The sequence below is a fragment of the Microbaculum marinum genome (assembly GCF_037855135.1).
In the GTDB taxonomy this organism is placed as follows: Bacteria; Pseudomonadota; Alphaproteobacteria; order Rhizobiales; family Tepidamorphaceae; genus Microbaculum; species Microbaculum marinum.
Genome location: NZ_JAZHOF010000001.1, coordinates 611077 through 668747 on the forward strand (window position 1 = coordinate 611077; position 57671 = coordinate 668747).

Below are 57671 nucleotides of genomic sequence, written 5' to 3' on the forward strand. Positions count from 1 at the left end.
GCCGGACGTTGGCCTGGGAGAGGACGAGCTTGTTGAAGGGGATGTCGCGCGAGGCGCTGAGGGTGATCTTCTTGGAAGCTGTAGCCATGATGGGATACTCCGCGACGGGCGCCGAGAGCCTCTCTCTCGACTTCCAACCCGTCACGGAGAAGGGCGCAGCCCTCTCACTCTCCTTCGTGAGGTCTCCGGCTTCCGAGATCCTGCAAGGACATCATGTTGGTTTCGGGCCATTCTGGAGTAGTCTGAGACAGACGGATTGGCGATGTCGAATTTTGGGAGACCAAGGGCCTAGGGGAGGAGTAGTTTGGGGGCAAGCGAGTTTGAAGCCTGGCGTAGCTACTGGGACTTTCGCCGTGAGGTTATTCGTGATTGGCGATATGTCCGCTCGGAAAAGGCCCAGGACTTTCTGGCTGTTGTTTCTGTCACGTGCCACGAACGCTCCGTCGAAATTCCCGCAGGGCGCCATTTCTATGGCGCACAAGTCGCCCATCATGATGATTTCGAGCCAGAGATTAGGGACACTCTCCCCGGTCCCGCCCTCCCCAGTCGAATGAATCCGCTCCGAGATCGTGCGCGGGAAGGCCGCGTCAATCCGAAAGGGATTCCCTGTCTCTATATGGCCAGCGATGAACATACCGCGATGGCAGAGGCCAGGCCGTGGATCGGCTCGCTGGTATCACTAGGGATATTCCGGACAGAACGGGCCTTGAAGATTGTTGATTGCACAAGAGATGCGGATCAAAACCGCTTCTTCTTCGAAGGAGAGCCGACTGCGGAAGAGCGGCACGAAGTCGTTTGGGGCCACATTGCGCACGCTTTCAGAGAGCCGGCGACACGCGATGATGACATGGCTGAATATGCCCCTACCCAAATCATTGCCGAAATCTTCCGGGCGGAAGGATTTGATGGACTGGGTTACAGGAGCGCTTTCGGAACGGATCATTTCAACATCGCGCTGTTCGATCTCGACGCGGGAAAGCTAGTGAAATGTTCGCTGCATGAAATCCGCGACGTAAAGCTGGATCACGCGGAGACGACCAATCCTTATTTCGTGCAGGTTGAGGATGACGGCAAGCCCGTTCTTGTCCGCAATGTGATCACCGATATCAGGCCCGTGAAGCCAAGCGAGCGCGCAGATACCACAGGCGAAGACGAATCCTAGTCGAGCAATGCCAGGAGCCAGTCGGCGGCCTTGCTCGCCTGGCTGGCGGCGCGGACGATGGCGCGGTTGTCCTCGCGGAGGACCTCGAGCCATGAGCCGATATAGTCGGCACGCCGGACCGTCGGCACGATGCCGAGCGAGGCGCAGCAGAACGCGGCGTTGATCTCGGCGACCAACTCCTCGAAGGCGTACTTCCTGGAGCCGAACGAGCCCGAGAGGTCGCGGCCGAGCCGCGAGGGATGGCCGGTCGCATGTCCGAGCTCGTGCAGCGCGGTCCGGTGCCAATTGATCGGTTCGTAGTAGGCCTGCGGTGGCGGCACCTGCACGTAGTCGTGGGCCGGCACGTAATAGGCGCGGTTGCCGCCGATGCGAAAGTCGATGCCGGTCGCCTCGATCAGCGCCTCGACGCGCGGCTCGATCAAGCCCTCGGGCACGGGCGGCGCGGATGCGGCGACACCTTCGGGCAGGTTCTCGCACTGCTCGACGTTGAAGACGGTGAAGCGCTTCAGGAACGGGATCGCCTGCGGGTCTTCGCCGGTCTCGGCGGCGCGCTTCTTCTCGTCCTCCGGCACGAACCGATCGGCGTAGACGACGGTGGTGCCGCGCTCGCTATTGCGGACGTTGCCGCCGAGCGACAGCGCCTGTCGGAAGGTGAGCCAGCTCTGGCCGCCGAAGCCGCGCCCGACGACGGCGCCCCAGAGCAGGAGCACGTTGATCCCGGAATAGGTCCGGCCGGTCGAGGCGTTCTTCGGCATGGCGAGCGGCGCCTTCGCCGCCGCCGTGCCCCAGGGCTGGACCCAGGGCACGCGCCCCGCCTCCAGCTCGGCGATGACCTTGTCGGTGATCTCGGAATAGAGGTTGGTTCGGTCGCGCTTGGCGCCGGCCTTTCTGTTGTGTCTGGACATCGCGGTTCTCCGCGACGGGCGCCGAAGGCCTCTCCCTCGGCTTCCAACCCGTCACGGCAAACCGGTCCGCACTCTCACTCTACGGAGCCGACAGACTGAACCGGAGGCTCAGGGAAGCGCACAACGGAAGTGCCGATATTCGCGTCAGGGATGGACGCCCGGAAGGGGGGAGACCCGACAGAGGCTTCCGCCTCGCCGACAGTCCGGCCCGAAGGGGACGCCCGAGGACCATCATTGTCCTTGATTTCCGATCGGCCCGTGAGTCGATCAATTATACCTGAATCTCCGCACTAAACGCGGAGCTCTGAACACGGCCCCGAGATGCCAAGACATGTGTCGATGCGCAGGATAGAACTCCGCGTGACGGACCAATCAGAGCCCCTTCAAATGGGGGCAAAGTAATGTCCAGAGCCGCTCAGGCGTTGCAATAAGAAGCGGAACCTTCCGTAGGACTGCGTCAGCGCTTCGAGGAAGGCGCTTTTCAATGGTGAGAAACGTATCGCAGCCGCATGCGGCTGCATTGACAAGAAGCTGTCTGTCTTTATCGCTGATGAAGCCGAATGCCGGACCAGATATGATCTTTGCCGTTGCTGCTGCGGTTTCCGGCGGCGGATTCTCGGTCAAGCAAATGGACGAGTGATCGATAACGTCCCTTGCATATACGGAACGAGCGTGATTCCCCGCGGCATCAATTTCAGCCAGCGACTGGCGGGACACAATCCAGTCGAAGTGAGCTCGGTCATCGAACAGAAAGATGTTCTTCAGGCTGACGAGGATCTCTGCAGCGTCGGGCCGATTGAGCACCTGCGGGCAAGCGCCGGGTGCGTAGTCGTTCCTTTCTGGAAGCTCATCCTCGCCGAAAATGAAACCGCCGCAGTCGCAAAGCGCCTGAAAGGTGCAGGTGTCCAGAAATATCCGGTCTGGCGCGATGCAACGGGTCGGTGTTGTTGTCCTACGCATCGGCAGCCATTCGGGTGACGGCCTCTACCAGAACCTTTACCGCGTGAACCGCTTCTCCTTCGATCAACATGCCGCATTCGAGGTTTGTCGCCTTCGAGCGGCGAAGCAGATTGGCAGAGCCGACATACGCAGCCACTCCGTCCGCCAGCACAATTTTTGCGTGGAACGTTTCCTCGGCAGGATCTGCACCGCCGTAGTCGATGATGCTCGTGACTGCATTTTTAAGCCGAGTCGCGGCGGGACCGCCGATGCCGAGCTGCCCTGCATCACGAATAATTAGGATGCGTTCTTTGGCCGCCGTCGTCTCGAAAATTTCGGCTGCCCATTCCGCGCCAATGCGGTCGATATAGGGAACCATCACTGTGAAGCGTTCGCGCGCAATGCTGGCCAAATGTAGGAACGCGTCAGTGGTCGGCGTGAACGTAACGTAGTCGCTGGCGATATCTTTCTCGAGCGCGGACGCCAGTCGGCTCGGGGCCGGTGGCATGGTAACGACCAAGCGCGCGCTCGCCCGAGGCGAGATGAGGATGTCTCGCGTCATGATCCTAACGACGAGTCGAAGAAGCCTATCAGATCGGGTGCGCTACTCGGCTCCCACTCTGGGCCGCGACCTCCTTTAAGCGTCGCCCTTGAAAGCAACAGGTTTGACGCGATGCAGTTGATTTCGGACACCACTATGCAGGCTGGACATGCGCCGCCGCGGATGTCGCATAAGCTTCCTGACCCGCAGCGTAGTAATCTCGGATCCAGTGCTCGACGCAGGAATTCGTCGGCGTGATTGCGCCACATTGCGGAGATGTTTCCCAGGTCAGGGGTCATCCCCTTTCGATAGATCACGAACGACAGATCTGCAGGAAAGATGTGCTCGCCGATTCCGTCCCGGTCAACGCCCGAAGTATCAGCCAGCGAATGCATCATTTGATGCGAGAGGCTGTGCAGTAGCAGGTAGATATAGGCCGGTAGCGTCCTGGGGTAGCTTCCGCTACCTTCCCGGTCCTTGAACATTTCAAGGAAGGGGCCGAAGTCGGCGTACTGTTCGAGATAAGCGCGTCCGAGGCCGTAGTCGGGCACATCAATGACCTGGTTCGCCATGAGCCAGCGGCGGACGCGCATCTCGTCTAAGCGGAAGTAAAGCGCCTCGTTGCGTTGCTGGGTGACGTAAATGGGATGTTTCGGTCCGGGAATCGGAAGCCGGTCAAACGCCTTAAGCCGGACCGGCATTTCGACGCTCATTCCTTGATGCTCACGTTTGTATACGGGCGAAGACGAAACCCTCGTATAGCCAAAGCTGAACTCGCAGATCGGCAGCCCGCGGATTAGAACAAGCTGCTCCAGGCCGAGGTGCGATAGAAGATTTCCCTTGGCGGCCTGGTATTTCGCAAGTGCACCCGGGTCATTGATCACGTCGGATAGGGTGACGTCGGGATTCATTACGTCCACGGCGCCGTGATGAAGCATTGCGTCCTGAATATGCTCGCGGACTAACGCGTCGTGCTGGACTGTGAGGCGGACTGGATCAAAGCGCTGCGTCCAGTCCTGACGAGCGATCACAGCCTGAGCGACGCCCTGGCTTTCGAGCTTGCCGCGCTCTACGACTCCGCCGGCGAACCAGGTTTCCCGGAGTTCCGCGGCATTTTGCCGGTGACTACGCGCCCTGTCAGATCGGCCGTCTTGATCGCTGCGGGCGGCCATACTTAGGAAGGTTTCGTAATCTTCCCATTCGCCACGGTGACTATCGTGCGCCTGAACTTTCTCCCGAATTTCGTCATCGCTTGGCTCGCTGAACGGTATCGCATGGATGTCGGCGAGCTTCCGCACCAGCTCGCTTGTATGCTCTCGCGTCATGAGCTCCACGACGGCACTGTCCTGGAACTCGATAAAGCTGGTGCGCTGAGGATAGAAGGCGGAGTTTGCCCGGTACGAGACCGGGAGCATATTGACTTCGATCCACTGGAACGTTCTCCCGCCAGCGTTCTGGTCAGCCTGCAGCCTGGCCAGAACTTCGGGATCGGCTTTCTTCAAGGCGCGCGTCTCGCCACAACCTTCACAAACGTACCGCCACTCGGAGAATACCGGAGCGTCATTGCGCAGACGAAAGTTCTGCGATCCGCATGTGCACATGCGGATTTGCCTGACTTCACCTGTAGCCGCGTCGAAGTTGTAGTTGAAGGGACTGAGCGGCTTCAAGTTTCCGGACCAGTGTACATAGACCACATCGCTCTGGGTCCAGCGCGCGTCATGGCCGTTGCATTTTCTTGGAAGCGGCCGTCTCGCTTGGTCTTCGATGCTTTCGTATTCGCGGGTCGAGCCGCAGATACCGCATCGGTATAGGAGAGGATAGGGGACGTAACCGACTCTATCTGGGCCAGTCATCTGGAAGGTCTGGCGTTCTATATTGACTTGGCCCGTACGAGAATCGCGAAACGGTGCGTCGAGGATAAATTCGTCAGGAGCGTCCGGGAGCGCTTTTCGGATTCGATCTCGCCAATTCTGCACGAAATCGCGCATATTCTCGTAAATCAGGTCTACGGTCGTCCGGCCTAGCGACTTTGAAATGTCATTCGCCAGTGGTACCGAGCGGCAGATTCCTTTGCCGCCCTCCCAAGTCAGGAGCACGCCCGGGGCGTACGCGGTGGCAAGTTGGACGCGTGAGCGCGACATCGTCGGTGGTTCGAGCGGATCGGGTCCTGGACTTCTACCGCCGAATCTCGACGGGCGCCGATTGCTGGCGTTGCGCCAGTCCGTATCGCGGACGGGAGGTCTAGCCATCAACGCCTCCATCGGCATCAAGTTCAGAGCCAAATCCGCGTTGCGTTCGTATCGCGCGCATCACTGCGGCCAATTCAGCCCTGTCGATGTCGGTTGATCGGCCGGTGGCGAGCGGGTCGCGTCCGGCTGCAACGATGTACCCAGCTTCGTCGACGTCACGGAGTGACGTCATCGGCGGTCGGAATGCCGGGATGTCATTCCAATAGTCGCGGAGTTGCGCAATCGTCGCCCGCGCGGCCACGTCCCGCACGAAGGTATCCACCTGCTTTTCGATAAGCCCGCGATAGAATTCGCCATAAGGAGGTGCTCCGAATTGGGCCGCGCCGCGTCCAGCGAACCCGATCGAGCGGAGGATGAAAATTCCAAGCTCCTCACAGAAAGCCACATGATCGCGCCTAGCCATGGCCGCGAAGCGGCTGACCTGATCCATCTGCGGGACCGACGCCTTGCGATCATCGCCGAGAGCGAGGAACTCTTTCGCTTCGCGCAACATGGCCCAAGCCTGCACATGGGAGGCTAGTGTGCGCTTGATTGCGTTCTCCGCCCAACGTTCGACGGCGGGAGGCGCGATCATCCGTTCAAGGAAGCGATGGAAAACGTCGTGGGTTTCGACGACATATCGGTCACGCCGGTTCTGAGGGGTGGGTAGGAGCAAAACAAAGCCGACATACGTGCGGCCCACCCGGCTTGAAGCCTGAATGTATTCGGCGATGTCGGACGGCAAGCCCGCGAAGAACATGCTGTTGAAGCGGTCGACATCGACACCGTGGCTGATCGCAGAAGTTGCCACGATGTTGCGCAATGTCGTGGCTATGTCCGGCAGTTCCGCGCCCGCGAAGGAGAACTGGGCATCCTCCATAATGGTCTGAATATCTTTCATGTCGATGCCGCCGGAGATGAGGCGGCTGTCGAAGGGCATATGGCGACGTCCGAGCGGCCGATGCTGTTGCTCTATCGCATCTCCGAGGGCATCGATGATCTGGTCGCCGCCCTTCTTGTTCGTAACGTACGCGAGCGCTATGCGGTGGAGATCGACAAGCGCGACGATGTCATCGAGGCAGTTGCCGTCCACCGCGCGGTCGATCGCATCTCGCCGCCACTTGCCGGCGGCCTCTTCCGAGATGGCGGCGCGGAGCCTCCCGACGGCTGCGTTTCGCGTGGCCTCTCCGAGGAGCCCGTCCCACGCCTCGGTGATGATCGCGTGAAAGGCTGCGAGAACGGTCACGGTTGTGACCGTATGGGTAGCCCCGTTGGTCATGAGCGATACATACAACCGCATCCAAGGCGTGGTGGCCTCGGGCGCAAGGTGGACCGGTAGAGCGCGTGCCAGCGCGAGCCGGTCGTCGTTGCCAGATGGCGGGGAGGCAGGCTCCGAAAAGAACGAATGATAGAGATCCGGGCCAGGGTAGGGAAAACGGAGCGGGCGACGCTGGTAAAGGGTTTCGAGCTGCTTTTCCGGTCCCGAGATCGTGGCAGTCGCCGCAACGATCTTCGGCTTGCGGGGAGCACCCCAGCCATCCCCTGTCCATTGCCGAGCAACGTTCAGATCGTCGCCCGCCATCTCTGAAACTTCGTCGAATATGTGGTCCAGCAGCGTGTCGAAGATACCGCTGAACGTACCAAGACTTTCTTCCAGGAGGTGAGCTTCGTCCTGGATTATCAAAGATGGGAAGGGATCGTGAAAGACACGCTGGCCCGCTCGGTAGGCGGGGAACACCGGTAGGCATGCATCCTGGGCGGGGCCACCACGGAGGTCTTCTTCCCGTCGCGGTGTATCGAAATTGCCGCTTTGGTCGACCCACCTTGCGAGCCCGAACATGCCCAGGACCTTGCTGATCGTGCCGGTGTATTGTCCGAGCATCGCCAGTTTGTCGATCGTGCCCAACACGACGGAAGGAGCCCTTGCATAGATGGAGTCATCGGTCAGGAGGAACGGTAGCGGATGTCTTCCGCCATGGGCTGTGTTCCACTCGCATGCGGTGTTGAAGCAAACGATCGCCGCCCGTTTCCCTCTCGGGCCGTCGCGCTCATCGCGGCGCAATCCGGTTGGGCTTCGGCAGACCGGGCATTCCGGTACTTTGTTGTAGGATTCGACGGCCTCGATGTAGCGCTTACCGCGTGCACGCGCGTCCTCATTTCCGGATTCCCCGTCAAGATTGGTGTCGTCCGGGTGTTCAGAATCACCAATCAGTGGAATCTCGGATCTGAAGGCAGCGTAACTGTTCGGCGTGTTCTGGCTGCCGACCCAAAAGCCTATTTCGAAAGGCCAAGTGCCGGCGTGATTGTGGCGGCGGACCATTTCAGCGTGCACGAGCAGCTTTAGGAGCCTTTGTGCCTGCTGCAGCGTGAGTAGCCTGAGGGGGTAGCGAATTAATGCCGTAACGCCGCGGTCCTTTCCACGGAGGCGGTCGAGGAACATAGCGAAGAGGAGGGCGCCGTAGAAAGCTTCCGACTTGCCGCCACCCGTTGGAAAGTAAAGCAGGCTGGCGGAATCTTCATCGAGCGCGGGGTCGTGGTAGTCGCGCCAATCCGAAATTCGCGAAGCGAATACCGGTATGTGTGCAAGGATGAACGCCATCTGGAACAGGCGCCAACCACGCTCGGTATCGTACCTGTCCCGGCTGGCGAAGGCGGCGTTCGTCATGACCCAGGCCCGCCACGGCGCGGGGCGGCGCTCAAGAGTCTCCCTCTCGGTTTTGCCGGCGGCTGTCAGCTTGTTTGCTGCCTCCTTGGATGCAATGAGCAATTCCACTCCGCGTTCTATAAAGCGGGCTTCGTTGCGCATGGCATCCAGGTCATTGCGCAGGCGATCAGCCTCCCGTTTTGCGTCGGCTTCATCCAGATCGGCAGTAACGACACTGGACAGGTAGGACTCTTGCTCGTCGATCCAAACGCGATAGGTCTTCGGGAGGTTCGCGAGGATGCCGACATCGAACGCGGGATCAGCCAGCGTCGCGAACCGATAGGGGACATCGATATGTCGTGCCACGATCCTGGGCTGCGCGAAGCGCGGGGCGACGGTCGTGATGAGCTTGACGGTGTCATCCTGCGCGCTCGAGGCGATCCCGCAGTTCAAGCCGATTGCCGGATAGTTGAGGTAGTCGCGGAAACGATAGGAGGGCTCCACTCGATCAAGTCGCAAGGGGCGATGAGCTGACGACGGTATCTCGACCGAGAGACTCGCGCCGAAGATCGTATTGCATCGTCCTTGAGCGTCTTGAGGTGTAAGCTCGGTAGATTGGTTGTCGAGGGTTATTCGGAACGAGATGCGTGTCGGGTCGATGAAATCTTGTTGCCTATCCACTTTGACGGCGACACGAGAGAGATCCGGTACAGTCCGCGACGTGTCGACGGGTTTGCCAATGATCGACGTTATTGTGCGTTGCCAGGCGTCTTCGGTCAGAGTGTCGGCTGGGCCCACCCGTGCGTCGCGCCAAATGCGCGCCGCCCCGTCGCCGGACACGTAAGTGTTGATCTGCGCGGCAACGGTGTCTATGAGACGCGCATTGTAGCTGTCGACTGCGTCTTTCAGCGTCCCCGGTTCGTCATCCGATCCGAATTCGAAGGTTGGTAGTTGCAGGTCGAGCCTTTGCCATTTGCCGGGGATCGGCGCCGGGTCGATCAGCGTGAGCGGAATGTTGCGGCCTTCTCTGAGCAACCGGGAAACCGGAGTCGGCGGCGCGGCGGTGTCTTCGGGGCTGTTGGCATCCGCGATCACCTCACTCTCATCTGTCGGTATCGCATCCGTGCTGGTTGCTGGATCTTCGTGGACCAGTTCGATGCCGTGTTCGGCGTATGCCTTTCTCCGTACCTCGGCGAGGATGTCGGCGCGCTGGGTCCGAACTCCTGATCGCTGGGTCTCGTCCATCGATCGCCAGTCAGGACGTTCCAATCCAGCGGATTGAAGTGCTGCCTTCCGGTTGGCCCTGATGGTGTCGTCGATCTGCTGCTGTACGGCTGGTCGCAACTTGAACTCGAAATCGAGGTCGCCACCTCCGGCGGCCAGGTCGGACCATTCTGGAAGGACGCGTAAATATATCGAAAACTGCGGCGTTGCGCGGATGGTGGCTTCGGATCCAGACGCAATGACGAAATCGACGCCAATAGCGGCAACCCTGATGTCGGAGGTTTCGTCGTCGCCTGACACACCGTAACGCGGCAAAAGTTGTCCCGAGACAATATTACGCCGTGGAGAGCGGCCGAGAATGGTGCGCCCGCGATCATCCATGCCGCTGACACGCGCGACGAGGAGGTTCACAAGAGAGTCGCAGACCGCCTCCTTGAGCTCGACATCGATCATCTGCAGTTGCTCCGTGGAATAGCCTTTCATATCGCCCCCGCCCGTTCGATCTTCGCTACGGTGGCCACATGGCTTTCCGCCATGGATCTGAGCGCGCGAATCTCATCGGTTCTGTCCACATTCTCGGCAAGTGCCGCATGTGGATCGGTTAGAATTCCCCGAAACGCGTCATGAAAAACGTTTCCAGAGCGTAATCGATGTGAACGTTGCGCCACGACGGCCCAGCGCCAGAAATTTTCGGCAAGCTTCGGTCCGATCCCAAGTGCAGCGGTGAATCTCAGAAATGTATCGCGATCCTGCGGTGCATGCGGGACGACCTCATGCAGTTCCTTTTCGAGCTCTTGCTCCAAGCTAATCCAATAGCGAGCAGTGTCCAACGACACGCGAGGCTCGCCCATCTCAGCGACAACGTGTCGGAGCCGATCCACTATTGAGTGGCCGGGAAGCGCCGCGAAACGGGATGCCACTTGATTGTGGTATTCTCGAATCTCGGCGGCGGCCGTGCCGCGGACATTCAGGAGTGATCGCGCGCGTTCGATGAATGCCGGCCCGATAACGCAGATTTCTTCACCGACCTTGATGGCTGAGGCCGGCTTCTCGATGAAGGCGAGCGTCGTCGCGCCATCGTGCCGAACCACAATGCCGGTTGACCGACGCGAGAGAATCCGTTGGCCATTGTTCATTCGGATCTCGAGAAGGTCCCGGTCGTCCCGGCCGCCGCCACTGAGATCAATGACCGTGCCAGTCGGAAATTCGATATCCTCGGACGGCAATTCGTCGTCCAAGCGCACGGCGTGCCGGCCAATCTCAGAGATCCGCGCAAAGCCCTGCGAGGCGAATTGCCGGAGCCGCTTTGCCACCACACCGTCATCTAGTTCAGACGCCAAGCGTTCGGCGTCCTTGGCGGCGAAAGCCAGAGTGTCGGCATCCGCGAGAATCACCATGCGGTCAGGCAACCATGGCTCAGCGAGGGTTGCGAGGATTGAAGCGCTCGTCGGTGCTACGAGAATCACACGCTTGAATTGGTTGCGGAAGGACAGATGTGCTGCAGAGACGGTTGCGATCAGCTCGCTGCCGCCAAGACGGACCATGTCGCTATCGAGACGGTCATCGAGTTTGGGAATACGTTGTGTGAGTTCGTTGGTTGCGAACTCAGCGATCATGTCGGAACGGAAGACGACCAAAGAGCGTGAGCTTGATCGAAGCAAGGCCTGCATCGCGTCTTGAAGCAGCAACGCCATCGGCGTTTGGGCCTCCAAGGCACGCATAAGTTCCCGGGCATTGGTGGCAATCTCCTGTCCAACGTCCAGCTGACTGGCAAGGCTTCGAATATCGCTCAATGAAGTCAGGTTGGCGCCGATACGATATGACGCGAAAATGTCGGCGGCCATTGCCGTCGTCGTCTCAGTCTCAAGAAACGCGGAAAAAGCCGAGAGCGACCCGGGCAGACATGCGGAGCGACGGATCGTAGCAATGACGTCTCGAACGGTCGCGGCTTCCGAGGGGTTTCCGCGGTCTGCGAGCGCGCGCGCAAGCGATCGAAGGCGCTCTATCAGGCGGTCCAAATCGCCAAAGAAGCCATCGACCTCGATATCCACCGGCCCCTCGAAAGCCGGTGCGGGCTTTGGGGACTCCGTCAAAATGTCGTTGCCGGGAGCAAAGACGACCCGGCCGGGTGCGGGAAACACCTTGCCCTTCTTGCCGGGCGTTCGTGAGCCGAGAACCTCGAAACGAGCGACACGGTATGCCCAAGGCTCGTCAGTAAGAGCGAGAATAGCTGTGTCGGGATGCAGCTTCCGTACCTGGTCGACGACCTCTCTTGCGCGAGCCTGCCAGTTCCAACCCAAACGTCCTCTTGCGGTACGGGAGAGGTCGATTATGAAGAGGTGTGGACTCTCCGCGATGGCCGCGAGTTGTCGGCTGACGGCGTCGTTCGCCCGTATGGTAAATACGTAGTATATCGCCGATGCTGGATCGTCTGCGGCCCCGCTTCTCGAGAATTGCCCTATGTCAGTCTTGTTCCTGGTGCGCCACAAAAGCTCGCTGTTCGCCGGATGCGGCCCGTCGGGAGGTCCGTGGGGGACCAGCTCATCCAGGATAGGGTGTTCGAATTCGACATAGGATTGACCGTCTATCGCTTGTCCGGTGAGTTGGCGGACGCGGGACAGCACTTGATGGTAGTCTTTTGTTCCCGGCGTTGCTGGTCCGTCGAGGCACCTCTTGACGTGATCGAAGTGGACCGAACCGAACTGGGTTCGGTCAACCTGCACCTGTCGTGCGGCTGCATGCGTGCTGCGCGCGTATGGGTAAAGCAAGGCCCGTAAGCCGTCGGCCTGCTCGCGGGCGTCCTCGTGTTGGCTAGCGACGACAATTTGGGTCGGCTGCGCGCTCGCGGTCGCGCCAAGGGCGATCAAGTCCAAGATGCCCGACGGGCATGGCTGGGAGAGCGGCCACGACATTACCACGCGCGCTCCGCCGTCGTTCATTGCTTCGAGGGCAGATCGGACAATCGTTTGATACCAAGGTGCGAGATACGCCCTTGCGCGTGAGCCGAGTCGATAGAAAGGCATATCGGCGAGCGCTTGCAGGTAGGCTTCTACGTTACGGTGGGCCCGAGTGGCTTTTGTCTCCGCCTCCGCGTCCTTCTGATGCGCTGCACGTTGGTTCGCTGCCGTTCTCATCTTCTCGAGGAGGGCGTCTCGACGTTCCTTGAGCTCCTGCTGTTGTTGAGCACGGTCCTCAAAGCCGTTGCCTGGCGGACGATCAAAACGGCGACGTTTCATCGGGGCCGCACCAATGGGGGTTGTGACAGGTAGGCCTGAGCCGCTGCCGCCTCGGCGTCTCCCCGGGCGGCCTTGAGAGCCTTGGCGAACGCTCGAGGAGAGGGCAGGTCCAATTCGCGAAGTAGAGAGACTGAAACGGCGGCCGTGCCGGATACACGGCGATAACGTCGATCAACCGGTCCGGTATTGAGCAGTTTGACCAAGAGACTCAGTTGTTCAGCATCGTCGGCAGTCAACAAGATTGTATGGTTTTCGGTGACGAAGCCGCCCCATCTCTTGAGCACTTGAGGATCGACCATTGCAGCAATGAGGCGCCGGGGCTGTTTGTCGTTTGTTGTCCGTTGCAACACCGCGGCCGGCTTGCGGACAATCGAGGTGCTTGGCCCATCGAACTGGATGAGATCGATGGGGCTACCGTTTTTCCCGCTTGGGCGACAGAACTCGCCGGGCCGAATGTTCTTCGCCCAAATAAGGGGATAGACCGTTTCATCGCCTGGCGACGTGCGCATGCGGTCGCCCTCGCGATTCCATACGAAATATCCCGCTTTGGCCTGCACACCATAATCTGCGAGTGTCGCCCCGCCGACGGTTGTGGGATCCGTCGCGGGTAGGGGCCAGCCTGCACCGGTCTCCTCAGGTAGTTTCTCCTCGACAACAGGTCCTTTGGGAAGGTCTGTTCCAATGACGGGGAAACGCACTGGCGAAGCGATGTCGTGCGGCTTCCCCTTTCTCGCGACCAGCACGCTGACGTCCTGAGCGACATCGACGAAGACACCATCCCTGCCTTGGATCGACGCGATTGCAAGAACCTGCGCTTCGGCCCGGACGAATTCGCGCATCCGATCGTAGAGTGGCCCCGCTCGAAAGCTTGATGGGATTACGAGGACAACGAGACCGCCATTTTTGGCGATGCGAAAAGAAAGTTCCGCGAAGAGTGCATATTTGTTTATGTGACCACTGTGAGCGATCCGCTTCCATTCGTCGCCATGTACCTCATCAAGGGATAGTCGACCGTAAGGTGGGTTCGCGATTACGAGATCGAATGATGTTGCCGTCGAAGTCTTCAGTGCGTCGGCTGTTACGATGTTTTTCTTGGGTAGCTTAGCGTCGAGTTGTTCTTCAACGAGGCGGCGTGATAGTCGGGAGAGGCCTTCGTCAATCTCGATCCCATTTAATCGGCGGGCGACATCTGTGCTGTCCAGCCCGGTGTCTTTCATCCGTCGGGCGAGCGTAGACAGGAATGCTGCTCCACCTGCCGCTGGGTCTAGTACGGTGTCTCTCTCCATATTGAAGCCTGCCTCAATTGCGAGATCGACGACAGCGTTGGCGACAATCGGGGGCGTGAAGTAAGCGGCTTGGCTGCGCCGAACCTTTGCCGGCAGCATCAACGTGTATAGCGTTCCGACCCAATAGTGGCGCTCGTCAATCGGGAGCGCGCGGAGGCGTTTCTGGAAGGACGCAAGTCGCTCGTCGGCTTTCTTCTTCTTAATGAGTCCGAGGCAGGCATCGGCACGCACCGACGGGGTTGTTGTCTGCTCAGCAAGAACCTTCGCGGCCCTACGGGCGCACGTGAGCAGAGTTGCTTTGTTGTTATCCCCCGAATCCATGTCACCTAACTTTACGTTGGTTTGTTGTCCATTCAATGTTTCGATGCAATTTTTATTGGAACAGATTCTTGAGTTCTTCTCGTTGTGCTGCGTGCTTCTCCGGGTTGTCGCGCTTCAATTTTTCCAGGTTCATCAGTTTCCATTGGACGGCTGGTAGACTTGAAGAATCTGGCAAGCCGATCAGATCGAAGTCCGGTTCCGCATCGTGGAGCGACAGTAGAAACTCTGCCGTATCGCCCTTCAGCCGTCTTCGGATGTCGGCGTGCAGGCGCTCGCGTGTATCGGCAAGCTCTTCCTTTGTGACCATCTCCCGTGTCATGCCGACGAACTCGTCATCGTAGAGGGCCTCGTCGAGCGGGGCCGTCGGCGCGAGCAGCTCATGCATGGGGCGGCCGGAACTTGCCACATAGACCATGAACACGCGGAACAGGTCGTCGGTTAGGCCCTCGTTGTCGTAGAGGAGCTTTATGTCGAACAGGTCGCGGGGATGCTGGCGGTCGAGTGCCGCATGGAGTTTGCCGCCGTAGAGGTCCTCGAAGGCGAGTACGTTCATCTCGGCGAAACCGAACTGGTCGACCACCGCATCCGATGCCATCCTCCTCGTTGGAGGGTGCACCGTGCCTCGTGTCACGGGAGATGTTTCGATCTTTATTCGTGCTTGGCCATCGCTCACCATGATCCGGGTGTCGTTGTTGCCGCCCCCGGCAATACGCCGGGCCAGGATCCGTGGGTTGCGCTTGGCGATTGCCGACATGATCCGGTCCAGCGTTTCGTCGATGTCCTTTAACGATGTCTTGCGATCGCCCACCGGCAGGTAGGTGAGGTCGATATCGACCGACAGGCGCGGCATGTCCCGGCAAAACAGGTTGATGGCCGAGCCGCCCTTCAAGGCAAATACCTCCTCACTGGCGATGTCCGGCAGCACACCCAGCAACAGCCGCACCTGATCCACATAGCGGTCAAGCATCGGCGGCGGTCTCCGTATCGGTTTGTGGCACGAAGTCCTGGGGTACGTAGATCCGGTATGTGGGATGGAGTTTGCCGCCTTCGACGAAGGCGCGGGGACCAGAGCCGAAGTCGATCTTTTGGGTATCCAGATGCTTGCGCCATGCGTGCTGATGCCGATCGGCGAAGACAAAGAACAGCCGACGCACCTTCACGCTCTGGCAAGCGGAGAGCAGTGTCATTAACTGCTTGGGCCGCAGCGTGGTGAGGCTTTCGAATATCTTGTCCAGATTGTCGAAGCTGGCGCCATTGGGCAGCTCGTCGAGTGCTTCGAGGATGGCTCGCTCGGGAGATGAGGCCTTGAGTGGCCAGCGCCACACGTTGGGGGCCTGATTAGTCGCCCGGGTATCGCCACTGGTATCGATGATCCCGGTCGGATCATCGTCAAAGAGGGTGCGCCGGCGCACGACGATCTCCGCGTCGTTGGGGAGGCGCTTCAGCCAGGACGGCACATCGCCATATAGATGGACATGCGGTGTTCGGCCTAGGTGCAGGTAGTGGGCGTACCCAGCCAAGTCGAGCGCGCTCGCCCCCCCCAGATGGACATCGTACTTCATGATCCACTGGAGCGAGAGCAGGGCGCTGTCCCATGGAACTTCAGCCTGGGCCGGAACCCCCTCCGGGAGGGGGCGGCGATATACGCCTCGGACGACCCGTTCGAGCCAGCCTCGCGCCACGTAGTCGTGGATGGACTTGGGGTCGATGCCTTGGGCCTTCAGCCATGGGGTATCAACCAGGAAGCCCGGGGGCACCTTGGCCAGGAGAGGTTTTAGGCGTTGCTGTCTTTGATGGTCCATAGCCATTGAAATGGCATACTTTCAAAATTCCGCCAAGCCATATTTTGATATATACTATTTTGCATGGTTAAAAGCCATGTAAATTAAACAATTCCAAAATACACCACTCCCTTGGCATGGCATCCCGGATGCCAGGTTTTTCACAATGCCGAAGAGAAAACTTGGCCCCCAGTGTAAGCCCCTCATCCATTGCGCCGCAGAAGGATCGGAGGCACAGGGGGCACGGGTACATCAGAGGGGGGCCTTCTTCTCCGGGTTCACAGAGACGTCTCGAACAGAGAGGGGTTGGATCAGATCTCGCCTCCGTTCACCTGCACGAACCCATGGGCGTAAGGACCACGCTGAACCGCCGCGACTTCAAGGTCATCCAGGCACATGGTCGACCCCGAAATCACGCCGTAGGACAGCCCCCCGTGCAGGCGCCGCAGCAACTCGGAGATGACGAAGGTCGCGGCGACGAGACCGACGAACGGCACGCCGACGGTACGGGAGGCAAGCTGGGCGAGGCCACATTGATCGAGCCCGTCCTTCTTAAGTTTTGCGTAGGCGGGCATGCCGGAAACATCGGGGCCGTTAGTCACCTCCGTCGCCGGCCACAGCTGCTCTGCCCGCCTCGGTCCTGGGAAAGTGTGCATCGAGAAATTCCGAAAGCTCTGGGGGCCTGCGCCAAGGCCCGACTCCACGACGAAATCGAAGCCGGCCCGCTCAAGAGCTGAGCGGGCCGGGGCGTTATCGACGCTGCAGAGGGCGACGGCGGGTTCGTCGTCGGTGCGATGCATCCAGGCGCCGAAGCGGCGCTCCTCCAAGAACGTCTTGAAGCCCCGGGCCTCCATCCAGTCCGAAGCCCAGCGGGTCTTCATGCGGTCGACCACGTCGAGGTTCGTCAAGATCGAGGTGCTGTCATTCGAGACGGCCAGCCGGTCGAAATCCTGGAGCACCAACTCCAGGGTGCCCGTCGGATAAGGCAGGCAGGCCAACAGCCAAGCGTAGGCTTGGCCGAGATTGCCGAGACCGATCAGCCAAAGCCGCGAAGGTAAGAAAGTCAGGCCGGGAACAGATGGGCCATCGGTCGTCCAGTCGACGTCGGGCCGCCACATCGAGAGGCCCACCGGCCTTTTTCCGGCCATGGCGTGATCACCGGCATGCAGCGAGAACACCTCTGCGGCGCAGATCGCCGCTGCCAGGGCGGGCGCCAACGGCATGCTCAGGCCTTCGCCAAGGCTCCAGTCCTCGCGGAGCGGCACGATACCGGCCCGCCAATCCTTCCAGGTCAGCCGCCAAGCTGGACCGGTCGTGGAGGGGGCAGTGGAGCCGATGATGGCGGGTTGGCCAGTCGGCCCTGATCTGATCGACGACACGACCGCCGAGATGGGCGACCGCCTCGGCGAGGGTGGGCTCAAGGGCCAGTGGAACGATAACCTTGGCGCTCCCCAACCCGATCACCTCGACACCGGCGAGGAACGTCCTGCGGGCGAGGTTGACTAAGGTCAGGAGGGCGATCTGGGCGTCCCGAGAGATCGTGATCTCGGGCCCAACGACGACCGTCAGGCCGAAGGTCTGAAGGAGGTTCATGGCCTCTTCGGGGGATCGGGCACGCCCGCTGTCCATGAAGTACTTGGCGGTGCGGTGGAGCGTGGTGTGGAGTTGCTGGTTCATCGTCAACTCCACAGGCCGGCGTAGAGATAGCCACTGCTGCACCGAGGCGAGCGGTCGTGCCACTGGTGCTCGCCGCGATACTCGTAGATGCCCATCTCCTCCCAGGGGATTGGGGCCACCGCGAAGTTCGGGATGATGATCGCGACGTCGATTGCGCCGGCAAGCAACGCCGACTGCTCGCCCTTGCGGACCTCCAGCCCCTCCATCGCGCCCTCCGGTCCCAGACGCCGCCTGCGCCAATCTCCTCTTCCACGCATAGATTGAGTGTGGACTGACGCCCAGCCGGTTCGAAGACTCCGCCAGCCTCGATCCGTGATCTACGCCACCGCGTCCCGTTGGAAATCGGCACTAGAATTGGCTCTGCACGCCATGGGCACCCCCAAAATTAGGGAAGAAGGCGTCTGCAAATCCAAGGCTGTTCAAACCGGCAGCAGCGAATCTGACGCCCTTATGCCTGCAAACTCATCGCGGCGAAGGCAATTCAATGGATGTCCAGGTGCTTGGCGACCGGAATACTGGATCTCCTCACGCGGGTCTTCGCTGCGATCGTCAGACCGGGCAGCGGTATGAAACGTCATATCCACAAGGTCGATCAATTTGGTCCTAAATGGAACATTTCATGTTGAGGTCGGTGAAGTGAAATGGCTGGCGCCGCCCGCCTCACTCGTTTTTCTTCCCGTCGGATCGATGCCCCGAAATTGGAACGATGGGCCTGATCTGGTCAGTCAGCTAACATTGCTTCTGCCTCAGCCTCCGGAAGACGAAAGGGCAAGCTTTCCGGTGGATCTGTTGGATGGCTCACAGGACCAAGCGCGACATCGTCCCTGCAGGACCTGTTGTCGCGAGCCCGGTGCGCGCACAGGCCTCGCCGACCGCATTTTGGGAAGTTGAACTTGATGCGCTGGGCTTATCTGAGGAACTCGTCGATCTTCAGGAATTTCCCTGTGTCCGTGCACTCGCTCACAAGCCAGACAAAAAAAGAGGCTGAGGTCTCCGTTTCGATGATCAGTCCGTCGGCATCGAGCGCGCGCAGGCGTTTTACCATCGACTCGTTCACGCCCTCCGGCGGAAGGCTCAGGAGGTCGGCGACCATCTTCGTGCGCACGATTCCGGGGTGTACGGCATTGACGTTAATACCCGCATCGCGTGCTTCTTCGGCAAGCACCCGGCTGAACTGGACCACCGCCGCCTTCGTGGCGCTGTACGCCGACTGTCCCGGCTGTACCCGTTCGGCGAGGCCCGACGCGACGTTCACGATCCGGCCGCCGCCGCGGCGCTTCATTTCCGGCAGGACCGCGCGGCATGCCAGGAATGTGCCGGTGACATTGATGCGGAAGGTCTGGTTCCAGTCATCCGGATCCAGCTCTTCGACATTGCCGACGGGTCCGCCGATTGCGGCAAGGTTCGCCAGAACGTCACACCCGCCGAACGTTTCGACTGCGGCCCGTACGAGCCGCTCCGAGGTCGCGGGATCGCCAATGTCTCCGGCAACGGCTATCGCCCGCGCGCCGCGACCGGTGATTTCCTCGACCAGGGCTTCAAGATCCGACGAACTTCGTGCGCCGGCGACGACCGCCGCACCCTCCGTTGCGAATGTCTGGGCAACCGCGCGGCCGATGCCGCGCCCCGCGCCGGTGACGATCGCAACCCGACCTGCCAGCTTCCCCTTCATCATCTCGTATCATTCCGATCCGGTGCTTACCCGGCCCAGGGGCGGGCGACGGGAGCTAGCCCCTGTGCGCTTTGCGAATGCAGGTTTGCCGAGATCTCGGCAGCTGCGGATTTGAGCACCTCGATCTGACGCTCGCTCGGCCGGCTCGGCAATTCGTCGACGGATCCGAGCACCGCAAGCGTGGCGATCAGATCCCCCGAAGGATCCAGGATCGGCACGGCGATACCGTTGATGCCAGTCATCGTTTCGTCGGGCGCGACTGCCCAACCGTTGTCGCGCACGGTAGCCACCTCTCTGCGCAGATGATCGGGGTCGACGATGGTCCGGCTCGTCCGCGGTTCGAGGCCGGCGCCGATAGCAGCTTCCAGCAGGCCGGGCTGCCCGAAGGCAAGTACGATCTTACCCTGGGCGCTTGAATGCAGGCCGAGGGGTGAGCCGATCACCACGCCGACCGTGACGCCGGTCGACCCGTCGATCCTTTCGATTGCATAGATCTGGTCGGCGTCGACCTTTGACAGGACGACGGTATTCCCCAACGAGTCCCGGACACGTCGCATGGCAGGGCGGCTGACGCTGAGCAGGTCGTACTGGTTGGCGACAGCGCTGCCCAACTGCACAAGTCTGATTCCCACCTTGTAGCGCTCGGTGTCAGGATCGCGGACGACGTAGCCGAGGTTTCCGAGTGTGGCCAAGTGCCGGTAGATCCGATTCTTCGTCGTCCCGAGTTCCTCGGCGAGGTCAGTTATCCGGCCAGCTTTTCCGCCGAACGACAGGATTTCGAGAATCTTCAAGGCGACAACGACTGCCTGGACCCCCTCCGTGCTGTTGTCCTTCTGCGTGACTTTCGGCATCCGCTTCCTGTGCTCCCGCAAAAAACGAAAAGACTGCCGACGCCCGCTTGACAGCGGCGCGGCTCGGCACTCATGATATATAGAACATAACATCGTTATGATGTTCATAACAAGGCGTTTGGGAGAGCATCCGGGAAAAATGGGGCAGCACGTCTCACTCGCGGTCGATATCGGCGGCACCTTCACGGACGTCGTCCTGCGCTCCGGCGACCTCATCGTCGCCGAGAAGACGCCGACGACACCCGACGACCTGCTCGCCGGGTTCTTCACCGGGGTGGGGGCGGCGCTCGCCAGGGTCGGCGCCCGTCCCGAGGAGGTCGACGGTCCGATCGTCCACGCCACCACCGTCGTCACCAACGCGCTGATCGAGCGCAAGGGCGCCCGCGCCGCGATGGTCTTCACGCAGGGCTTTCCGGACATCCTCGAGATCCGCGACGAGCGGCGCTACGACATGTACGACCCGCAGATCGAGTTCCCCCGGCCGCTGGTCGGCCGCGACAGCGTCCTGACGGTCGACGAGCGCACCTATGCGGACGGCACCGTCGGCCGCGAGCCCTCGGCCGCCGACATCGACGCCCTCTGCGCGGAATTCGCCGCGCGCGGCATCGAGTCGGTCGGCATCTGCCTCATGCATTCCTACGTCAACCCGCACAACGAGCAGCTGCTGGCCGCCGGGCTGCGCGACCGGCTGCCCGGCGTGTTCGTGTCGACCTCCTCGGAGATCGCGCCGCAGATCCGCGAGTACCTGCGCGCCTCGACGACGGCGGTGAATACCTATTCGGTGCCGATCACCCAGCCCTATCTCGACCGGCTCGAGACGCGGCTCGCCGACGAGGGCTTCGCCAGCAGCCCGCTGATCATGCTCAGTTCCGGCGGCGTCGTCGGTCCGGCGACGGCGGGGCGGCTGCCGGTGCGGATGATCGAGAGCGGTCCGGCCGCCGGCGCGCTCGGCGCCGCCCACGCCGCGACCGCGATGGGCCTCGACACGCTGCTCGCCTTCGACATGGGTGGCACCACCGCCAAGGTTTGCCTCATCCAGGACGCCCGGCCGCGCGTCACCGGCCTGTTCGAGATCGACCGCATGTACCGCTTCCGCGAGGGCAGCGGCCTGCCGGTGACGGTGCCGAGCGTCGACCTGATCGAGATCGGCGCCGGCGGCGGCTCGATCGCCCACGTCAACGAGTTCGGCCTGCTCAACGTCGGTCCGCGCAGCGCCGGCTCGCGGCCCGGCCCCGCCTGCTACGGCCACGGCGGCACCGACGCGACCGTCACCGATGCCGACGTGGTGCTCGGCGCCATCGACGCGGCGAAGTTCCTCGGCGGCGCCATGCCGCTCGATGTCGAGGCCGCGCAGCGGGCGGTCCGCCGGCTCGCCGAGCGGCTCGGCACCGAGCCGATGGCGACCGCGCGCGGCATCTACCGGATCGTCTGCGAGGCGATGGCCTCGGCGGTGAAGACGCACGCCTCCGACCGCGGCGTCGACTATCGCGGCATCCCAATGCTCGCCTTCGGCGGCGCCGGACCGGTGCACGCCTGCGAGGTCGCCGAGCTTTTGAACAGCGAGCTCGTCATCTTCCCGCCGCTCGCCAGCGTCTACTCGGCCTTCGGTTCGCTCGTCACGCCGGCCCGTCTCGACCTGGTGCGCAGCGGCCTGCGCCGGCTCGACGACATCGACTGGCGGCAGGTCGCCGAGGTCTTCGAGGACATGGAGGACGAGGGCCGGCAGGCGCTGCGCGAGGCCGGCTGCGCGGGCGGCGAGATCGAGTTCCGCTACGGCGCCGACGTGCGCTACGTCGGCCAGCACTACGACCTGATGATCGAGCTCGACGGCCGCCCGACCGTGGCCGACGGCGCCGCGATGCTGCGCCGCTGCTTCGAGGCGGAATATGTCAGGCGCTACACGATCTGCCAGGACGAGGTCGGCGTCGAGGTCGTCAACTGGCGGCTGGTCGCCTCGGGGGTCCTCTCGACGCCGCCCGAGCTCGGCCGCGGGACGGGCCGGCAGGATGGCGCGGCGGAGACGCGGCGCGTCCACATCTGGCAGGACGACCAGGAGGTGAGGGTGCTGCCGCGCGCCGCGCTCGGCGCCGGGGATACCCTCGAAGGCCCGGTGATCCTGGAGGAGGCGGAGACCACGCTGGTGATCCCGCCGGGCTGGTCGGCCTCGCTCGGGGCGATGGGCTGCGTCATCGCGACGAGGACGTGACGGGCATGGCACGCATAGACGACCCGATCGAGCTGGAACTGATGTGGGCGACGCTGCGCAGCGTCGTCACCGAGCAGGCCAAGGCCATGCAGCGCACCGCCTTCTCGCCGGTCGTGCGCGAGGCGGGCGATCTCGCCTATGCCCTGTTCGACGCGCGTGGCAGAATCGTCGCCCAGGCCGACACCGGCACCCCCGGCCACATCAACTGCCTTGCCTTCACCGGCCAGTACCTCGCCGCCAAGTTCGCCGGCCAGCTTGAGGAGGGCGACGTCCTCGTCACCAACGATCCGTGGGAAGGCGCCGGCCACTTCTTCGACATCACCGTGCTCGCCCCGATCTTCCGCGACGGGCGGATCATCGGCTTCGTTGGCTCGACCAACCATCACACCGACATCGGCGGCCCCGGCGTCGGGGTCGGTGCCAACGACGTCCACGAGGAAGGGCTCTGGATACCGCCGGTCAAGCTGTTCGAGCGGGGCAAGCCGAGCAAGCTGCTGTTCGACATCATCCGGCGCAACGTGCGGACGCCCGACCTCATCACCGGCGACCTGATGGCGCAGGTCGCCAGTGCGCGCGGCGGCGGCGACGCGGTCAACGAGCTCTGCGACCGCTACGGGCTCGACGACATCGAGGGCCTCACCGACCGCATCGTCGACCTCTCCGAGCAGGCGATGCGCAAGGCGATTCGCGCCTGCCCGGAAGGCACGTGGACCGGCGAGACCCGCTTCGACATCACCGGCGGCACCGTCATAAGCCTGAAGGCGAGCGTCACCATCGACCGCGTGGCGGGGGAGGTGCTGATCGACTTCGCCGGCTCCTCGCCGCAGATCAACAAGGGCGTCAACGTCGTCCTCAATTACACCCACGCCTATTCGACCTTCGCCGTCCGGAGCTGCCTGACGCCGCGGCTGCCGAACAATGCCGGCAGCCTCGCGCCGATCAAGGTGACGGCGCCGCAAGGCTCGATCGTCAACTGCACCTACCCGGCGCCCGTCGCCGCACGCCACGTCGTCGGCATGTACGTGCCGATGCCGATCCTCAAGGCGTTGTATCACGTGGTGCCGGACCGGGTGCTGGCCGAGGGGCCGGGCGCGGTGTGGTCGGCCCAGGTGATCGGCACTCATCCAAACGGCGCGCCCTACACGTCCTCGCAGTTCAGCTTTTCGGGCGGCATGGGCGCGCGGGCGCGCAAGCCGGGACCTAGCGCCACCTGCTATCCGACGGGCATCGGGGCGACGCCGCTGGAGGTGCTGGAGACCGAGACGCCGATCGTCTTCCGCCGTCGTGAGCTGCGCCGCGGCTCGGGCGGACGCGGCCGCAGCCCCGGCGGCGACGGTCAGATCGTCGAGTTCGGCGTGCGCACCGAACGGCCGTGGACGCTGAACGCCGCCCCGACCGGGCGCCGGTTCTGCGCGGAGGGACTGGCCGGCGGCGAGGACGGCGCTCCGGGGCGCTTCTGCGTCAATGGCGTCGAATGGCACGGCGAGGGCAAGACGCCGATGAAGCCCGACGACATCGTCTACATGGAAACCCCGGGCGGCGGCGGGTTCGGCGCACCGGATGGCGAAGCGACCGAGCGGGCGGGGGCCGAGGTCCCCGAACCGGCCGAATAGGACAGGCAAAGGGAGAAGACGCGGAATGGCACAGACGACAGCGGGCAATGTCTACAAGTGGAAGGACCTGCCGCAGACCAAGGTTCTCGGCGGCCTGATGGACCGCGCCGGGTTCCGCAGCGACGGAGCCCTTCTTACCTTCAACTGGATCAGCCCGAAGATGCCGCGCTGGGAGCCGCACAAGCATCCATTCGACCAGATCGTGCTGACGCTTGCGGGCACCCAGATCCTCGAGATCGAGGGCGAGGGCATGGTCTGCGAGCCCGGCACCATCGTCCGCGTCCCCGGCGACAAGATGCACACCGGCTGGCCGATCAGCGACGAGCCGGTGCTGAACATCGACGTCTTCGCGCCGCCGCGCGAGGACTACCTGTTCCTGACCAATTGGCAGACCGAGTACCCGCAGCCGGTGATCGACGAAGCGAAGAAGACCTATCACCAGAATCCGGACGGCGAGCCCTTCGGCGGGACGATGATCGAGGACCCGAGCGACCTCGTCTATTGCTGGGCGGATCTGCCCCGCGAGGACGCGCTCGCCTCCGGCATGCAGCGGTCGGGAATGCGCGGCGACAATTCGCTCGTCGTGTTCAATTGGCTGCAACCGGACATGCCGCGGTTCGAGCCGCACTCCCACCCGTTCGACCAGACCGTCCTCGTCATCGAGGGCAGCATGATGCTCGAGCTCGACGGCCGGGAGACGGAGTGCGGACCGCAGTCGATCGTGCGGGTCCCCGCGGGCGTCCCGCACACCGGCTGGCCGATCGGTGACAAGCCGGTGATCAACATGGACGTCTTCGCCCCGCCTCGGGAGGACTACCTGCACATAACCAAGTACCAGAAGGACTTCCGCTAGGAAGCCGATAACAAGGGAGGACCCGAAAATGAAGCACCTGAAGCCGACATTCATTCTGGCCGCTGCCGCCCTGATCGGCGGCGTCGGTATGGCGCAGGCCGTCGACCTGCGGCTAGCCCACGGTTCGCCGCGCGGCCATCCCAACTATACGCATGCGGACATGCTGGCCGGGGCGATCAAGGAAAACTCCAACGGCGACGTCAACATCACCGTCTACGGCGACCGCCAGCTCGGCGACGACCGCGACATGATCCAGCTCGTCTCCTCGGGAACCGTCGACATGGGCTATGCCTCGTCGGTGAACTTCCCGCTGATCCTGAACAAGGTCGCCTTCGACGCCCTGCAGTTGCCGGGCTTGGTGCCGACCTACGACGATCTCGCCAAGATGCTGGTGTCGCCGCCGGCCATCAAGATGCTGGACTCGCTGGAGGACGCCAATCTCAAGGGTCTCTGCTTCTCGGAAGGCGGACAGCGCCACTTCCTCAACAGGAACGGGCCGATCAAGTCGGTCGAGGACTTCAAGGGCCTGAAGACCCGCATCGTGCCGATCCCGCTGCACAAGGAGATCTGGCAGAAGCTCGGCGCCAACCCGATCGGCGTCCCCTATGGCGAGGTCTACACCGCCATGCAGACTAAGGTGATCGACGGCGTGGAGTTCAACATCTCTTCGATCGCGGCGGACAAGGTCTACGAAAACGCCAACTACGTGACGCTCACCGGTCACTACTTCTGGCCCGGCCTGTTCTTCATGAACAAGGAGAAGTATGACTCCCTCACGCCGGAGGAGCAGAAGGCGATCGTCGACACCTGCCGTGAGCTGACGCCCGAGTTCGTCATGCAGACCAAGGGCGAGGAAGCCAAGCAGATCAAGATCCTGGAGGACGCGGGCGTCGAGATCTCCGAATTCCCCGATCGCGAGAACCTGCTCGCGGCGACAGAGCCCGTGTTCGAGGCCTGGTCTGCAAAGGATCCGCTGATCGGCGAGTACATCGAAGAAGCCAAGAAGCTCAATCCGTAAGCGCTGGCGGCACCACGCCGATAGTGGGTGGCGCGCGGGTCGACGCGGTCTGCGCGCCCCTTTCATCGAGTGTCGAATGCCGGCGGCCCGTGCTGCCGCCGGACCTGATCGAACGAGGGAACGGTGAAAGTCGGATCTACTCACGACAGGCCAGACTGGTTCGCGGCCTTCTCCCGCGCCTATGCCGGCTTCGTCATTGTGCTCTCCGTCATCCTGATGATGCTGATCGTGGTGATCATGGGCGTGCAGGTCTTCTTCCGGTATGTCCTGAACGACTCCCTGATCTGGGCGGAAGAGATCTGCCGATACCTGCTGGTGCTGATGACGTTCCTGCTCGTCGGCGCTGCCTTCGAACGCGGCGAGATGGTCTGCCTGCATTTCCTGACGGGGCGGCTGTCGGTCCGCTCCCGGCTGCTGGTGCTCCTGCCGATGCACGCGCTGATGACCGTCTTCCTGCTCACGCTCGCCTGGTACGGGATCGGCTTCGCCAGCCTGAACTCGCATTTCACCATCCCGGCGATCGACTTCATCGGCACGGCCCTGACCGGCCGGGAGATCAATCTCGCCCTGTCGATGTACTGGATGTACATGCTGGTGCCGGTGGCCTGCGTGATCCTCAGCGCGCATTTCATCTTTGCCATGATCCGGATGGTGCGCGGGCTCCTCGGGCTTGCCGACCCCGAAGCGGCTCTGCCGCCCGGCCACAACCTGATTCCCTCGGACTGGATACGCTGATGGGACCGTTCCTGGGCGGGTTTGGAGTCCTGCTGGCGCTCGGCGTGCCGATTGCCCTGGCGCTCGGGCTGGCATCGTTCGGCTACCTGTTCTTCACCGGCAACATCGGCCTGATGAAGATCTTCCCGCAGCGAATCTTCGGCAGCGTCGACCAGTTCGTGCTGCTGACCGTGCCGCTGTTCCTGCTCGCCGGCAACCTGATGAATTTCTCCGGCATCACCGAGCGGATCGTGCGCTTCGCCAACGCCTGCATCGGCCACGTTCGCGGCGGCCTGTCGCTGGTCAATGTCATCGCCTCGATGTTCTTCGCCGGCATCAGCGGCGCGGCCGCGGCTGACACGTCGGCGCTTGGCAGCGTGCTCATCCCGGCGATGGTGCGGGACGGCTATCCTAAGGCCTACGCGGCGGCGCTGACGGCAGCGAGTTCGGTGATGGGCTCGATCATTCCGCCGAGCATCATCATGGTCATCTACGGGGTCTTGACCGGTACCTCGATCGCCCAGCTTTTCGTCGCCGGGATGGTTCCCGGCGTGATGCTGTGCATCGGCCTGTCAGTGTACGCCTGGTGGATGGCGAAGACCCACAACTACCCTGTGATGGAGCGCGTCACGTTCCGCGAACGCGCCAACGCCACGGTCGCCGCCGTCCCCGTCCTCGTGCTGCCGGCGATCATCCTCGGCGGCATCCTGTTCGGCATCTTCACGCCGACGGAATCGGCGGCGGTCGCCGTCATCTATGCGCTGCTGATCGGCACGCTGTACCGCACGCTGAACTGGCGCACGATCTGGCGGCCGCTGGTCGACACGGCGCTCACCACCTCGGCGATCATGCTGATCGTCGCGATGGCCTCGATGGTCCAGTTCATCTTCTCGTTCGAGCGCCTGCCCGAGCAGATCACCCGGTTCATGCTGGGGATCACCGAGAACCGCTACCTGCTGATCCTGATGATCAACATTCTGCTGCTGATCCTCGGCACCTTCCTGGAGCCGATCGCCGCGATGATCATTTCGCTGCCGGTGCTGATCGAGGTCGCCAAGGTCATCCAGATCGACCCGGTCCACTTCGGCACCATCGTCGTCCTCAATCTGGCAATCGGGCTGACGACGCCGCCGGTCGGGATCTGCCTGTTCATCGCCTGCGCGATCGGCAAGGTGTCGCTCGAGGAGATCAGCCGGGCGATCCTGCCCATGCTGATGATCGGCATCGCCGTGCTGATGATCGTCTCCTACGCCCCGGACGTCGTCCTGTTCCTGCCTTCCCTAGCCTTCGACAGATAGGATTTTGGTGGTGAAGAACATTGGAACCCGATCCGACTGTTCCACCAGAAATCCAGACAAGATCTGGAACTATTATGTTTTTTGAATGTGATGATATTCACCCCGCAATCTACCCACAAAGGAAAAAGGCCCGACGCAGCGAGGAGTGCCGAACCTTGATCCCGTTCGGCATGTTGAACCGCACGACGCGGCAATACGGCGTATGCACCCGAACGTCGGGACAGCAACTCAGATATGGGTTCTCAGTCGGCGGTCCAGCCGCCATCGACGACAATGGATGAGCCCGTCATCAGTGATGACGCGTCGGAGGCGAGAAAAACCACCGCTCCGGTGATATCGCCTACCTGACCGACGCGGCCGAATTTGATCTTTGACAGTACATCTTCCCTGAATGCAGGGTCGCTGAGAAACTGCGTTGCGAGTGGCGTTTCTATGAACGTCGGGCAGATCGTATTGACGCGAATGCCGTGCGGCGCGAGATCGACGGAGGCGGCCTTCGTCATGCCCTCCATCGCCCATTTCGAGGCGCAGTAGACGCTGCGGGTCGCCGCCCCGACGTGGCCCATCTGCGAGGACATGTTGATGATGCTGCCGGCGACGCCCTCTTCGGCCATCCGCCGCGCCGCGATCTGGGCGACGAAGTAGGCGGCGCGCAGATTGAGCGCCATCACCGCGTCGAAATCCTCCCGCTTCACCTCAAGGAACGGGGCGGTGCGATTGAAGCCGGCATTGTTGACGAGGATGTCGAAGGCCGGCCGCGCGCCGATGAAGGCCTCGACGGCATCGAGGTCGAGCACGTCGAGGCTCACTGCGTCGGCCTTGCCGCCGCGCGCGACGATGTCGGCGGCGACGCTGTCGATGTCGGCCTGGGTGCGGGCGATCAGGCAGACCTCGGCGCCGTAGTCGGCGAGCGCCTGGGCGGCGGCCAGTCCGATCCCGCGGCCGGCGCCAGTGACCATGGCCCGCTTACCGTCGAGACGGAAGTCGGGGCTGCTGGCGCTGTGTCTTGCTTCGTTCATCTTATCAATCTCCCTTGCCGGCGGCGCGTCGGGTGAGAATACGTATGCACAGCGCCGCCGCAACTGCTACGCATGTGGGTGGAAAGGTCAACGACGATGACGGTCTGGCGGTGGGCGGTGACCGAGGACGGTCAGGTTGCGACGGGCGCCGACAGCCGGGCGGATCCACGCACCATCAGCTTGCCCGGCACCTGCACCGCCATCGGCGGGAAGTTGTCGGGATCGAACAGCAGCGACAGGGTGCGGGACACCATGGCGCGGATCGGCTGGCGGACGGTGGTCAGGTCGTAGGCCGGCCAGGAAGCCGGTGGAATGTCGTCGAAGCCGACGATCGAGATGTCGTCCGGCACCTTCATGCCGAGCTTGGAGCGGACCGCGTCCAGCGCGCCGAGCGCCATCACGTCGGCGATGCAGAAGATCGCGTCGGGCTTCCGGCGCCCCTTCATCAGGCGCAGCGCCGCCTCGTAGGCGCCGTCATAGGTGTTGCCGCCGATCTCGTCGCCGACGAGCTCCAGCCCGTGCAGGCGCAATTCCTCCTCGAACCCCGCGTAGCGCTCGCGGTGGGTCGAGGTATCCGGCCGGCCGCCGATGATCGCCAGCCTGCGGTGGCCTGAGTTGATCAGCCGGCGGGCGACCTCGATCGACGCCGCCCGGTTCTCGCAGCAGACGGAGTTCACAGAAAAGTCCTCGAGCGACCGGTTGAACAGCACCACCCGGGTCCGGCGGTTCTGCAGCAGGTCGCGCATGTGCGACGACAGCACCGCCGATGTGATGACGACCCCGTCGACCTGGTATTGCAGCATCGACGGCAGTACGTCATCGACCTCGAAGCCCGCCGGCACCGAGATCAGCATCAACTGCTTGCCCATCTGGTGGAGCTGCTGCGTCATCAGGTCCAGAACCGCCGGATAGAAGGGGTTCAGTATGTCCGCCATGATCAGCCCGACCATGTTGGTTTTGTTGGTCTGCAGGCTGCGGGCAATCTCGTTGGGCGTATAGCCCAGATCCGCTGCCGCCTTCTGGATCTTTCTCTTGGTTTCCTTGGAGATCCGGCTGTCATCGGCGAGCGCGCGGGACACCGTGGACTGCGAAACCCCGACCGCCCTGGCTACGTCGACGGAAGTGACTCGCTTCATCAAAGGCGTTTCCGGATGTCCTGATTGCAGTGCATAAACTTATGCATCGAGTTGCTTCGCCGTGGCAAGCTGGCAGGCGAGATCGAAGGCGCCGATCATGCCGGAGGGATCGGCGCGGTTCTGCCCGACGATGTCGTAGGCGGTGCCCTGTGACGCGGTGACGACCGGCAGCGGCAAGCCGCCGAGGATCGTCGACGTCGCGCCGAAGCCGAGCGCCTTCAGCGCGATCTGCCCCTGATCGTGGAACATGGTGATGACGAGGTCGATGCCCTCCGCCTCGACCCTGAGGAAGACCGTGTCGGCGGGATAGAGCCCGGCGATGTCGTACCCCTCCGCTCGCAATTCGTCGATCGCCGGTCCCAGGATGTCGATTTCCTCGCGTCCCATGGCGCCGCCCTCGCCGAGATGCGGGTTCAGACCGGCGACCGCGATTCGCGGCGGGCGGCCCTGCGCGGCGGCGAAGGTCTCCGCACCCAGTCGGGTTGCCCTGCCGACGGTCTCGATACTGATCGTCCGTGCGACCTCCGCCAGCGGAATGTGCGAGGTGACCCGTGAGGTCCAGACGCGGCCCTGCTTGTTGAGCTCGCAGGTGAAGGTGTCGACGCCGAGCCGATCGGCGAAGAAATGCAACTCGTCGATGGCCGTGTGGCCGGCGAGCCACATGGCCTGCTTGTTGAGCGGTGCGTATACGATTGCATCGATTTCGCCGCGATTTGCGGCCGCCGCTGCGGCCTCCATCGCCTCAAGCGTCGCGGCGCCGCCCTCCGCGCTCGCCGCGCCGGGCCGGATCTCCGGACCCTCGAATGTGGCCAGCAGCGCCACCCGCGCATCGGCAGACATGTCGGCGACAGCGGCGACGCCGGGCACCCGGTTTTCCCCGTATCCCGCGATTTTCATGCCGTTCTCGAGGCTGCGGCGGCTGCCGAACGCGACGATTTGCAGGTCCTCGCGATCCGTCCTGGCGGCGATCAGTTTGGCGCAGATTTCAGGACCCACGCCGGCCGGGTCGCCGAGGATCAGGCCGATTGTCGTGCGATTCATCGCATCCTCCCGTTTGACAATTCCGAAAACTGACTCCATCATAGTGCATACGTATGCTCAACTTCAAACAAAAGACGCTGGGAGGACCATACGGAATGGACAACCGGAATCCGGATACGCTCGACGCCCGCATCGCCGCGCAGGCCGCGGAGGCGCGTCGCCTGTCCGGGCAGATCGTCGTCGGCGGCAGGATGCAGCCGGCGCTCGCGACCGGAAGCTTCGAGGTCGAGAACCCCGCGACCGAGGAAATCATCGGCGAGGCCCCCCGCTGCGGCGAGGCCGACGTCGAGGCGGCGGTCGCGGCGGCGTCCGAAGCCTTCCCGAAGTGGTCGCGGACCAAGGCGCGCGAACGCGGCGCCACGCTGATCGCGGCCGCCAACCATCTCGAAAGGCATCTCGAGGACATCGCCCGGCTGTCGTCCTTCGAGACCGGCAACGCGCTGGCGACGCAGTCGCGCGGCGAAGCCCGCACCATGGTCGACATCCTGCGCTATTTCGGCGGCCTCGCCGGCGAGATCCTCGGCGACACCTATCCCGGCGATCCGGGCCGGATGCTCTACACCCGCCGCGATGCGATGGGCGTGGTCGGCGCGATCATCCCGTGGAACGCGCCGCTGATGCAGACCACCAGCAAGATCGGCCCCGCCCTGGCGGCCGGCAACACGGTGGTCCTGAAGCCGGCCGAGCAGGCGCCGCTCGCCGTCGTCCGCATCTTCGAGCTGCTTCAGGAGGTGCTGCCGCCGGGCGTCGCCAATCTGGTCACCGGGTTCGGCGACGAGGCCGGCCGGCTGATCTGCGAGCATCCGGCGGTGCGCAAGATCACCTTCACCGGCTCCAGCGCCGTCGGCGTCAGGATCATGCACTACGCCGCGGAGAAGATCGTTCCGGTGACCGCCGAACTCGGCGGCAAGAACCCGATCATCATCATGGAGGATTCCGACATCGACCGCGCGGTCGGCGGCATCCTGCAGGGATTGCGGCTGCAGCGGCAGGGGCAGTCGTGCTCCGCCGGGACGCGGATCCTGCTACACGAGGCGGTCTACGACCGGGTCATCGAGAAGGTCATCGACGGCGTCTCCGGCTTCAACATCGGCAACCCGCTCGACGAAGCCGTGCAGATCGGCTCGATCATCTCCAGGAAGCAGTTCGAGCGGGTGCTGCGCTACGTCGACATGGCGCGGGAGACGCCGGGCGCCAGGATCCTCTGCGGCGGCGACCGGCCGGCCGGGCTCGAAAAGGGCTATTTCTACACCACGACGCTGATCGAGGGGGTCCCCGAGACTTCGCCGGTGGCCTGCGACGAGATCTTCGGCCCCGTCGCCACGGTGTCGAAGTGGACCGACTTCGACGCGGTGCTCAAGCAGGCGAACGACACCCGCTACGGCCTGGCGGCGACCCTGTTCACCGAGAACCTTCCCGCCGCCTTCCGTTTCATCGAGGAGATCGAGGCCGGCTTCGTGCAGGTGAACCAGTTCGCGGTCGCGGAAGCCAACATCGAATACGGCGGCACCAAGCTGAGCGGACTAGGACGGGAACTCTCGCTGGCCAGCATGATCCAGCATTTCACCTGGCCCAAGACCGTCTTCATGAACACGTCGGCGGCTTGAGCAAAGGGCAGAGGTTCATGACGAAGATCGCATTCCTGGGGCTGGGCAACATGGGCCAGCCGATGAGCCGCAACCTCGTCGAGGCCGGCTTCGACGTCACCGGGTTCGACCTCTCCGGCGAGGCGCTCGCGGCCGCCGCCGGCAACGGCGTGACGCCCGCCGCCTCGACCGAGGAGGCGATCGCCGAGGCCGGTATCGTCATCACGATGCTGCCGACCGGCGACGACGTCCGCAACGCCTTCCTGGGCGGCTCCGGCATCGTCGAGAAGTCCCGCCCCGGCGCCCTGTTCATCGACAGCAGCACGATTTCCTCGACGGTCACCGTCGAGGTCGAGGCGGTGGCGCGGGCCGCCGGCCGGCGGATGATCGATGCCCCCGTCTCCGGCGGCACGCCGCGGGCGCAGTCGGGCGAACTGACCTTCATGGTCGGCGGCGCGGAGGCCGACCTTGACGAGGCGCGGCCGCTGCTGGAGGCGATGGGCGCGCGCATCTATCACGTCGGCGGCCCGGGCGCCGGCCACACCGCCAAGCTCTGCAACAACATTCTGTCGGGCATCTGCATGGCCGGCACCGTCGAGGCGCTGGCGCTCGGCGTCGCCAACGGGCTCGACCCGGCCATCCTCACCGAGGTGATGAAGAATTCCTCGGGCAGCAACTACGCGCTCGAACGCTACCATCCCTTCCCGGGCCTGATGGACGGGGTGCCCTCCGCCCGCAACTTCGCCGGCGGTTTCCGGTCCGATTTCCAGGTCAAGGACATGCGCCTTGCCCGGGAGCTCGCCAATACCTCCCGGACGCTGGCGCCGATGGGCAACCTCGCCACCGACCTGTTCGTGCTGCACTGCCAGAACGGTCACGCCGGAGAGGACTACTCCAGCATCATCAAGCTCGTCATCGACCTCGACGAGTACTTCCGGAACATCACAGAAGGAAAGACGACGTGATCCGCTACCTCAAGGAAGGCCGCGACCCCGGCGAGATCGCCAGCGACCAGGCCAAGGTTCGCGCGATCGTCGAGGACATCCTCGCCGACATTGCGGCGCGCGGCGACGAAGCGGTCCGCGAGCTGTCGATCAAGTTCGACAAGTGGGACCGCACTGACTTCCGCCTGACGGACGAGGAGATCCGCGGCTGCCTGTCCGAGCTGTCGGAGCAGAACCTGCGCGACATCAAGTTCGCCCAGGAGCAGGTGCGCAACTTCGCCGAGAAGCAGCGCGAGGCCCTGCAGGACATCGAGGTCGAGACGCTGCCCGGCATCGTGCTCGGCCACAAGAACATCCCGGTGCAGTCGGTCGGCTGCTACGTGCCCGGCGGCAAGTATCCGCTTCTCGCCTCAGCGCACATGTCGGTGATCACCGCCAAGGTGGCGGGCGTGCCGCGCATCATCACCGCCGCGCCGCCCTACCAGGGTAGGCCGGCTCCGGCGATCGTCGCGGCCCAGCACCTGGCCGGCGCCGACGAGATCTATTGCCTCGGCGGCGTCCAGGCGGTCGCGGCGATGGCGCTCGGCACCCAGTCCATCGATCCCGTCGACATGCTGGTCGGTCCCGGCAACGCCTTCGTCGCGGAAGCGAAGCGGCAGCTCTTCGGCAAGGTCGGCATCGACCTGTTCGCCGGCCCGACCGAGACGCTGGTGATCGCCGACGACAGCGTCGACGCCGAGATCTGCGCCACCGACCTGCTCGGGCAGGCCGAGCACGGACCGACGTCGCCGGCCGTTCTGCTGACCAATTCCGAAACGCTCGCCCGCGAGACGATGGAGGAGATCGAGAGGCTGCTGACCATCCTGCCGACCGGCGAGGTGGCGCGAACGGCCTGGAACGAGTTCGGCCAGGTCATCGTCTGCGACACCGAGGACGAGATGATCGAGACGGCCGACCGGATCGCCTCCGAACACGTGCAGGTCATGACCCGCGATCCCGACGTGTTCCTGGACGGGATGAAGAACTACGGGGCGCTGTTCTTGGGCCCGCGCACCAACGTCGCCTACGGCGACAAGGTGATCGGCACCAACCACACGCTGCCGACGGCCGGCGCCGCCCGCTACACCGGCGGCCTGTGGGTCGGCAAGTTCCTGAAGACCGTCACCTACCAGCGGGTGCTGACGGACGAGGCGTCGGCGCGGATGGGCGAATACTGCTCCCGGCTCTGCATGCTGGAGGGTTTCGCCGGTCATGCCGAGCAGGCCAACGTCCGGGTGCGCCGCTACGGCGGTCGCAACGTGCCCTACGCCCAGGCGGCCGAATAAGGGGGCATCGCGGTGGCACGGCGAGTAGCGCGTCCGGGGGGAGGGCAGGCAGGTGACTGACCTGAAGATCGTCGACCCGCACGTCCATTTCTGGGACCTGGAGCGGAACTACTATCCGTGGCTCAACGACCGGCCGCTGATACCCTTCCGCTACGGCGACTATTCGAAGATCTGCCGCACCTATCTGCCCGCCGACTACAAGCGGGACGCGGCCGGCCACGATGTGGTGAAGACCGTCTACATCGAGGCGGAATGGGACCCGTCGGACCCGATCGGCGAGATGGACTACATCGCCGGACTGAGGCGGGAAACCGGCTGGCCGAACGCCACCATCGGCCAGGCCTGGCTCGACCGCGACGACCGCGCCGAGGTCGTCGAACGGCTGGCCGGGTTCGAATTCGTCCGCGGCCTTCGCCACAAGCCGCCCCGGCCCAATGCCGGCCCCGGCCAGGCCGGCCAGAGCGCCATGGCCGACGAGCACTGGCTCGAGGGCTACGCGCTCTTGCGCGAGTTCGGCCTGCACTTCGAACTCCAGACGCCGTGGTGGCATCTCGGCGAGGCCGGCGCCATGGCCGACCGTTTCCCCGACATCCCGATCGTCCTGCTGCATTCGGGACTGCCCGCCGACCGCAGCCCCGAGGGCCTGGCCGGCTGGAAGGCTGCGATGGCCGGCTTCGCCGAACGGCCGAACGTCGCCGTCAAGATCTCGGGGATAGGCTTGCCGGGCGTCGCCTGGACTGCCGACAACAACCGCGCCGTGGTCCGCACCATTATCGAGACCTTCGGCGTCGACCGCTGCATGTTCGCCTCGAACTTCCCGGTCGACAGCGTCTGCGGCGACTTCGACACGATCTTCAGCGGCTACAAGGAGATCACCAGCGACCTCGGCATCGAGGCGCAGGCGAAGCTCTTTCACGACAACGCGGTTCGCTACTATGGCCTCGGATAAACCCGCCATCGCCTATGTGGGCGTCGGCCTGATGGGCGGCCCGATGGCGGCGCTGCTGGCGGCGCGGGGCTACCGCGTGAGTGCCTTCGACGTCGATCCCGGCCGTCTCGCCGCCGTCGCCGAAAAAGGCGTGACGGCGGCCGCGTCGGCGGCCGACGCGGCGCGCGGCGCCGACTGCGTCCTGCTCAACCTGCCGTGGGAATCCGCGGTCGAGGCTGCCGTCTTCGGAGAGGACGGGGTCGCCGGGTGGTTGACCGCTAACTCGGTCGTCGTCGACTTCTCCACCGTCTCGCCTGCCTTCTGCACGCGCATTGCCGCCGCGGTCTCCGAGAAGACCGGCGCCGTCTGGATCGACGCGCCGGTATCCGGCGGTCCGCCGGCGTCCGAAGCCGGCGAGCTGACGATCATGGCCGGCGGTCCGGAAGACGCCATCGCGCGCCTGAAACCGCTGTTCGACACCATCGGCCGGCAGTTCACCAGGGCCGGCGACACCGGCGCCGGGGCCGTCGCCAAGGCGATCGCCCAGCTCGTCGTCGCGACCAACTACGCCGTGCTCGCCGAGGCCGCCCGCCTGGCCGAGGCCGCCGGAATGGACGCCGCGCTGCTGCCGGAATGCGTCAGGTACGGCCACGCCGACGGCGAGCTGATGCGGCAGCTCTATCCGCGCATCGTCGCCCACGACTTCGCGCCGCGCGCCTACGCCCGGCAGCTGCTCAAGGACCTGGAGATGGTTCAGGACGTCGCCCGCGCCGCGGGGGCGCCGACGCCCATGTCCGGCCAGGCGACGCAGCTTTTCAAACTGCTCGTCGCCTCCGGCCTCGGCGGGATCGACGGGACGGGCGTCTACCGGCTCTACGCCGGGTCGGCGGGAAACGGGATCACCGGTCAGGAGGTTGAGAGTGTCTGACGCTGTGTATGGCTTTGTCGGGCTTGGCGCCATGGGCCGGCCCATGGTCGGCAAGGCGGTGGCCGCCGGGCTGAAGGTGGTGGTGTTCGACACCGATCCCGACGCCATGGCGAAGCTGGTGGCAAAGGGCGCGACGGCGGCGGCCAGCGCCCGCGCGGTCGCCGGCCAGGCGGAAACCGTCTTCGTCAGCCTTCCCAATGCGCCGATCGTCGAGGCCGTGGCGCTCGGCGAGGACGGGCTCGCCGGCGGCGCGAAGATGCGCGGCTACATCGACCTGTCGACGACCGGACCGAGCGTCGCGCGCAAGGTCGGCGCCGCCCTGCGCGACCGCGGGGTGTCGGTGCTCGATGCGCCGGTCAGCGGCGGTCCGATCGGCGTCGAGAACGAAACGCTTGCGGTGATGGCGGCCGGCGACGCGGACACGCTGGAGGCGGCGAGGCCGTTCCTCGACGTCTTCACCAAGACCGTCGTCTATCTCGGCGAGGAGGTCGGCAAGGCGCAGATCCTCAAGCTCGCCAACAACCTGCTGACCGCGACGAACATGGTCATCGTCGGCGAGGCGCTCGCCTTCGCGCGCAAGGGCGGCATCGATCCCGAGGATCTGTTCCGGATCATCAATGCCGGGTCCGGCCGGTCGTGGGTCTCCGAGATCGCCTATCCCAAGCACGTGGTCAGCCGCCGCTACGACCAGAACTTCCGCACCCAGCTCATGCACAAGGACGTGACGCTCTGCATGCAGGAGGCGGAGCAGATGGGCGTGCCGATGTGGCTCGGCACCAACGTCCGCCAGTTCTGGCAGTTCGCGATGACCCAGGGCATGGCCGACGAGGACTGCTCGCGCATCTCGGCGCTCATCGAAGGCTGGGCGGGGCTCGACCTGCTGGACGCAGACGCCGACTGACGGTCCGGCACTCAGGAGGAACTCGAACCGTGCTGAACGACAAGACCGCGATCGTGACCGGCGCTGCCTCCCGGAGGGGCATCGGCAAGGCGACTGCGAAGCGCTTTGCGGACGCGGGCTGCCGGGTCGCGATTTTCGACTTGGATGCCGACGCCGCCGCCGCTGCCGCCGCCGACATCGGGCCGGACCACATCGGCATGGCCTGCGACGTGCGCGACCCGGCGACGGCGAAGGACGCCGTCGCCAAGGTCGTCGAGGCGTTCGGCCACGTCGACATCCTCGTCAACAACGCCGGCGTCTCGCAGCCGGACAAGATCCTGGAGATCACCCAGGAGAACTTCGACCTGGTGATCGATTCCAATCTGCGCGGCAGCCTGAACATGTCGCAGGCGGTGATCCCGCAGATGATCGAGCGCCGGACCGGCGCGATCGTCTCGATCGGCTCGATCGCCGCCCAGATCGGCGGCGGTATCTTCGGCGGCCCGCACTATTCCGCCGCCAAGGGCGGCATCCACAGCCTGACCAAGTCGATGGCCCGCGAACTCGCGCCGCACGGCATCCGGGTCAACGCCGTCGCCCCCGGCACGATCGACACCGACATCTTCGGCGACAAGCTGACCGACGAGATGAAGACGGCGATCGTCGCCAACATCCCGATCGGCCGGCTCGGCACTGCCGACGACATCGCCAAGGGCTGCCTGTTCCTCGTCTCCGACCTCGCCGACTACGTCACCGGAGTGATCCTCGACGTGAACGGCGGCCGGTTCATGCACTAGCGACGACGGCGGCAGCGATGATCCCCCCGACGATGCCGACAGAAGACTTCAGGACCGCCCCAGATCCGGTGGCGCTCGCATCGGGCCGCTCGGTTCACGATGCGGCCTGCTCGATCTGGGACGTGCCGGAGGAGTCGTCGGCGGAGGCGCTCGTCGCGGCGGCCCACGGCACCGAGGAACGTGCCGTCTACCTCTCCGAGATGCGCCCGCTCTACGACGCGGCGAAGCGCTGCCTCACCCAGCTGTCCGGCTTCCTGCTCCTGCTGCAGACGTCGCGGCTCGATCCCGGCCGCGAGGGCCTGCTGCTCGCCTCGGCGATCGACCAGCTGAAGGCGTGTGGGGAGCGGCTGGACGCGGTCGCCGCGCCCGCCGGCGCACGCCGGCACCATGCCGCCATGAAGGGGCTGCTCGCGCGGCTTAACGCGATTGCCGCCGTGCTCGACCGGGCCGGCGATCTTATCGACCCGGCCGGCGCCGCGCTCGACGAAGCCATGAACGACCTGTTCGCGGCCCAGCGGAGGCTGCTCGCGCTGTCGGCGCCCGATGCCGGCCTGACGCCGATGGATTTCTCTGCAGCGTGCTGCAACTGCCGCCCGAAGAACCGACAAGCAAGCGGCCAATAGGGGAGGAAACCCGCACGATGTCCCTCTATTCGATCTACGTGCTGGAGTACGGGTATGTGCCCGAATACCACAAGAGCGGCGTGATCTACGGAGCCCACAACGAGGGCTACGTGAAGCTTCCCTACTGCTACGCCGTCATCAAGGGCGACGGCTGGGCGGCGATGGTCGACGTCGGCTACAACCACACCGACTACGGCCAGTATCTCGGCAATCTGTTCAACGTCCAGAAGTGGCGGCCGCCCGCCGACGTGCTTGCCGAGATCGGGCTGACGCCCGAGGACATCGACGCGGTCTTCATCACCCACGCGCATTTCGACCATTTCGGCAACGTCGAGGCGTTTCCGAACGCCACCTTCTACATGCAGAAGAAGGAGCTGCAGAGCTGGGTCTGGGCGATGACGCTGCCCGACCGGATGCGCTGGATCATGTCGGGCATCGACACCGCCGACATCCTGCGCGGCGTCCAGCTCGCCCGCGACAACAGGCTCGTCCTCGTCGACGGCGACATGGAGGACGTCTATCCCGGCATCGACCTGCACGTCGCCTACGAGACCCACACCTTCGCCAGCATGTGGGTGACGGTCCGCAACGACGGCGCCAGGCAGTCCGGCGACACCTGGGTGCTGGCCGGCGACCTGATCTACCAGTTCGAGAACCTCAACGGCGCCAACGAGCAGCTGAAGATCGACGACATGTACGTGCCGGTCGGCCTGGCCACCGGCAGCCAGATCAACCTTGTCATGGCGACCGAGGAGATGATGAAGCAGGTCGGCTACGAGTCGCTGCGCGTCATACCCGTCCATGAATCGCGGCTCGAGCAGACCTTCCCCTCGCGCATCTCCCGCAACGAGCTGCGGGTGACTGAGATCTGCCTGGCCGACGGCGCCTCCTCGGCGGTCGAGACCTAGGGATCACGTCGTTGGCCAGCGACACCGAACGCTCGACCCGAATGCCCGCAGCCGCGACGGGCTCGCCCGGCTGGATCGCCTCCCTTGGCGGGCCGACGGCGGGCATCGCCATCGCGACCTTGCTGCTGTTTGCGATCTGCATCGTCGTCGCGCCGCAGAGCCTGAGCAGCGGCGCGCTGAGCGGCACCGTGCCCTTCGCCGCCATCCTGGCGCTGGTCGCGCTCGGGCAGACGCTGGTCATCCAGCAGGGCGGCATCGACCTATCGGTGCCCGGCGTCGTGTCGCTGAGCGCGGTGATCGTCTGCTACTTCGCCAACGGCGGTCCGGGCGGGTCGCCCGATCTGGTGCCGGCCCTGGCGCTGGCGTTCGGCGCCGCCGCGCTGGCCGGCCTCATCAGCGGGATCCTGGTCAGCCGGGTCAGCGTCGCGCCGATCGTTGCCACCATCGGCATGAACGCGCTGCTCTACGGCGTCAACATCAGCATCTCCGGCGGCACGCCGGTCGCCATCCCGCTCGAGATATCGGCCTTCGTCAACGCCAAGCTGTTCGGCCTGTCGCTGCTCGCCTACCTCGCCCTGGCGGTCGCCGTCGTGCTGATCTTCATCATCAAGGCGACCAGTTTCGGCCGCGTCTTCGAGGCGGTCGGCGCCAACGAGCGGGCGGCGCGCGCCGCCGGCATCGCCACCGCCCGCTACAAGACCGCCGCCTATATCGGCGCCGCGCTGCTGTACGCCGCCGGCGGCATCTTCCTCGGCGGCCTGATGCAACTTCCAAGCCCCCAGCAGGGCGACAACTACCTGATGCCCTCGATCGCAGCGGCGGTGCTCGGCGGCACCTCGCTGTTCGGCGGACGCGGCAATCTCGCGGCCACGGTTATCGCGGCGATCTTTCTGACACAGCTTCAGCAACTGGTTCTGACGACGGGTGCGAGCGTCGGCGTCCAGTACCTGTTCCAGGGCGCGGCGATCCTCATCGGGCTCGGCGTCTATGGCGTGAAATTCAAGGATCTCTCCCGGCTCTTCAGGGTGAGAAACCGGTCGTACTGCTAGGCGGGCCGGGGCTGCAAGGCAGCAAATCGTTCCGGTGCGGAGAGCAACAGGTACCGCACCGACAGACAGTGAACCGTAAGGGAGGAATGCAAATGAACACCGTGATCAAGAGTTCAACCAGCTCCGTCTTCAGGGCGGGACTGAAACTGGGCGCTGCGGCCGTCGCCTGCGCCGCACTCGGCTATGCGCCGGGGAGCTCGCTGGTCGGCCAGGCGCAGGCCGCCGAATGGTGCGAGGACATCGCCGACGGCATCTTCTGCGCCGAGCCGGCCCAGACGCCGCCGAACTTCTGCGGCACCAAGGAAATCGAGGTCGCGCTGGCCGACGGCTTCGCCCAGAACCCGTGGCGGCAGATGACCACCGCCGCCGCGATCAACGAGGCCAGCCGCTGCCCGAACGTGGTCGGCTGGGATCACACCGACGGCCAGGGCAACACCCAGAAGGCGATTTCGGATCTGAACGGCCTCGCGGCGCGCGGCGTCCAGGCGATCGTCGTCTTCCCGGACGCCGGCCCGGCCATGCTGCCGGCCATCCGCGACGCCTTCAATCAGGGCAGCACGGTGGTTCCCTACCGCGCCCGCGTCGGCGGCGAGGAAGGCAAGGACTACAGCGTCTTCGTCGGCACCAACTTCTACCAGGACGGCGTCGACTGGGGCACCTGGATGGCCAAGGCGCTCGACGGCAAGGGCAAGATCGCCTATCTCGGCGGTCCCGCCGGCACCAGCCAGAGCCGCGAGCGGGCGCAGGGCATCGCCGATGCGCTGAAGGACTATCCCGACATCGAGCAGATCGGCGAGAAGCCCTTTGAGGTGACCAACTGGGACTCGAGCCTGGTCGCGCAGCGGCTGACGGCGCTCATCGCCCAGTACCCGGAGATCGACGGCGTCATTGCCGACCTCAGCATGGGCGTGGTTGCCTCGGGCGTGTTCGAGCGGGCCAATCGCGAGCTGCCGAAGGTCGCCGGCGAGGACGCCAACGTCTTCGGCTGCACCTGGCAGAAGCTGCACAAGGAGAACCCGGACGCCAACTTCCAGTTCTCGACCAACAGTGCCGAGCAGTGGAATGTCCGCCTCGCGGTCCGCTGGGCGATCGCTGAAGCCGCCGGCGGCACGATGGACGAGCCGCTCGTCATCACCGATCCGAACGGCACCGAGCACGTCGTCGCCAAGCCCGGCGAGAAGGAAGTGACCAACTTCCAGCTCGAGGACTCCCTGGAAGGCAAGGTGTTCTGCAATCCGAAGCTTCCGGAATCCGCTTCGAACGGCACCAGCCTGACCGACGATCAGGTCCTGGCCGCGCTCAAGGGCGGCCTCTGAGGGATCGGCCCGGGCGGAGGAGATCTTCCGCCCGGGCCGCTTGCTCCGCTCGACGCCAATCGGGAGAAGAGCGCTTGGATACCATTCCCCAGCAGGGCAAGGCAGACGACAGCATGCGCGTTGACGCAGACGGCCGCCACCGCGACCTGCGCTTGCAGGGCGTCTGGAAACAGTTCGGCCCCGTGACGGCGGTCAAGGACGTGACCTTCGAGGCGCGCAGCGGCGAGATACACGCCCTGCTCGGCGAGAACGGAGCCGGCAAGTCGACGCTGATGGCGATCGCCTCGGGCGGCGTCAGGCCGGACCGCGGCACGATCGACATCTGCGGCCACGTCTGCGACGGCCTGACCACCGCCGAAGCGCAGAAGCACGGCCTCGCCATCGTCCACCAGCACCCGGCCATCATGCCCGACATGACGGTCGCGGAAAATCTGCTGCTGGGTGTTCCGCAGGCATTCCGCGAGGGCCAGAAGCCGCGCGAGTGGGTCGACCGTCAACTGCAGCGGGTCGGGGCCACGGTCCGTCCGTCGGCCCGCCTCTCCGACGTCGACATCGCCCAGGCCCAGCTCATCGAGCTCGCCAAGGCGCTGGCGATCGACCCGAAGGTTCTGATCCTGGACGAGCCGACCGCCGCGCTGACGGCGGATCTGGTCGACATCCTGTTCGAGAACGTCCGCAAGGTCGCCAGGGGCGGCGCGGTGGTCATCTACATCTCCCACCGCCTGCAGGAAATCCGGCAGATCGCCGATGCCGTCACCGTGATGCGCGACGGCGAGGTCAAGGGGTCGGGGCTCGTCGCTGACTTCACCGACCACCAGATCCTCAATCTCATCGTCGGGCGCGACGTCGAGAAGACCTTTCCCCCGAAGAACGACACCGCGTTGGACGGGCCGGTCCTGCTCGACGTCTCCGGTCTCAGCGGCAAGGAATTCGTCGACGTGTCGATGGTGGCGCGGCGCGGCGAGATCGTCGGCATCGCCGGCATCACCGGCAACGGCCAGAGCGAGTTCCTGCGCGCGCTTGCCGGCCTCGAACGGGCCGAAGGCACGGTGACGCTGGCTGGCGATCCGATCGGTCTCGGCAACCAGCAGACGGCGCGGCGGGCGGGTATCATCTACCTGCCGCCCGATCGTCAGCAGGAGGGCGCGTTCCGCAGCCTGTCGGTGCGCGAGAACGCGACGATCTCGGCGCTGAGGTTCTTCAGCCGGCTGGGCGTGATCGATTCCGGCCTGGAACGCCGGCGGATGAACGAGCAGCGCGACAAGCTCAACATCCGAACCGCCTCGATCGACCAGCCGATGTCGACGCTATCCGGCGGCAACCAGCAGAAGACCCTGATCTCGCGCGCGCTGCTGGCAAATGCCTCGCTGCTGCTCGCCGAGGAGCCGACCGCCGGCGTCGATATCGGCGCCAGGGCGGACATCTACCACATCCTCCGCGACCTCGCGGCGAGCGGCGTGCCGATCGTCGTCGTCTCGTCCGATATCGTCGAGCTCGAAGGTCTTTGCGACCGCGTGCTGGTCTTCTCGAGGGGCCGCCTCGTCGGCGAACTCGCCGGCGCGGACGTCACCGAATCCAACATCGGCCACGCGATCATCAACGCCAAGACACACCGGGACGCGGGCGGCACCGGCGCCCGCGCCAGAGCGTCTGGCGCGCACCGGATCCGGACCCTCGCGGCCAGCGACTACGTGCCCGGCATCGTCCTGGCCGTGCTGATCGTGCTGATCGGGCTTCTGGCCTCGGGCCAGAACATGCGGTTCGTCTCGGCCTTCAACATCGAGAAGATCCTGTTCATGTCGGCGGCTCTGGCGTTCATCGCCTACGGCCAGCTGACGACGGTGCTCGCGGCGCGGATCGACCTGTCGGTCGGCCCGCTGGTCGGGCTGACGCTCGTCGCCTCGTCGTTCTTTTTCAACGAGGGCGTTCCGGCGCTGCACTGGCTGCTGGGCTTCGGCGCCGTCATCGGCATCGCGGCCCTGGTCGGCCTTGCCAACGGCACGCTGGTGACCTTCGGCAGGTTCAGCGCGGTGGCGGCGACGCTTGGCATCTTCATCATCCTGCAGGGCATATCCGTGCTGCTGCGCCCCTATCCCGATGGCCCGATCGCCCCGGCCTACATGGACATCGTCAAGTACAGCATGGGCGGCGTTCCGGCGGTCTTCGTTCTCGCCGTCCTGCTGGGGATCGGTCTCGAACTGGCGCTGCGGTTCACCCGCTGGGGCATGAGCTTGCGGGCCGTCGGCTCGAACGAGGACGCCGCCCGTCACATCGGCGTCCGCACAGGCGCGACGGTCGTCGTCGCATTCGTGCTCTGCAGCCTGTTCACCATGCTCGGCGGCCTGCTCGTCACCGCGCAGCTCGGCATCGGCGACCCGAACCAGGGCGTCGAATACACCCTGGCCAGCATCGCCGCGGTCGTGCTCGGCGGCGCCAGCCTCTACGGCGGGCGCGGCAGCTTCATCGGCGTCCTGCTCGGCGCCGTGCTGATACAGGAAGTCAATTCCTCGATGGTGTTCCTGCGCCTGTCTCAAGCGTGGCAGTACTGGTTCATCGGACTTCTCACCCTCATCGCAGTCGCAGTTTATTCGCAAGCGCGCGAAGCCTCTCAAAGATGACCCAACGTTCCTCGCGTATCCCACAAGTGTGTGAACTCGGGTGAGTGGCCTGCTGCCGGTTATTCGGAGACGCAGTAGGGCTAATATACTCGCCTTCGAACTCGACGGGGCTCCTCTATACGCAGCGGCGTCAGACGGGCATTCTATGCATCTTCATTGGGACCCTCCGTGAGACGCTGAAGTCTGGTAACTCCGGTCTCCTCGGTCCGGTCCGAATGGACGACCAGAAAGCTCGCAGCTACAGATCCTTGCAGAGCCGCAGACTGTCATACAGCGCGGCATGAATGTTGCGGCTTGCGATCGCGTCGCCCACCCTGAACAGCATGTATCGGCCTTCGGCGTTGCTGGCGACTTGCTGCGGCCTGCCGCCGACCAGCGCGTGGTAGTCCACGGCACCGCAATTGCGCGACCGCGGCTTCAGGGACAGATAGAGGTCTTCGTCGGGAAGCGTTCCGTGATCGCTGACGACCTGGTCCACCTCCCTGGTCTCCTCCTTGAGCGTGTACTCGTTTCGCAGCACCGCAATCAGACGATTTCCCCGCTGCTCGACCCGGCGCAGGCGCAGATCGGGCGAAATGATCGTCCGCCGCTCGTAGAGATGCTCCAGATAGGTGGGGAACGTCGTCACGCCGGTCTCGACGCCGAGATGGCGTTCGGGGGTGACGACCTCCAGCGCTATACCCTGCTGGGACAGGTAGTCGGCGCAGGACATGCCGGAGTCAGAGCCCTGGTCGTCAAACATCAGCACGCGCTCGCCCGGCTTGATGTGGCCGCCCAGAATATCCCAGGTGCTCAGCACATGCTCTGCACCCTCGATCTCGCCGACATTGGGATAACCGCCCGTCGCGACGACCACAACGTCCGGCTCGAACCGCTCGACCATCGCAACGTCCGCGCTGTAGCCGAGCCACATATCGACGTCGAGTTTCCGGCACTGTCCCTCGAGCCACTGCGGGATGGTCAGCAGGGCCTCCCGCCAACCGAGCTTCGTCGCGATATTGATCTGGCCGCCAACCTGGGGCTCCGCCTCGATCAGGGTAACCTTGTGACCGCGCTCCGCGCAGACGCGCGCCGCCTCCAGGCCGGCCGGCCCGCCGCCCACCACCACGATGCTCTTCTTGACGTCCGCCGGCGGGATCACGTGCGGCATCGTCGCCTCGCGGCCGGTCGCCGCATTCTGGAGGCAGAGCGCCTCGCCGCCCGTGTAGATGCGGTTGATGCAGTAGTTGGCGCCGACGCAGGGGCGGATGTCGTTCTCGCGCCGCTCGATCAGCTTGCGCACCATGTGCGGATCGGCGATCTGCGCACGCGTCATCGCAACAAGGTCTATCATGCCCTCCTCGACGGCCCGCGCGGCAGTGGCAAGGTCGAGGATACGGCCGGCATGCAGCACGGGAACGGCGACGGCCGCCCTGATGGCCGCGGCCATGGACAGGTACGGGGCAAGCGGGAAGGCCATGCTCGGCATCGAGTAGGTCGACGAGCGCCAGTCGTAGGGCTGGCTTGCCATCACGCTCAGGTAGTCTACCGCGCCGGTTGCCGCGACAACCCTCGCAATCTCGATGCACTCGTCCTGATGGAGCCCTTCGGCGAGGAATTCGTCGGCGGTGATACGGATGCCCAGCACCGGCGAATCGCCCATGCCGCGCCGCACGACGCCGATAACCTCGAGCGCGAAGCGCAGCCGGTTCTCGAGGCTGCCGCCGTATTCGTCGGTACGCAGATTGACGGCCGGCGAGAGAAACTGGAGCAGCAGGTGTCCGCCGGCGAACAACAGTTCGGCTCCGTCCAGTCCCGCTTCACGGCACCGGCGGCCGGCGGCCTCATAGTCGGCGAGGATTCGCTCGAAGTCCCAGTCCTCCATCTCCTTCGGGAAGGCCCGATGCTGAGGTTCGCGCACCCGCGAGGGACCAACAGCGGGCAGCCAGGAGCCGGCATCCCACCGGCCGCGCCTGCCCGGATGAGAGATCTGGCAGAAGCAGGCCGCACCGTGGCTGTGCACAGCGTCGACGAGTTCCCTGATGTAGGGGATCGCACGGTCTTCAGCGAGCGTGAGCTGGCCGAACGGCGCGACCGCATCCGGAGAGACTGCCGTGGAGCCGCCGATCATCGTCAGCGCGATGCCGCCTTTCGCCTTTTCCTCGTGATAGCGGCGGTAGCGCTCCTTCGGCAATGATTCCACGCCATAGCCTGGCGCGTGAGCCGTACTCACGATGCGGTTGCGCAGCGTCAACTGCCGCAGGCGAAGGGGCCGCAGAAGCGCTTCGTAGCCGGTCATCGGGAATGTCTCCTCCAGTTAAGCCGGGGGCCTGGCGATACAGGGATCAATCAGCGCGGCGCCGAGTGCTGGTAGCGCTGCAGGAAGGCGGCGAGCCGCTCGGTCTTCGGATTGGTGAACAGTTCCTCGGGAGGCCCGGATTCCGCCACGCGTCCCTGGTCGAAGAAGAAGACTTCGTCTGCAGCCTCGCGGGCAAAGGCCAGTTCGTGGGTCACGACCAGCATGGTGCGCCCCTCCCGGGCCAACCCCTTCATCACCTCCAGTACCTCTCCGACGAGTTCCGGATCGAGGGCGGAGGTGGCTTCGTCGAAGAGGAGCACGCGCGGGTTCATGGCAAGCGCGCGGGCGATTGCCACGCGCTGCGCCTGGCCGCCGGAAAGCTGCCCCGGCCGCTGGTCGGCCTTGTCCTTGAGGCCCATCATATCGAGCAGCGCGATGGCCTCGGCCTCGGCCCGCTGCCTTTCCGTGCCGTTGACCACGATGGGCGCCAGCGAGACGTTCCGCAGGGCGGTCATGTGGGGAAAGAGCTCGAAGCTCTGGAACACCATCGCCATCTGCTTGCGGTACAGGAGCGAGTCGGACTTGCCGTCCACCAGTTCGTCGCCCTCGTAGCGAAGCGTGTGCGAGCCGATCCGCATGGTTCCCGACGTGGGGCTCTCGAGCAGGTTGAGGCAGCGCAGGAATGTCGACTTGCCACAGCCGCTCGATCCGATGATTGCCGCGGTCCGGCCTTCGTCGAGGGACAGGTCGACCCCGTCGACGGCCCTGACGTTCCCATAGGTCTTCGCCAGACCTTGGACCTGTACGTAGGGTGTCGTCATATCGTGTTCTTCTGGTTCATGGCGCGCTCGAAGCGGACCGCAATTGTCGCGAGGGGCCAGATCAGCACGATGTAGAGAAGCGCGGCGAAGGTGAAAACTTCGAGCGGGCGGTAAGTTGCCGCCGTAATGCCGTTGGCCGTGTACATGATGTCGTGCACCGAGACGACGGACAGCAGCGAGGTGTTCTTGAACTGGATGATCGACTGGTTCACGATCGGCGCCGTCATGCGGCGGAACGTCTGCGGCAGGATGACGTAGTACATCGTCTTCCAGTAAGGCAGGCACAGCGACCGGCTGGCATACCACTGGCCGCGTTCGATGCTCTCGATGCCGCCGCGGAAAATTTCCGCCGAGAAAGCCGCCATGTAGAAGGTCAGTCCGCAGCCAGCCGCCAGCCATGCCGGCATGTTGACCGACAGCACCATGGGGAAGGCGTAGTAGAACCAGACGATCTGGATCAGGGCCGGCGTACACCGGAAAATGCCGATGAAGACGTTCACCGCCCAGCGGCCCGCCCGAAATCCGCTGATAAGAATTAGGCCCAGGAGCAGCCCGATGACGAGGCCGGCCAAGGTAGTGGCGATGCCGTAGGCAAGCGTCACGCCAATCGCGTTCAACCAGGCTTCCGGTCGAAGGACGACTGACCAGTCGAACGCGTAGTTCATGACGGCCCTTCCGTTGCCAGAGAAATGGTTGCGCGGCCGGGGCGGCCAGCAAGGCCGCCCCGTTTACTGGACAGGCTTCAGAACTCGATGTCGTCGGGCAGCTTGTCGGCGTCGAGGCCGGCAGCCTCAAAAGTCGTGAGGAAGATCTCGGTGACCTTTCCCGACTCCTTGGCCTGCTTCGCCCAGTCCTCGAGCCATGCCGTCAGCTTGTCTGCCGATTTGATCACGCCCGCCGACGACCCCGCCGCATGCATCGGCTTGGGGATGACGATGTCGCCGAATGCATCCGGAGCTGTGTTGACGACCGTGAGGCAGCGCAGGATGTCTGCGCCCATCACGTCGGCCCGTCCTGACTGGGTCGCCAGGATCACCTCGGCATATTCGCTCAGCGACAGATGCGTCGCCTCGGGCGCCATCTTCTTGAACAGGTCCTCGATGCTCGTGCCGGTCACGGTCGCGATGCGGACATCCGGATCATTCAGGGCGTCCCAGGTGTCGCCCGCTTCGTAACCGCGGCGCTCGACGCCGCAGAAGGCGAGATTGTAGATCGGTCCGATCATCGACAGCGCCTGCTTGCGCTGTTCGGTGGCACTCATGCCGGGCCACAAGTCGATCTTCTCGGACTGCAGATCGAGGACGATCGTCTTCCAGCTCGTTTCCCTGTAGGTCGGCTTGATCTCCTTGCCCATTGTCTCGGAGAGGCCGGCCGCAATATTCTTGCAAAGCTCGATCTCGTACCCGAGCCACTCGCCGCTGTCGGGATCCGTCCAGGACCCGATCTTGTCGTTCGGGATCGCGCCGCAAACGATTTCCCCGGAGCTTTCGATCCGATCCCAGACCGGATCCGCCTGTGCCAATTGCGGGGCAAGAAGGGCAAGGGTGAAGAGCAACGATTTTGTTGCAAAAGTTGTGTTCATTGGAGTTCTCCTTCTCTAGAGACGTATCGATTTCTTATTTTTGGTTTTCGAGAGGGACGCCGGCGTCCCGGTAAATCTTCGCGATCGCATCCTTCAGTTCGGCCACCTGAGCCTCCCCCGCCATGCGGTGCGGCGCGCGGGTTACGCCGCCGGGCCGGCCCAGCGCCGCCATGGCGCTCTTGACGAACGCAAAGTTGGAGAGACCGGCTCGGCTGAGCAGGTGGTAGAGTTGGTCGATCACCTGCTGGTTGCCGGCGAGAGCAGCCGCGTCGCCGCTCCTGAAGGCATTGTAGTAGGCGACCACCTGTGCGGCGCAGACGTTGGAGATCGTCGAAACGATACCTGCGGCACCGCGCGACAGCAGGGCCGCCCCATAGGGTTCCAGCCCCGCGAAGTGGAGGAGCTTGCCGCGCGTCGCGTAATAGGTCTCGGAAATCGCGTAGAGATCCCGACCGCTTTCCTTGTAGGCGACGACGTTGGGTATCTCGGCGAGCTTTGCAGTCAACCCCGGAGTGAGCCCGAGACCCACCCGGGCCGGATTGTTGTAGATCATCACCGGCAGGCCGATGTCGGCCACCTCCTGGAAGTAGGCCTCAATTTCCTGCGGCGTCGGGAGGCAGTAGACCGGAGGCAGGATCATGCATCCGTCGAACCCGATTTTCCTCGCAGCGCCAGTCAACGCGATGGTGTTCGCATGTTCGATCGCCGAGGTGCCGGCGATCACGGTGACCCGGCCGGCAACGTGCTTGTAAGCCCGCTGGAACAGCTCGATCCGCTCGCTCTCGACCTGCGAGTAGTACTCTCCGGTGCTGCCGGCAACGATGACGCCTGTGACGCCTTCCGAGATCAGCAGATCCAGCAAGGCCTCGAACCGGGGCCAATCCACAGATCCGTCGGCCGCAAACGGCGTAGCCACCGCCGAAAACACCCCATTCCAATTCACTGACGGCATAAACCTGCAGGTCCTTCCACTTGACTTTGCCACAATTTGATATATCGTATTTGCAATTTCAAATAGCTGTCAAGGGGCGCCTCAAGAAAGGTCGATGGCTGTGAGACATCAGGGATACGAAACGCCGACCCGGGGGGACTCGCTTGCCGAGCAGGTCTACCGCCAGCTGAGCAATGCCCTGCTGTCCGGGGCATTCGCACCGCGCGAGCGGATCAACATCCGGCGACTGGCGGAAGAGATCGGGGTCAGCGTCACGCCGGTACGGGAGTCCGTGCTAAGGCTCATCGCCGACGGCGTATTGCAGACGAACGAGAAGAACGCGATTTTCGTCCCCGAGCTGGCGGAAGCGGAGATCCAGGAGATCTTCGCGATCCGGCGGTTTCTGGAGGGGGACTTGGCCGAGGCCGCGGCCCGTCACCTCACCGCGGAGGACACCGAGTTCCTTGCCACCACGCAGAACGAGTTTCTCGCCGCCATGGCGCAGGAGGATTACAGGGAAGTGTTGCGCTGCAACTCCCTGTTTCACTTTCGCATCTACGAGAGAGCCGATCTTCCCGTCCACCTGAGGATCGTGGAGAGCCTCTGGCTCCGGATCGGACCCACCCTTCATCATATGTATCCGATCCTCCAGCGCGACAGGACCGGCCATCAGAGCCATGAGAACATCATCGACCAGGTACGCAAGCGCGATCCGCAGGCATTGCGGGCGGCCATCGTGACCGACCTCGATTTTTCCGAAGGCGCCCTCCGGCAGTATCTTGAGCAGGTCGTTCAGCAGCCCCGGCGACGGCCCGTCAGCAAGGTGCGATGACGGGGCAGCGATCGATGTCAGCCACTGCCAGCGGGAACGCCGACGTGCTCGTGATCGGAGGCGGCACATTCGGCTTGTTTACGGCTCTCACCCTCGCCGACAGAGGGGCGGAAGTAATCCTGATCGACCGTGGCGGCGTCTGGCGCGAGGCTTCCTCCGTTAATGCCGGCTCTCTCGGCGTGCAGAACAAGCTGCCCGCGCTCGTCCCCTACACGCTGTGGGCCTGGGAGCTCTGGCTCGGCCTGGAGGCGCGCCTGGGATGCAATCTCGATGTCCGGCGCAACGGCGGCTACAAGGTCGCCACTACCGAGGACGAGGCCCAGCGACTGAAAACCGTGGCGGCGGAGCAGGAAGCACGCGGCCTGACGGTCAGCCATCTCTGTGGCGACGATATCCGTCGCGAGGCGCCTTGGCTTGGGGACTGCGTGGTCGCCGCGACATATTCTCCGGACGACGGCTACGCCAGTCCGACCCTGCTCGGCCCCGCCTTGCGGCGAGCGGTCGAGGATGGCGGAGTCACCGTCGTCGAGCACGGCGACGTCGTGTCCCTGTCCGCGGGCAGCAGGCCTCGCGTGGAGACGTCCGCAGGCGCCTTCGAGGCAGACGCCGTGGCGATCACCGCCGGGGCATGGTCGGGCCAACTCGCAATGATGGTCGGCGCCATCCTGCCCGTCACCCTCGACGTGAACATGGTGTCGGTCACCGAGCGGGCGCCGACCACCATTCCGAAGATCGTGACCCACGCCCGCGGAATTCTCACCCTGAAGCAGGTCGCCAACATGAGCTGCCTGATCGGCGGCGGCTGGCAGGGCATCGGCACGCTTTCAGACAGCCGCAAGGAAATCGACTACGACCAGCTCGTCCACAACCTCCGCCTTGCGCAGCGCGTGATCCCCGGACTAGCCCGGCTCAACGTCGTCCGAAGCTGGGCAGGCTACGAGGGCGTGACGCCGGATTCCCTGCCGTACCTCGGACGGCTTCCCGGCCAGCCGAACGTCTACTGCGGGGCCTGCGCGCGCGGCGGCTTCACTCTGGGGCCGCTGATGGGCCGGCTGCTCGGCGAACTGATCGCCGACGGCATCACATCGCGCCCGATCGATCTGTTCGACCCAGGCCGGTTCATGAGCGGACATTAGCGGCATGCGGTTCATCGATGGCATCAGGCCGGCGGGCGCGTCGGTACGCTTCACCTTCGAGGGGCGGCAGATGACCGGCTTCGAGGGCGAGAGCATCGCCTCGGCGCTCATGCGTGCCGGCGTGCAGGATCTCCGTGTGACCGCCAGGCTCCAGGAGGCGCGCGGCTACTACTGCGGGATGGGGATCTGCTGGGAGTGCGCCGTCCGCGTCGAAGGGCACGGCGTGGTGCGCAGCTGCGCCTTCCCGTTGAGCGAGGGAATCGCCATCGAGCTGGCAGACGGAGAGGGCCGATGAGCCGCCCAGTCGTCATCGTCGGGGCCGGCCCCGCCGGTCTCGCCTGCGCCGGCCGCCTCTCCGCGGCGGGCCGCGAGGTCGTGCTGATCGACGACAACGCGCAGGCCGGCGGCCAGTATTTCAGGCAGTTGCCGCCAGGCTACGAGGTGGCGCCGGATGCCGGGCTGCTGCGCGACAAGGCCCGCCACGATCGCCTTGCGGGCGTGCTGTCGCAGCCCGGCGTCCGCCATCTCGCCGGCACCATCGCGTGGGGCGCGCCCGCACCGCTGACCATCGCCTATGCAGGCCCGCACCGCAGCGGCCGCATCGAGGCCTCCGCCGTGGTGCTCGCAAACGGGGCCCAGGACAGGCCGTTTCCGTTCAAGGGCTGGACCCTGCCGGGGGTGATCTCCGCAGGCGGCTGCCTCAATCTCGCCAAGGCCGATGGCCTAGTGCCGACTGGCAGGCTGCTCGTGGCGGGAAACGGCCCGCTCGTCCTCGTGGCGGCAGCGACCATGATCGCGGCCGGCGCAGACGTGGTCGGCGTCATCGAGGCCCGCCGCACGCGCCACCTTGCCGGGACGGCCCTCAGAGGCATCGGGGCTGCTCCCGCAATACTGCGCACCGCGATCGGCTACCAGCGACGCATACTGCTTTCCGGCATTCGCATCCGCACCGGCTGGATGGTTTGCGAGGCGGAGGGAGGGAACTCGATCCGGCGCGCCGCGATCGCGCCGGTGGGCCCGGACGGGCGACCGGTCCGCGAACGGCGGGAATGGCTGGACGTGGACACGCTGGTCGTAGGCTACGGCCTCATGCCTTCCGCCGAATTCGCGCGAATTCTCGGCTGCAGGACGGAGAGCCGCCCGGATCTTGCCGGGGTCGTTCCGGTAAGGTCCGCACAGCTCGAGACCAGCGTTCCCGGCGTCTACGCGGTCGGGGACGGGGCCGGCATCGGGGGCGTCGAGGTGGCGCTCCTGGAAGGCGAGATCGCCGCCAGCGCTATCCTCCGACAGGTCCCCCAGCCGGCGCTGCTCTCCAGGTACCGGCGCCTCGACGGGTTTCGACGAGACCTCAACCGCGCCTACTCCCCTTCCGTGCCCCTCCGCGCGGCCGGCGAGGACACCATCGTCTGCCGCTGCGAGGAACTGCGACTCGGCGATATCGCCGGCGACGCCAACGTGGCAACCGGAAGCCTGGACCGCGTCAAGACGTCGAGCCGCCTCGGCATGGGCCGCTGCCAGGGGCGCAATTGCCTTCCGGCCGCGGCGGCCGCCCTCGGCCTCTCCGATGACGACGCCGTCTCGACATACCCGCGCAGCCGGCCGCCAGTCCGGCCGGTACAGCTCCGACACCTCGCCTCCGACGCCAATGCCGGTCCGGCGCGCGAACCCGATGAAGCCAATGCACAGCAATAAGAGCAGGAGTATTCGATGACGCAGCATGCAGAGATCGCCCGCCTCTCCCTGGATCCCTTCATAGACGGGAAGCGGCGGCCGGTCGCCGGCACCGCGGTCCATCCGACCTACGATGCGGCTTCCGGCACCGTGCTGTGCGACGTTCCGGTCTGCGACGAGGCGGTCGTCGATGAGGCCGTCGCCGCAGCGAAAGCGGCTCTCAAGGGAACCTGGGCGGCAGTTCCGCCCGCCGAACGCGGGCGTATGCTGTTGCGGGTGGCGCAGTTCATCCGGCGCGACGCCGGCCGCCTGGCGCTGCTGGAATCCCTCGACAGCGGCAAGCCGATGCGCGAGGCCAGGGGCGATATCGAAACGTCGGCGCGGTACTTCGAGTACTACGCGGGGATGGCCGACAAGCTGCAGGGAGACACGATCCCGCTCGGCCAGGACCACATCTCGTTCACCCTGCACGAGCCGATCGGCGTCACCGCGCACATCATCCCGTGGAACTTCCCGCTGGTGACCACGGCACGCGGCCTCGCCCCGGCGCTCGCCGCCGGCGCCACCGCGATCGTCAAGCCAGCCGAGCAGACCCCGCTTACCGCACTCGCACTGCCGGACTACCTGACCGAAGCCGGAATTCCCGCCGGTGTTGTCAACATCGTCTGCGGCCCAGGGGCGGTGACCGGGGCCGCACTGGTGTCGCATCCCGACGTCGCCCATGTGACGTTCACTGGCTCGGTCGCAACGGGCAAGTCGGTCATGAAGGCGGCTGCCGAGCATGTGGCGTCGGTGACGATGGAGCTTGGCGGCAAGTCGCCGGTCGTGGTGCTCGCAGACGCGGACCGGGACCAGGCCCTCGACGGCGTGTTGAAAGCGATCTTCACCAATGCCGGCCAGGTCTGTTCCGCCGGCTCCCGGCTGATCGTCGAGCGCAGCGTCGCCGACGACTTCCTTAAGGATCTCATCGACAGGATCGCGGGCTTCGGCTTCGGGCGCGGCGTCGACAATCCAGACATCGGGCCGGTCGTGTCGCGCGAGCAACTCGACAAGATCGACGGCATAGTCAGGAGAAGCGTCGAGGCCGGCGCGAGGGTTTTATGCGGCGGCAGCGTCAAGAAACCGGACGGACTGGACGGCTGGTTCTACTCGCCCACCCTGCTGCTCGCCGAGGATGCCGGCAACATAGCGGTGCAGGACGAGATATTCGGGCCGGTACTCACCGTGCAGATCGCCGACGATTTCGCCCACGCGTGCGACCTTGCCGAGTGCACCGACTTCGGGCTGGTCGCGGGAATCTACACGAAGGACACTTCCAACGCATTGCGCTTCGCGCGCTCGGTCAGCAGCGGCCAGGTGTTTATCAATCAATATTTCGCCGGAGGCGTGGAAACGCCGTTCGGCGGCACCAAGAACAGCGGGTTCGGGCGTGAGAAGGGACTGGAAGGGCTGAAGGCCTACTACACTGTCAAGACAGTGACGGCACGCATATGAGGCTCTTGGCCCGAGCCGCGCAGCATCTGCGACGGGCCGGCTTTTCGGACACGCAGTTAAGCCAGCATAGCTTGCTCCTCGAACTCGACGGGTTCACATAGCCCAGTGTCGAGTGTCGCTGAGGGTTGTAAAAGCGCTCGATGCAATCGAGCACGTCCGTCCTCGCGTCATCCCTCGTCCTGTTCATCTGACCATAGCCGGCGAAGAGATGCTGCCAATCGAACGGGATTTCCTGATCCATTTATTTCCAGGTCCGTTAAATACCTTCTCTCGACGTTAACGAAACCGGCAACAGGTCAAACGACGTGAGCTACTGTGAGGTGGTACGACCATTTCTTGTAAGGTCAGGTGGGGTGCGCTCGGGCGGTCGTAACTGTGGAATTGCTGTCTTATGTCGACTTCCAGCCGACACTCCCGTGCGGCCCGCGCCGGGAGTGTTCTTTTTTGTAGCCTTCCCATCCACTTACGCTCGTTCCCACGATCGTGCTGAGGTCCCATAGCGAGAGTCGAGTCAAGCTCCCCGCGGTCGGGCCGGGCTTCAGCTCTGTTTTCTCGTCTTGGCGGCAAGCCCACTCAGCACGGCGGTGGCTCGACCATGGTTGGTCTGAGGCCGCGACGGCACAGGAAGACTTCGCGCTCCGGATTCTGCTCGATCGTGAAGCCGGCACTGCGCAGCATCGCCTCTACTGCGGCCTTGTTCGGAATGAACCAGTTGGTCGGGTCGTCGGCGTACCTGTCCTCAACGAAAAACAGCTTCGGATACGCCTCCGTATCGAACACGCTCCACTCCGAAAAGGGATAGTTCTCGGCCAGTTGCGGTGCGAGATCGGAGCCGCGCTGCAACGACTGAAAGAGCATCAGGTCGTCGACGGCGTGCTCGTACAGGAGGTCGAGCGCGAGGAGAGGGTGTCGGAGATGGTAGAACACCCCCATGAAGATCACGAGGTCGAACCGCTCCCCCAGTCGACCCAGATCGTAAACCGACATCTGGCGAAACTCGATGTCGAAACCGGCCTGGTCGGCAACGAACCGTGCCTGTCGAAGATAATGGGGATCGGAGTCGATTCCGACGACGCGACCCGCGCCCCGCCGTTTCATTTCCAGCGAGTAGAAGCCCGCGTTGCAGCCGATGTCGAGCACGCTGCGGCCCTCGAGGTCCTCCGGCACGACGTGCTTGAACCCGTCCCACTTGAAGGCCGGGTAGTCGCCCAGGAAATGGTCCGGCGCCGTCGGGATGCCGCCGATCTCCATGTTGTGGAACCAGGGACCGAGCGCGCGAATCTGCGCCTCAAGATCTTCCTTCACGTCGATGCCGCGCGTCACTCCGCCGCCTCCTTCGGCGCCGTCAGGCCGGCCGGGCGTTCGGAAGCCGAGTCGACGGTCTCTGCCAGTTCCCGCGAGAACCAGTCGATCGTCGGGGGCAGGCCATCTGCGAGCGGTACCACCGGCGCCCAGCCGAGGATGTCGCGCGCCCGCGTGATGTCGGGCCGGCGCCGCTGGGGATCGTCGGGGGGCAGCGGCCTGTGCTCGATCGTCGACGAGGTCGGGACGAGGGAGCACACGAAGCTCGCCAGTTCGCGGACGGTGAACTCCCCTGGGTTGCCGATGTTGACGGCCAGCCGCGGATTCGGCGTCTTCGACATCATGGCGATCAGGCCG

General features: G+C 64.4%; 48 protein-coding genes and 2 pseudogenes (2 of these 50 only partly in view). 24 read left to right on the top strand and 26 right to left on the bottom strand.

Going from position 1 to position 57671, the window contains the following annotated elements; all coding sequences use genetic code 11:
* A pseudogene (locus V3328_RS02890) lies at positions 1-88 on the bottom strand (ParB/RepB/Spo0J family partition protein) (it extends 1993 nt beyond the left edge of the window).
* A gap of 216 nt (positions 89-304) precedes the next feature.
* Here V3328_RS02890 and V3328_RS02895 point away from each other — a divergent pair.
* The gene (locus V3328_RS02895) at positions 305-1162 is read left to right on the top strand and encodes an RES family NAD+ phosphorylase (protein ID WP_340328129.1); all 858 of its coding nucleotides are present in this window, start codon (positions 305-307) and stop codon (positions 1160-1162) included.
* Here V3328_RS02895 and V3328_RS02900 read toward each other — a convergent pair.
* From V3328_RS02900 to V3328_RS02965, 14 genes are all read right to left on the bottom strand, one after another.
* Positions 1159-2067 (bottom strand): ArdC family protein, encoded by a 909-nt coding sequence (locus V3328_RS02900; RefSeq protein WP_340328130.1) that lies wholly within the window; start codon positions 2065-2067, stop codon positions 1159-1161. The two genes, V3328_RS02895 and V3328_RS02900, sit on opposite strands and share 4 nt — an antisense overlap.
* 372 nt (positions 2068-2439) lie before the next feature.
* Positions 2440-3027 (bottom strand): hypothetical protein, encoded by a 588-nt coding sequence (locus V3328_RS02905; protein WP_340328131.1) that lies wholly within the window; start codon positions 3025-3027, stop codon positions 2440-2442.
* Positions 3020-3526 (bottom strand): phospholipase D-like domain-containing protein, encoded by a 507-nt coding sequence (locus tag V3328_RS02910; protein ID WP_340328132.1) that lies wholly within the window; start codon positions 3524-3526, stop codon positions 3020-3022. The genes V3328_RS02905 and V3328_RS02910 overlap by 8 nt, the downstream gene beginning before the upstream one ends.
* Positions 3527-3564: 38 nt before the next feature.
* A complete protein-coding gene (locus V3328_RS02915; protein WP_340328134.1) occupies positions 3565-5796 on the bottom strand; it encodes a hypothetical protein in 2232 nt (743 codons plus the stop codon).
* The gene (locus V3328_RS02920; protein ID WP_340328135.1) at positions 5789-10126 is read right to left on the bottom strand and encodes a DEAD/DEAH box helicase; all 4338 of its coding nucleotides are present in this window, start codon (positions 10124-10126) and stop codon (positions 5789-5791) included. The genes V3328_RS02915 and V3328_RS02920 overlap by 8 nt, the downstream gene beginning before the upstream one ends.
* Positions 10123-12879 carry a hypothetical protein gene (locus V3328_RS02925; protein ID WP_340328136.1) on the bottom strand — a complete coding sequence of 919 codons (2757 nt, stop codon included), beginning with the start codon at positions 12877-12879 and terminating at the stop codon, positions 10123-10125. Before V3328_RS02925 ends, V3328_RS02920 begins: the two co-directional genes overlap by 4 nt.
* Positions 12876-14486: an HsdM family class I SAM-dependent methyltransferase gene (locus V3328_RS02930; RefSeq protein WP_340328137.1), complete on the bottom strand. Its 1611-nt coding sequence runs from the start codon at positions 14484-14486 to the stop codon at positions 12876-12878. The genes V3328_RS02925 and V3328_RS02930 overlap by 4 nt, the downstream gene beginning before the upstream one ends.
* A 52-nt stretch (positions 14487-14538) precedes the next feature.
* Complete coding sequence (locus V3328_RS02935) at positions 14539-15453, bottom strand: nucleotidyl transferase AbiEii/AbiGii toxin family protein (protein ID WP_340328138.1); 915 nt, start codon at positions 15451-15453, stop codon at positions 14539-14541.
* On the bottom strand, positions 15446-16294 hold the full coding sequence (locus V3328_RS02940) for a type IV toxin-antitoxin system AbiEi family antitoxin domain-containing protein (protein ID WP_340328139.1): 849 nt from the start codon (positions 16292-16294) through the stop codon (positions 15446-15448). The genes V3328_RS02935 and V3328_RS02940 overlap by 8 nt, the downstream gene beginning before the upstream one ends.
* A 284-nt stretch (positions 16295-16578) precedes the next feature.
* A complete protein-coding gene (locus V3328_RS02945) occupies positions 16579-17490 on the bottom strand; it encodes a hypothetical protein (protein WP_340328140.1) in 912 nt (303 codons plus the stop codon).
* Positions 17423-17944, bottom strand: coding sequence for a hypothetical protein (locus V3328_RS02950; RefSeq protein WP_340328141.1), 522 nt, complete (start codon positions 17942-17944; stop codon positions 17423-17425). The genes V3328_RS02945 and V3328_RS02950 overlap by 68 nt, the downstream gene beginning before the upstream one ends.
* Positions 17945-17946: 2 nt before the next feature.
* Positions 17947-18150 (bottom strand): hypothetical protein, encoded by a 204-nt coding sequence (locus V3328_RS02955; protein WP_340328142.1) that lies wholly within the window; start codon positions 18148-18150, stop codon positions 17947-17949.
* A gap of 701 nt (positions 18151-18851) precedes the next feature.
* Positions 18852-19619, bottom strand: coding sequence for an SDR family NAD(P)-dependent oxidoreductase (locus V3328_RS02960; RefSeq protein ID WP_340328143.1), 768 nt, complete (start codon positions 19617-19619; stop codon positions 18852-18854).
* 23 nt (positions 19620-19642) lie between these two features.
* Positions 19643-20575, bottom strand: coding sequence for an IclR family transcriptional regulator (locus tag V3328_RS02965; RefSeq protein ID WP_340328144.1), 933 nt, complete (start codon positions 20573-20575; stop codon positions 19643-19645).
* A 31-nt stretch (positions 20576-20606) separates the two neighbouring features.
* On the opposite strand from V3328_RS02965, the gene V3328_RS02970 reads away from it, so the two are divergent.
* From V3328_RS02970 to V3328_RS02995, 6 genes are all read left to right on the top strand, one after another.
* Positions 20607-22673 carry a hydantoinase/oxoprolinase family protein gene (locus V3328_RS02970; RefSeq protein WP_340328145.1) on the top strand — a complete coding sequence of 689 codons (2067 nt, stop codon included), beginning with the start codon at positions 20607-20609 and terminating at the stop codon, positions 22671-22673.
* Positions 22674-22678: 5 nt separating this feature from the next.
* Positions 22679-24286, top strand: a complete 1608-nt coding sequence (locus tag V3328_RS02975) for a hydantoinase B/oxoprolinase family protein (protein ID WP_340328146.1) — start codon at positions 22679-22681, stop codon at positions 24284-24286.
* Positions 24287-24311: 25 nt separating this feature from the next.
* On the top strand, positions 24312-25139 hold the full coding sequence (locus V3328_RS02980; protein ID WP_340328147.1) for an AraC family ligand binding domain-containing protein: 828 nt from the start codon (positions 24312-24314) through the stop codon (positions 25137-25139).
* A 28-nt stretch (positions 25140-25167) separates the two neighbouring features.
* Positions 25168-26157, top strand: a complete 990-nt coding sequence (locus V3328_RS02985) for a TRAP transporter substrate-binding protein (protein WP_340328148.1) — start codon at positions 25168-25170, stop codon at positions 26155-26157.
* Positions 26158-26280: 123 nt separating this feature from the next.
* The gene (locus tag V3328_RS02990) at positions 26281-26892 is read left to right on the top strand and encodes a TRAP transporter small permease (RefSeq protein WP_340328149.1); all 612 of its coding nucleotides are present in this window, start codon (positions 26281-26283) and stop codon (positions 26890-26892) included.
* Entirely contained in the window at positions 26892-28169 is a 1278-nt protein-coding gene (locus V3328_RS02995) for a TRAP transporter large permease (RefSeq protein ID WP_340328150.1), read from the top strand. Before V3328_RS02990 ends, V3328_RS02995 begins: the two co-directional genes overlap by 1 nt.
* Before the next feature lie 242 nt (positions 28170-28411).
* Here V3328_RS02995 and V3328_RS03000 read toward each other — a convergent pair whose 3' ends face one another.
* The 3 genes from V3328_RS03000 to V3328_RS03010 form a co-directional block, all read right to left on the bottom strand.
* A complete protein-coding gene (locus tag V3328_RS03000) occupies positions 28412-29188 on the bottom strand; it encodes an SDR family NAD(P)-dependent oxidoreductase (protein ID WP_340328151.1) in 777 nt (258 codons plus the stop codon).
* Between the two features lie 131 nt (positions 29189-29319).
* Positions 29320-30324 carry a LacI family DNA-binding transcriptional regulator gene (locus V3328_RS03005; RefSeq protein ID WP_340328152.1) on the bottom strand — a complete coding sequence of 335 codons (1005 nt, stop codon included), beginning with the start codon at positions 30322-30324 and terminating at the stop codon, positions 29320-29322.
* A gap of 39 nt (positions 30325-30363) precedes the next feature.
* The gene (locus V3328_RS03010; protein WP_340328153.1) at positions 30364-31365 is read right to left on the bottom strand and encodes a 4-hydroxythreonine-4-phosphate dehydrogenase PdxA; all 1002 of its coding nucleotides are present in this window, start codon (positions 31363-31365) and stop codon (positions 30364-30366) included.
* Between the two features lie 95 nt (positions 31366-31460).
* On the opposite strand from V3328_RS03010, the gene V3328_RS03015 reads away from it, so the two are divergent.
* The 12 genes from V3328_RS03015 to V3328_RS03070 all read left to right on the top strand — a co-directional run bounded on the left by V3328_RS03015 (position 31461) and on the right by V3328_RS03070 (position 45267).
* Positions 31461-32972 (top strand): aldehyde dehydrogenase family protein, encoded by a 1512-nt coding sequence (locus V3328_RS03015; RefSeq protein ID WP_340328154.1) that lies wholly within the window; start codon positions 31461-31463, stop codon positions 32970-32972.
* A 17-nt stretch (positions 32973-32989) separates the two neighbouring features.
* Complete coding sequence (gene mmsB, locus V3328_RS03020) at positions 32990-33916, top strand: 3-hydroxyisobutyrate dehydrogenase (protein ID WP_340328155.1); 927 nt, start codon at positions 32990-32992, stop codon at positions 33914-33916.
* On the top strand, positions 33913-35220 hold the full coding sequence (hisD, locus tag V3328_RS03025; RefSeq protein WP_340328156.1) for a histidinol dehydrogenase: 1308 nt from the start codon (positions 33913-33915) through the stop codon (positions 35218-35220). Before mmsB ends, hisD begins: the two co-directional genes overlap by 4 nt.
* A gap of 52 nt (positions 35221-35272) precedes the next feature.
* Complete coding sequence (locus V3328_RS03030) at positions 35273-36169, top strand: amidohydrolase family protein (RefSeq protein WP_340328157.1); 897 nt, start codon at positions 35273-35275, stop codon at positions 36167-36169.
* Complete coding sequence (locus V3328_RS03035; protein WP_340328158.1) at positions 36156-37076, top strand: NAD(P)-dependent oxidoreductase; 921 nt, start codon at positions 36156-36158, stop codon at positions 37074-37076. The genes V3328_RS03030 and V3328_RS03035 overlap by 14 nt, the downstream gene beginning before the upstream one ends.
* Positions 37069-37977, top strand: coding sequence for an NAD(P)-dependent oxidoreductase (locus V3328_RS03040; protein ID WP_340328159.1), 909 nt, complete (start codon positions 37069-37071; stop codon positions 37975-37977). The genes V3328_RS03035 and V3328_RS03040 overlap by 8 nt, the downstream gene beginning before the upstream one ends.
* A gap of 29 nt (positions 37978-38006) precedes the next feature.
* Positions 38007-38753, top strand: coding sequence for an SDR family NAD(P)-dependent oxidoreductase (locus V3328_RS03045; protein ID WP_340328160.1), 747 nt, complete (start codon positions 38007-38009; stop codon positions 38751-38753).
* Positions 38754-38770: 17 nt separating this feature from the next.
* Entirely contained in the window at positions 38771-39376 is a 606-nt protein-coding gene (locus V3328_RS03050; protein WP_340328161.1) for a hypothetical protein, read from the top strand.
* A 17-nt stretch (positions 39377-39393) separates the two neighbouring features.
* On the top strand, positions 39394-40284 hold the full coding sequence (locus V3328_RS03055) for an N-acyl homoserine lactonase family protein (protein WP_340328162.1): 891 nt from the start codon (positions 39394-39396) through the stop codon (positions 40282-40284).
* A gap of 11 nt (positions 40285-40295) precedes the next feature.
* Positions 40296-41333, top strand: coding sequence for an ABC transporter permease (locus V3328_RS03060; protein ID WP_340328163.1), 1038 nt, complete (start codon positions 40296-40298; stop codon positions 41331-41333).
* A 92-nt stretch (positions 41334-41425) separates the two neighbouring features.
* Positions 41426-42649, top strand: a complete 1224-nt coding sequence (locus tag V3328_RS03065) for a substrate-binding domain-containing protein (protein WP_340328164.1) — start codon at positions 41426-41428, stop codon at positions 42647-42649.
* Between the two features lie 74 nt (positions 42650-42723).
* Positions 42724-45267, top strand: coding sequence for an ATP-binding cassette domain-containing protein (locus V3328_RS03070; protein ID WP_340328165.1), 2544 nt, complete (start codon positions 42724-42726; stop codon positions 45265-45267).
* 238 nt (positions 45268-45505) lie between these two features.
* Here V3328_RS03070 and V3328_RS03075 read toward each other — a convergent pair whose 3' ends face one another.
* From V3328_RS03075 to V3328_RS03095, 5 genes are all read right to left on the bottom strand, one after another.
* A complete protein-coding gene (locus V3328_RS03075) occupies positions 45506-47545 on the bottom strand; it encodes an oxidoreductase (protein ID WP_340328166.1) in 2040 nt (679 codons plus the stop codon).
* A 50-nt stretch (positions 47546-47595) separates the two neighbouring features.
* The gene (locus V3328_RS03080; protein ID WP_340328167.1) at positions 47596-48366 is read right to left on the bottom strand and encodes an amino acid ABC transporter ATP-binding protein; all 771 of its coding nucleotides are present in this window, start codon (positions 48364-48366) and stop codon (positions 47596-47598) included.
* On the bottom strand, positions 48363-49031 hold the full coding sequence (locus V3328_RS03085) for an amino acid ABC transporter permease (protein WP_340328168.1): 669 nt from the start codon (positions 49029-49031) through the stop codon (positions 48363-48365). The genes V3328_RS03080 and V3328_RS03085 overlap by 4 nt, the downstream gene beginning before the upstream one ends.
* A gap of 77 nt (positions 49032-49108) precedes the next feature.
* Positions 49109-49948, bottom strand: a complete 840-nt coding sequence (locus tag V3328_RS03090) for a transporter substrate-binding domain-containing protein (protein WP_340328169.1) — start codon at positions 49946-49948, stop codon at positions 49109-49111.
* Positions 49949-49982: 34 nt separating this feature from the next.
* Positions 49983-50900 (bottom strand): dihydrodipicolinate synthase family protein, encoded by a 918-nt coding sequence (locus V3328_RS03095; protein WP_340328170.1) that lies wholly within the window; start codon positions 50898-50900, stop codon positions 49983-49985.
* Positions 50901-50994: 94 nt separating this feature from the next.
* On the opposite strand from V3328_RS03095, the gene V3328_RS03100 reads away from it, so the two are divergent.
* Genes V3328_RS03100 through V3328_RS03120 form a run of 5 tightly spaced genes read left to right on the top strand, consistent with a single transcriptional unit; the run spans position 50995 to position 56012 of the window.
* Entirely contained in the window at positions 50995-51711 is a 717-nt protein-coding gene (locus tag V3328_RS03100; protein WP_340328171.1) for a GntR family transcriptional regulator, read from the top strand.
* A 44-nt stretch (positions 51712-51755) separates the two neighbouring features.
* Complete coding sequence (locus tag V3328_RS03105; protein ID WP_340328172.1) at positions 51756-52847, top strand: NAD(P)/FAD-dependent oxidoreductase; 1092 nt, start codon at positions 51756-51758, stop codon at positions 52845-52847.
* Positions 52848-52851: 4 nt separating this feature from the next.
* Positions 52852-53142 (top strand): (2Fe-2S)-binding protein, encoded by a 291-nt coding sequence (locus V3328_RS03110; protein ID WP_340328173.1) that lies wholly within the window; start codon positions 52852-52854, stop codon positions 53140-53142.
* Positions 53139-54539 (top strand): FAD-dependent oxidoreductase, encoded by a 1401-nt coding sequence (locus V3328_RS03115; protein ID WP_340328174.1) that lies wholly within the window; start codon positions 53139-53141, stop codon positions 54537-54539. Before V3328_RS03110 ends, V3328_RS03115 begins: the two co-directional genes overlap by 4 nt.
* Before the next feature lie 15 nt (positions 54540-54554).
* On the top strand, positions 54555-56012 hold the full coding sequence (locus tag V3328_RS03120; protein WP_340328175.1) for an aldehyde dehydrogenase family protein: 1458 nt from the start codon (positions 54555-54557) through the stop codon (positions 56010-56012).
* Positions 56013-56068: 56 nt separating this feature from the next.
* Here the strand turns inward: V3328_RS03120 and V3328_RS26555 are convergent.
* The 3 genes and pseudogenes from V3328_RS26555 to V3328_RS03130 form a co-directional block, all read right to left on the bottom strand.
* Positions 56069-56193 (bottom strand): annotated as a pseudogene (locus V3328_RS26555) (IS3 family transposase); the annotation flags it as partial.
* 392 nt (positions 56194-56585) lie between these two features.
* Positions 56586-57335, bottom strand: a complete 750-nt coding sequence (locus tag V3328_RS03125; protein WP_340328176.1) for a TIGR04290 family methyltransferase — start codon at positions 57333-57335, stop codon at positions 56586-56588.
* Positions 57332-57671: the end of a UDP-glucuronic acid decarboxylase family protein gene (locus V3328_RS03130; RefSeq protein WP_340328177.1), read on the bottom strand. 695 nt of this gene lie beyond the right edge of the window; the window shows 340 of its 1035 coding nt (coding positions 696-1035); its start codon lies beyond the right edge, outside the window; it ends in the stop codon at positions 57332-57334. Before V3328_RS03130 ends, V3328_RS03125 begins: the two co-directional genes overlap by 4 nt.

Excerpts from the sequence above, each read along its gene's own strand:
- V3328_RS02900 (WP_340328130.1), bottom strand. The coding sequence starts at position 2,067 with ATGTCCAGACACAACAGAAAGGCCGGCGCCAAGCGCGACCGAACCAAC.
- V3328_RS02905 (WP_340328131.1), bottom strand. The coding sequence starts at position 3,027 with ATGCGTAGGACAACAACACCGACCCGTTGCATCGCGCCAGACCGGATA.
- V3328_RS02915 (WP_340328134.1), bottom strand. The coding sequence starts at position 5,796 with ATGGCTAGACCTCCCGTCCGCGATACGGACTGGCGCAACGCCAGCAAT.
- V3328_RS02920 (WP_340328135.1), bottom strand. The coding sequence starts at position 10,126 with ATGAAAGGCTATTCCACGGAGCAACTGCAGATGATCGATGTCGAGCTC.
- V3328_RS02925 (WP_340328136.1), bottom strand. The coding sequence starts at position 12,879 with ATGAAACGTCGCCGTTTTGATCGTCCGCCAGGCAACGGCTTTGAGGAC.
- V3328_RS02930 (WP_340328137.1), bottom strand. The coding sequence starts at position 14,486 with ATGGATTCGGGGGATAACAACAAAGCAACTCTGCTCACGTGCGCCCGT.
- V3328_RS02935 (WP_340328138.1), bottom strand. The coding sequence starts at position 15,453 with ATGCTTGACCGCTATGTGGATCAGGTGCGGCTGTTGCTGGGTGTGCTG.
- V3328_RS02940 (WP_340328139.1), bottom strand. The coding sequence starts at position 16,294 with ATGGCTATGGACCATCAAAGACAGCAACGCCTAAAACCTCTCCTGGCC.
- V3328_RS02945 (WP_340328140.1), bottom strand. The coding sequence starts at position 17,490 with ATGCCGTTGGCGCCCGCCCTGGCAGCGGCGATCTGCGCCGCAGAGGTG.
- V3328_RS02950 (WP_340328141.1), bottom strand. The coding sequence starts at position 17,944 with ATGAACCAGCAACTCCACACCACGCTCCACCGCACCGCCAAGTACTTC.
- V3328_RS02955 (WP_340328142.1), bottom strand. The coding sequence starts at position 18,150 with ATGGAGGGGCTGGAGGTCCGCAAGGGCGAGCAGTCGGCGTTGCTTGCC.
- V3328_RS02960 (WP_340328143.1), bottom strand. The coding sequence starts at position 19,619 with ATGATGAAGGGGAAGCTGGCAGGTCGGGTTGCGATCGTCACCGGCGCG.
- V3328_RS02965 (WP_340328144.1), bottom strand. The coding sequence starts at position 20,575 with ATGAACATCATAACGATGTTATGTTCTATATATCATGAGTGCCGAGCC.
- V3328_RS02970 (WP_340328145.1), top strand. The coding sequence starts at position 20,607 with ATGGGGCAGCACGTCTCACTCGCGGTCGATATCGGCGGCACCTTCACG.
- V3328_RS02975 (WP_340328146.1), top strand. The coding sequence starts at position 22,679 with ATGGCACGCATAGACGACCCGATCGAGCTGGAACTGATGTGGGCGACG.
- V3328_RS02980 (WP_340328147.1), top strand. The coding sequence starts at position 24,312 with ATGGCACAGACGACAGCGGGCAATGTCTACAAGTGGAAGGACCTGCCG.
- V3328_RS02985 (WP_340328148.1), top strand. The coding sequence starts at position 25,168 with ATGAAGCACCTGAAGCCGACATTCATTCTGGCCGCTGCCGCCCTGATC.
- V3328_RS02995 (WP_340328150.1), top strand. The coding sequence starts at position 26,892 with ATGGGACCGTTCCTGGGCGGGTTTGGAGTCCTGCTGGCGCTCGGCGTG.
- V3328_RS03000 (WP_340328151.1), bottom strand. The coding sequence starts at position 29,188 with ATGAACGAAGCAAGACACAGCGCCAGCAGCCCCGACTTCCGTCTCGAC.
- V3328_RS03005 (WP_340328152.1), bottom strand. The coding sequence starts at position 30,324 with ATGAAGCGAGTCACTTCCGTCGACGTAGCCAGGGCGGTCGGGGTTTCG.
- V3328_RS03010 (WP_340328153.1), bottom strand. The coding sequence starts at position 31,365 with ATGAATCGCACGACAATCGGCCTGATCCTCGGCGACCCGGCCGGCGTG.
- V3328_RS03015 (WP_340328154.1), top strand. The coding sequence starts at position 31,461 with ATGGACAACCGGAATCCGGATACGCTCGACGCCCGCATCGCCGCGCAG.
- mmsB (WP_340328155.1), top strand. The coding sequence starts at position 32,990 with ATGACGAAGATCGCATTCCTGGGGCTGGGCAACATGGGCCAGCCGATG.
- V3328_RS03035 (WP_340328158.1), top strand. The coding sequence starts at position 36,156 with ATGGCCTCGGATAAACCCGCCATCGCCTATGTGGGCGTCGGCCTGATG.
- V3328_RS03050 (WP_340328161.1), top strand. The coding sequence starts at position 38,771 with ATGATCCCCCCGACGATGCCGACAGAAGACTTCAGGACCGCCCCAGAT.
- V3328_RS03055 (WP_340328162.1), top strand. The coding sequence starts at position 39,394 with ATGTCCCTCTATTCGATCTACGTGCTGGAGTACGGGTATGTGCCCGAA.
- V3328_RS03065 (WP_340328164.1), top strand. The coding sequence starts at position 41,426 with ATGAACACCGTGATCAAGAGTTCAACCAGCTCCGTCTTCAGGGCGGGA.
- V3328_RS03075 (WP_340328166.1), bottom strand. The coding sequence starts at position 47,545 with ATGACCGGCTACGAAGCGCTTCTGCGGCCCCTTCGCCTGCGGCAGTTG.
- V3328_RS03080 (WP_340328167.1), bottom strand. The coding sequence starts at position 48,366 with ATGACGACACCCTACGTACAGGTCCAAGGTCTGGCGAAGACCTATGGG.
- V3328_RS03085 (WP_340328168.1), bottom strand. The coding sequence starts at position 49,031 with ATGAACTACGCGTTCGACTGGTCAGTCGTCCTTCGACCGGAAGCCTGG.
- V3328_RS03090 (WP_340328169.1), bottom strand. The coding sequence starts at position 49,948 with ATGAACACAACTTTTGCAACAAAATCGTTGCTCTTCACCCTTGCCCTT.
- V3328_RS03095 (WP_340328170.1), bottom strand. The coding sequence starts at position 50,900 with ATGCCGTCAGTGAATTGGAATGGGGTGTTTTCGGCGGTGGCTACGCCG.
- V3328_RS03100 (WP_340328171.1), top strand. The coding sequence starts at position 50,995 with ATGGCTGTGAGACATCAGGGATACGAAACGCCGACCCGGGGGGACTCG.
- V3328_RS03110 (WP_340328173.1), top strand. The coding sequence starts at position 52,852 with ATGCGGTTCATCGATGGCATCAGGCCGGCGGGCGCGTCGGTACGCTTC.
- V3328_RS03115 (WP_340328174.1), top strand. The coding sequence starts at position 53,139 with ATGAGCCGCCCAGTCGTCATCGTCGGGGCCGGCCCCGCCGGTCTCGCC.
- V3328_RS03120 (WP_340328175.1), top strand. The coding sequence starts at position 54,555 with ATGACGCAGCATGCAGAGATCGCCCGCCTCTCCCTGGATCCCTTCATA.